We start from the raw sequence: 56,767 nt of genomic DNA, 5'->3' as shown, positions 1-56,767 counted from the left end.
CTAAATAGCGTTTACAGCAGCCTGAACATGCTCAGTGCAATGCCTTGGCTACCAGCGCTGCTAATTTGAGATGGTCGACATGGAACTGGCGTATACCTTCGGCAAGTTTCTCGGTGGCCATGGCGTCTTGATTCAAAGCCCAGCGAAATTGTTCTTCAGTGAGGACGCTTGGACGCGGCAGGCGCGGATGATTATCAGCCAGCACGGCGTTGACCTGAGCATCTTGCTGAGCCAGTTGTTCGAGCAAGGCTGGGCTGATAGTCAGGCGGTCACAACCGCTAAGCGCCAGCACTTCGCCGATGTTGCGAAAACTTGCAGCCATGACCACGGCTGGGTAGTTGTGTTGCTTGAAGTAGCGATAGATATCGCACACCGAAAGTACGCCGGGATCGTTCTCGGCGTTGAAGTTATTGTGCCCTGCGGCCTTAACATGCCAGTCGAGAATTCGCCCCACGAAAGGTGAGATTAAATACACCCCGGCTTCGGCGCAGGCGCGTGCTTGTGCTTGGTTAAACACCAACGTCAAGTTGCAATGAATGCCTTTGGACTCAAGCACCCGCGCAGCTTGAATACCTTCCCATGTGGCTGCAACTTTGATCAGGATACGATCAGCGCTAACCCCTGACTCGCGGTATTGAGCAAATAAATGGCTGCCACGTTCGACCGTCGCGCAAGTATCAAACGACAGCGATGCGGGAACTTCGGTCGAGACTTTGCCCGGTACCTGCTTGAGGATTTCCAGGCCCATAAGTACGGTCAGCCGATCACACGCAGTGTTGACGATTTCTGCGGGCGTGGCATTTTCGCTGGCCCAGCTCAGGGCGGCAGCGAGCTGTTCAGAGTAATGCCCGGACTGCAGTGCCTTGAGAATAATTGACGGATTGGTGGTCGCGTCAGCTGGCTGGAAACGTTTTATTGCTTCAATGTCGCCGGTATCGGCAACTACAGTGCTGTGCCGCTTGAGTTGTTCGAGCATGCTTGGCATAAGGTTGCGCCTCGTCTAGTGAGAGTCCGCAAGCAGTGCTTGCAAAGTGCCGGTTACACCCAGCGTGCGCAGGCGATGTAGGTTGCGTTCAAAGGCCTGAACAAATGCAGGCGAGGCGGCTAGCTTTGGGCCGAAAATGCTTTCAGTGCCTAAAACTCGCTCAGTCAGTTGCGCATCGTCGCTGACTAGCGTGCGGCAATAATCTGCACGAGGGTCAATGATGGTGTAATGCTCCCCTTGCTCATCAACCTCTTTGAGGTATAGCGCCCACGCCGCAACGACCAGCGCGGCAGAGTCCAGCGGCTGGTCTTCGGCGATTAACTGGTTGAGCGTCGGTACGATAAATTTAGCGAATTTTGACGAGCCATCCGAGCACACACGCTCAAGTTGGTCGGCAATTGCCTGATTGGAAAAGCGCTCAATCAAGGTGTCTTTGTAAACACGTAAATCAATCCCCGGCACCGGCGCCAATTGCGGTGTTACATCGACATCCATAAAGCGTCGGATGTAGCTGAGCATCAACTCATCGTTCATGGTTTGGTGAACGAAGCGGTAGCCCTTGAGAAAGCCCAGATAGGTCAGCGCCAGATGGCTGCCGTTAAGCAGCTTGATCTTCATGTCTTCATAAGGCGTGACGTCGTCGGTGAACTGCACGCCGACTTTTTCCCACGCCGGGCGACCGTTGCAGAACTTGTCTTCCAGGACCCACTGCACAAAGGGTTCGCACACCACGGGCCAAGCATCTTCAACGCCGTGCTTTGCGGCAAGTTCCTGGCGATGACTGTTCTTGGTCATCGGCGTGATGCGATCGACCATGGCATTGGGGAAGCTGACGTTAGTTTCAATCCAGTTAGCCAGTTCGTGGTTCAGTAGATGGGCAAAGCTGAGCAATGCCTTGCGCGTAACCGTACCGTTATGTGGCAGGTTATCGCACGACATCAGGGTAAACGCCGGAATGTTCGCGGCGCGGCGTTGGGCCAGTGCCGCGCAGAGAAAACCAAAGACGCTGCGTGGTGACTGCGGGTGCGCGAGATCATGCTGGATTTGCGGCAGGGTGGCCATGAATTCACCCGTGCTGTCGTCCATGCAATAGCCGCCTTCGGTAATGGTCAGCGAGACAATTTTTACCTGCGGGTCACTGAGCTTGTCGATCAACGCTTGCGCTGAGTCTTCAGCCAATAGCATGTTGCGGATCGAGCCTATTACACGGACCTCGGCACCGGGCTCATCTGCCAGTTGAACCAAGGTATATAAATGGTCCTGTTCGGCAAGTGCGTCGCGCATTGCGCGGTCTTCTGCGCGTAAACCCACGCCACAGATTCCCCACTCAGCGGCTTCGCCTTGGTTAATCAATGCGTCGGTATAGACGGCCTGATGCGCCCGATGAAAGCCGCCGACCCCAATATGGACGATGCCTTCAGCGACAACTGATTGGATTTCGCTAGGTTGGCCAATATCAGCTGAAAGCTTGGATAAATTCTGGCGGTTGAGTTTCATCGGAGTCCCTTAGCAAGCCGCTTAAGCTGCTGATTGAATGCGTTTGTCGATAGCCTTGCCGCTGTCGTCAAACAGGTGGCAATGTGTGGGGTCGAAGCTAATACCCAGGGTTTCACCGAATTTAGGTGCGAAGTCGCCGCGTACTCGCACAGTCAGCATTTCACCTGATTGACTGCGTACATGGCAGTAGGTGTCGCTCCCAAGGCGCTCGCTGACATCGGCGGTGACACTGAATATGCCTTCGCCAGTTGGCACGATATTCATATGTTCAGGGCGAACGCCCAGCGTCACTTCACTGCCGGGCGCAAGTGGCGTGACTAACGGCAGGGTTACGCTGGCACCAGCCTCAAGATTGACCTCGCATGCGTTTGCCGTGGTCTGACTCACGCGTGCACGCAGAAAGCCCATGGTCGGTGTGCCCAAGAAACCAGCAACAAACAAATTGGCGGGATGGTGATAAAGCTCAAGCGGTGAGCCGACTTGTTCGACGCGTCCGCTGTTCAGCACCACCACTTTGGTGGCCAGCGTCATGGCTTCGACCTGGTCGTGGGTGACGTAGATCATGGTCGCTTGCAGATCCTGATGCAGGCGCGCCAACTCCAGACGCATCTGCACGCGCAGCGCCGCATCGAGGTTGGACAGCGGCTCATCGAAAAGAAAGATCTTCGGGTTACGCACAATCGCCCGGCCGATCGCTACACGCTGGCGCTGCCCGCCTGAAAGTTGCTTGGGTTTGCGTTCCAGCAAAGGGTCGAGTTCGAGAATACGCGCAGCGCTTTCCACCTTCTCTTTGACTTCTTGCTTGGGCGCCCCTGACAGATCGAGGCCAAACGACAGGTTTTTGCGCACGGTCATATGTGGGTACAAGGCGTATGTCTGAAACACCATGGCCAGATCACGCTTGGCCGGGGCAATCTCGGTAATGTCCTTACCGTCCAGCTCCAGGCTACCGCTGCTGACATCTTCCAGGCCGGCAATCAAGCGCAGCAGGGTCGATTTACCGCAGCCAGAAGGCCCGACAAACACCACGAACTCGCGATCATGGATATCCAGATCGATGCCTTTGATGATCGAAAACCCTTCAAACGCTTTTTTCAGATTGCGTACTTTTAGATCAGCCATTACAGAATCCTTTTGTTATTTGACGGCACCGAAGGACAGACCGCGAACCAGTTGTTTCTGGCTGATCCAGCCAAGAATTAGAATCGGCGCACAGGCCAAGGTCGAAACAGCTGAAAGCTTGGCCCAGAACAGGCCCTCAGGGCTTGAATAGGAGGCGACCAGTGCGGTCAGCGGCGCGGCTGCGGATGAGGTCAGATTGAGTGACCAGAACGCCTCGTTCCAGCACAGAATCAGCGATAGCAACATGGTCGAGGCCAAGCCGCCTCGAGCAATTGGCAGCAACACGCGACTGATTTCCTGCAGGGTGGTTGCGCCATCCAGACGCGCGGCTTCGAGAATGTCGACCGGGATGTCCTTGAAATAGGTGTAAACCATCCAGATCACGATCGGCAGGTTGATCAGGGTATAAATCACGATCAGCGCCAGGCGCGAATCAAGCAAGCCCAAGCTCTTGCAGATCAAATAAATCGGCATCAAGACGCCTACTGGCGGGAGCATCTTGGTCGACAGCATCCACAGCAATGTGCCTTTGGTGCGCTTGGTTTCGAAGAAGGCCATCGAGTACGCCGCAGGCACAGCAATCAGCATGCACAGTGCGGTGGCGATGAATGAGATCAGTACCGAGTTCCAGGCGTAACTGAAATAGTCGCTGCGATCATTGATGTGCAGGTAATTTTCCAGTGTTGGGGTAAAAATGAATTGTGGCGGCGTCGCAAACGCGGCGAGTTCAGTTTTAAAGCTGGTCAGCACCATCCAGAAAATGGGAAAGAAGATCAGCCCGGCAATTACCCAAGCGGCGCAGCCAACTACTAAGCTTTGCAGGCTGCGTTTTTGTTTAAGAGTCAGCATGGTCACGTCCTCACTGTTTGTCTGTGAGGCTTTTGCCGATCAATCTGATCAGCACTAGCGCCGCAATGTTGGCAATCACAACCGCGATCAAACCGCCCGCCGACGCCATGCCGACATCAAATTGCAGTAGCGCTTGGTTGTAGATCAGGTAAGCCAGGTTGGTCGATTCAAAGCCCGGACCACCGCTGGTTGTAGTGAAGATTTCGGCGAAAATCGACAGCAGGAAGATGGTTTCAATCATCACCACCACGGCAATCGGACGCGCCAGATGCGGCAGCGTCAGGTGCCAGAAAATCGCAATTGGGCCGGCGCCTTCGAGGCGTGCGGCTTCCTTCTGCTCCTGGTCCAGCGACTGCATGGCGGTCATCAGCAGCAGGATTGCGAAAGGCAACCATTGCCACGAGACAATCATGATGATCGAGAACAAGGGGTGTTGCGCCAGCCAGTCCACCGGCTGTGCGCCGAAGAACTTCCACACCGCCGCGAGAATCCCCGAGACCGGATGAAAAATCAGGTTCTTCCACAGCAGCGCGCTGACCGTCGGCATGATGAAAAAGGGTGAAATCAGCATCACCCGAACTATGCCGCGCCCCCAGAATTCACACGCCTCAAGCAGTGCTGAAATCAACACGCCGAACACCACGCTAATCAGCAATACGCTGCCGACCAGCGTCAGGGTGTTCAAGGCGCCCGGCATAAAGCCCGGGTCGGTCAGGAAGTATTCGAAATTTTCCAGCCCGACAAAGCTCTCTTCACCCGGGTACAACAGGTTGTAGCGGATGGTCGAGAAGTAGATGGTCATGGCCAGCGGCACGATCATCCAGAGCAGCAGCAACAGCACGGATGGACTGACCAAGAACCAGCCCACTTTGAAGCCGCGTTTCTTAACGTTCGAGTCTGTAGGCTGCTGGGGCATATCGAGAGCCGAAGTAGGCATGGCAACTCCAAAAGTGAGGAGGATGAACAAAACCCTACCCGGCGCTGTTCAAGCGCCGAAGTAGGTACTGCCTATGGGAAGGGTTACTTCAGATAGCCCGAGCGTTTCATTTGTCGTTCAGTCGCGGTTTGCGCGGCTTGAAGTGCCTGCTCGACGCTCATGCCGCCAGTCAGTGCAGCGGCAAACTGTTTGCCGACCTGAGTGCCAATGGCCTGGAATTCAGGAATGGTCACCAACTGCACGCCGACATAAGGCACCGGCTTAAGCGTTGGTTTACTCGGGTCAATCGACTTCAACGACTCAAGCGTGACCTTGGCAAAAGGTGCTGCTGCCATGTACGCATCGGTGTAGGTTGATGCGCGCGTACCTGGTGGCACATTGGCAATGCCATCGGTCTTGGCAACCAACTCGGAGTAGGCTTTTGACGTCGCCCACATGCTGAAGGTCTTGGCGGCGTCTTTTTCTTTGGAACTGGTCGGGATAGCCAGTGCCCACGAGTACAACCAGGACGAACCTTTGCTGGTGGTTTCAATCGGCGCAAACGTAAAGCCGACATGATCAGCCACTTTGCTCTGGCCCTTGTCGGTGACAAACGAGCCCGCGACGCTAGCGTCTACCCACATCGCGCACTTACCGCTGTTGAACAGTGCAAGGTTCTCGTTGAAACCATTGCTTGATGCGCCCGGAGGGCCGTATTTTTGCATGGTGTCGACGTAGAAATTCAGTGCATTTTTCCACTCGCTGCCGGTGAATTCAGGCTTCCAATCTTCATCAAACCAGCGCGCGCCAAAAGAGTTGGCCACAGTGCTGATCAGCGCCATATTCTCACCCCAGCCCGCTTTACCGCGTAGGCAGATGCCGTATTGATCTTTATCCGGGGCATGTAATTTGGCCGCAAAACCTGCCATCTGGCTCCACGTCGGGTGCTCAGGCATTTCCAGGCCAGCGTCTTTGAACAGGTCTGTGCGGTAATAGGTGATTGAGCTTTCCGCGTAAAACGGTAAGGCGTATAGCTGACCTTTGACGGACAGTCCTTCACGGACCGAAGGGAATACATCATCAATATCGTATTCGGCGCTGAGGTTGGTCATGGGTTCAAGCCAACCTTTTGCGCCCCACAATGAGGCTTCATACATGCCGATGGTCAACACATCAAACTGACCGCCCTGAGTGGCGATGTCTGTGGTCAGGCGTTGACGCAAGACGTTCTCTTCCAGCACCACCCACTTCAGCTTGATGTCGGGATGCTCCGCTTCGAAGGTTTTTGCCAGACGCTGCATGCGGATCATGTCGCTGTTGTTGACCGTGGCAATCGTCAGCGTTTCAGCGGCTTGGCTTAAACCAGACAGCGAAAAACAGGCGGTGGCAGCAAATGCCAGAGATAACTTATTCATTTATTGACTCCTCTTCTGCTCCCGTCCTGGCCACAGAAGATCGCTATTATTTTTGTCGTGCTCGCCCCGATTACACCGTTGCGGGGGCGGTATAACAAATCCTTGTCTGCACAGTTACTGATACTTTTTTGCACTTGCTGGGCCATGGCTTAATATGGAAAAGCCCATGAAAGCCAGCAGGTAAAGGGAGTTGTATCGGGTTTACTGTTTTGAGGAGGTATAAATCAGTACAGGTTTTGTTCAGAAAAACGCTGAACAACTAGCTTTCTGTAGTGCGAAGGCGTCATGCCCTTGAGCTGCTGGAAGCGGCGGTTAAAGTTTGAGATGTTGTTAAAGCCAGACTCAAAACACACGTCGGTAATGGGTTTGTCGCTACGCGTCAGCAGTTCGCACGATTTACTGACCCGCAGACGATTAACAAACTCAACAAAGCCGCGTCCGGTTGCCTGCTTAAAAAAGCGCGAGAAGTAAGTCGGTGTCATGCCCAGAACTTCCGCCACGCTGTCTTGGCTCAGCTCCTGTGCGTAATGGCTGAAGATGTAGTCCACCGCCAAGCTAATACGGTCGACATGACTTTCATCGGCCAGTTGCGAAGAAGTGACCCCGGATAACAACTGGTAATCCTCGGTTTCAGCCAACAGTTCAAGCAAGATCAAAAAGTGTCCGAGCCGCTTGATGCCTTGTGATTGGGCAATTGCGGTCATCAGTTGCTTAGCTTGAATAATCACCTGTGGATGATGAAATTCAATACCAAATTGAGCTCGGGCTAATAATGGCGTCAGGGTTTTCAGCTCAGAAAACACATTGGTTCCGCTGCCGAGCACTTCATGGGTGAAGTTCACCAGCATGTCGCGGTCCTGTACCTCTTGTTCGGTTTCGTCGAGCTGGCTGATCCAGTTATGCGGCAGGTTGGGGCCGGTCAGGAATAAACTGTTGGGGGCAAAGTTACCGATATAGTCGCCGATAAACACTTTGCCTGAGCTGGCGGTAATCAGATGCAGCTCGAACTCTTTATGGAAGTGCCAGCGCACCAAGGGGCTCGGAAAACCATGCTGACGGTAAATCAGCGAATGGCCGCCGTGGTCGTCCATTAACTCATATGAGGGGTCTGTTACACGGGCAATTCGAGTCATAGTGGCTTGGCGATTTGCGAGTTATCCAACTGCCCTGAGCAACTTCACGTCGCAATAACTAATGCACTGGCGTTTCAGGGTTCTAGGTTTTTGTAGCACAGTCTGGCGTTACAACCTATGACCGCGTCTATCGCTCGCAGTTTTCTACAACAGCGCCAATTGCCCGCCTGGAGGGCAAAACTGTGAACAGTCCAGCTTAAAATCGTCTCGCTGGTTCAGTCCAAAGCGCTTTATGGCCAGAGCAAAACGCTTGGCGATTAACTCAGCAAAGGCACCTTCGCCACGAAAGCGATGACCAAAGCGACTGTCGTACAGTTGGCCGTCGCGGCTTTGCCGGATCAAGCTCAACACATGCTCAGCGCGTTGCGGGTAATGTGCGTGCAGCCATTCCTCAAACAGCGGCGCGACTTCACGCGGTAAGCGTACAAACATATAGGAAGCGCTTTGCGCGCCCGCCTGCTTGGCTTTATCGAGCAGGCTTTCCAGCTCCATGTCATTAATCATTGGAATCATCGGTGAGCACAACACACCGACGGCAATCCCTTGTTCACGCATGACGCTTATGGCCCGCAAGCGGGCCGTAGGTGAGGCTGCGCGGGGCTCCAGGATGCACTTCAATTGGTTGTCCAGCGTGGTCAAGCTGATCATCACTTTAACCAGGCGTTGTTTGGCCAGTTCCGTGAGGATGTCCAGGTCACGCAGGATCATCGAGCCTTTGGTGATAATGGTGACCGGGTGACGATAGCGCAGCAGCACTTCGAGGATTTTGCGCGTGAGCATATGCTGGCGCTCAATCGGCTGATAAGGGTCGGTATTGGCGCCCAGGTTGATCGGCGCGCAGCTATAACCCGGTTTGCTCAGTTGTTGTTCAAGCAATGCCACGGCATTGGTCTTAGCGATTAATTTGGTTTCAAAATCGATGCCGGGCGACATATCCCAATAGGCGTGGCTGGGTCTGGCGTAGCAATAAATACAGCCGTGCTCACAGCCGCGATAGGGATTGATCGAGCGATCAAAAGGCAAGTCTGGCGACTGGTTGCGGGTAATGATGCTCTTGGCCGTTTCAAGGCGTACTTCGGTCGCAGCGGTTGGCGGCACTTCTTGGAACCAGCCGTCATCAGTGGCAATCACCTGCGTCTGTGCGTAGCGGTTCAACGGATTACTGGCCGTACCACGACCGCGCGGAGGTAGAGAGACTGACATCGCGAAGACCCATACAAAGGAGTGGCTGCACTAATTGCTGTATGTTTATACAGTTAAAAGTGCAATCAAGCCACGCCTCTTTATGCTGCGCTGATCAACGGTGTCATAGCAGTTGGTCGGCCAGGACCTGCGACTAGCGCACCAAAGGTGGTTCCCCTTTCAGGCTTTCGACCTCCTCTGGGCGCTGCGCATAGCGTTGCGCGAGAACGGCGCAAACCATGAGTTGAATCTGGTGAAAAATCATCAGTGGCAGGATCAGCAAGCCAATGGTGCTGCCGGCAAACAACACCTGCGCCATTGGCACGCCGGTGGCTAAACTTTTCTTCGAGCCACAGAACACAATAGTGATGCGGTCTTCCTGGTTGAAACCAAACCATTTGCCCAACAAGTGCGTGCCGAGCAGCGAGAAGGTGAGCAGTACGCAGCAGGCAAATACCAGCCAGGCAAGCTCAACCAGCGGTACCTGGTGCCACAAGCCTTCGATGACCGCCGCGCCGAATGCGGTGTAAACCACCAGCAAAATCGAGCCTTGATCGACAAACTTGAGCCAGTTTTTATTACGCGCCACCCAGTCACCAATCCAGCGTCTGGCAATTTGACCGGCCACGAACGGCACCAACAACTGCAAGGTAATCTTGCCAATCGCATCAACTGTCGAGCCGCCATCACCGTGGACGTTCATCAACAGCGCAACCAGCAACGGAGTAAGGAAAATACCAAATAGGCTCGATGCCGCAGCGCTGCAAATCGCGGCGGGAATGTTGCCGCGTGCCAGCGAAGTGAAGGCAATGGCCGACTGCACCGTAGCCGGTAAAGCACAGAGATAAAGCATGCCCAAATACAGCTCATTACCCACCAAAGGTGAGAGCACAGGTTTGAGCGCCAAGCCCAGCAGCGGGAACATGATAAAGGTGCAAGCGAACACCAGCAGGTGCAGACGCCAGTGACTGGCACCTGCAATGATTGCCTGGCGTGACAACTTGGCGCCATGCAGGAAGAACAGCAGGGCAATGGCCAGATTGGTAATCCAGCCGAAGGCAACCGCCGTCTGCCCGCTAGCGGGTAACAGGCTGGCGATGGCAACCACCGCAATCAGGGCGCAGGTGAAGTTATCGGGCATGAAGCGCTTGAGTGACATGTTCGAATCTCGTACTTGCAGACAGGTTGAGGCAAACACTACCCTGTTCGCAGCTTTCCGACTAACGCCAAAGAGCCAGTGAATGTCGCCAAACAGACAAGGGCAGATTATCCATCGCTCACTGCCCGAGCTTCCGGCCTTGCCGCGTCCGCTCTATGGCCGGGTTGAGTCGCTGCCAAATCGGGCGCTGACGTTTCGCCACAGTCATCCTTGGGTGCAATTGTCCTACGCCATTGCCGGAGTGCTTGAGGTGCAGACGGATAACGCCCGATATGTCGCGCCACCGCAGCGCGCGGTTTGGCTGCCTGCGGGGTTGGAGCATCAGGTTTCCAGTTCGTCGCACACGGAAATGCGCAGCCTGTATATCGAGTGTTCAGCCGTGGCCTGGGCCCCTGAAACCTGTCGCGTGTTAGCGGTTAGCCCATTGCTGCGCGAGTTGATCAATCGCTTCAGTGATGTGCCGGTTGAGTACGACGAGGCGGGTGCTGATGGGCGCTTGGCAAATGTGCTGCTCGATCAATTGCGAGTCGCGGCGGAGGTGGATCTGGTGCTGCCAATGCCACATGATCAGCGCTTGCAGACGTTATGTTTGAGCTTGCAGGAGAACCCCGAACAACATGCGACGCTGGCGCAGTGGAGCGCGGATCTGAACCTTTCAGAGCGCACCTTGAGCCGCTTGTTTTTACAGGACACCGGGCTGACCTTTCGTGCCTGGCGTCAACGTTTACGTCTGCTTGGCGCATTGGCACCGTTGGAGCAGGGTGAGCGGGTGACTGATGTCGCGTTGGGCTGCGGCTATGATTCTATTTCAGCCTTTATTGCCGCCTTCAGGCAGCACTTTGGTGCCACGCCGGGTGAGTTCTTTCGTTAGCTGCGTTTAACAGTTTGTTCGGCATAGGCGGTGTCCAGGGGCGCTGAAAAAACCAGTTCCCCGCTGGCGACCAGTTCACGTGCGCACCACCAGAGAAAGAAGTCAGTGGCGAAAAAACCATTGCACTCAGCCATGACGCTGGCCATGACCCGGCCCAGTGGTAGCCACTGGTCTGTGCAAAAATGCAGCAGGCGCTGGCGAATATGCTTATGGCTTTCACCGTGGAATGCGCCGTCACGCCAGCGGCGAATGTCCGCATTTTCAGCCACAGCTGCGTGCCATTGCGCGGCCAACTGTTGGCGTTGTGCGGTTCTGAGCTGTTTGGGTTGATGTAACGCTGCCAGCGCTTGCGGTGAATGCATTGCCACAGCCTTGCGGGTTTCTACACGACTGTCGCCGCTGCCACAGGCTACGCGCCATAACTCGACATTGGAGCCTTCCAGTGCCGCCGCGACACGAGCAAGCAGCAGTTGCTCCGACGCGCTGTCGCCATCCCATACGGTTACGGCTTGCTGTTGTTGGGCTAAGCCGTTCAGCCATAAAGCATCGGCGCTTAGAGATGGCCCGAAATCAGGTTGCGGCTTCACGGAGGCGGGCCATACCTGTTGCCAGAAGTCGCTGCGTGAGTGGCAAGGCGGTGTGTCGACATCAGCCAGCGGGCCGACGGCCAAGTCATCACGCATCACCCGCAGCGACTGCTTTGCAGTCTCTGCGCCAATGATGTGAGTTACACCCTCCACTGCGTTATCACCGCACACCAAGTGCCACATAAATGACTACTCGGGTTTTTTCAGCTTCGGATTAGGGAAAAACTGCACGGTTTGCACTTTCGTCTCAGCCGGTTTGACTGCTGCTTTGTTCACTCGCGTGCCTAGCTCACGCGGCACAGACTGGCCTTGTGCGTTAAGCAAGTCGGTAAAACCACAGGCCACGCACTCACGGTGCGGCACGCCATCTTCATCCCACATTTTTACCGTGTCTGTGGCGCTACACGCCGGGCATACGGCACCGGCGATAAAGCGTTTTTTCCGGGTGTTGCTGTCAGTCATGCTGCCTCCTGACTCAGGCCAAGATGACGCAGCAACGCGTCAATACGTGGCTCACGGCCACGGAAGTTAACAAACAGAACCATCGGTTCCTGTGAGCCTCCGCGAGCCAGAATTGCCTCGCGGAAGGCACGGCCTGTGTCACTGTTAAACACACCTTCTTCTTCAAATTTGGAGAAGGCATCGGCAGACAATACCTCCGCCCACTTGTAGCTGTAGTAACCGGCGGCATAACCACCAGCGAAGATGTGCGCAAAGCCATTCGGAAAGCGATTGTACTGCGGGGGACGCATTACCGAGACTTCGGCGCGGATGCTTTCAAGCACCTCCAGCACGCTGCGACCGTCGCCGTGGGTGGCGTGCAGCTCGAAGTCGAACAGGGAAAACTCCAATTGGCGAACCATCATCAGGCCTGACTGGAAGTTCTTCGCTGCGAGCATCTTGTTCAGAAGGTCTTGCGGCAGTGCTTCTCCCGTCTGGTAATGACCTGAAATCAGTGACAAGCCTTCCGGCTCCCAGCACCAGTTTTCCATGAATTGGCTCGGCAACTCGACCGCATCCCACGCCACGCCATTGATGCCCGAGGCACCAGCGTGTTCAACCTGGGTGAGCATATGGTGCAAACCGTGGCCAAATTCGTGGAACAGGGTGGTGACTTCATCGTGGGTCAGTAGCGCAGGCTTGTCGCCAACGGCTGGGGTGAAGTTACACACCAGATTGGCCACTGGGCTGATTAGCTCGCCAGCAGCATTGCGGCGTTTATCACGCGCACCATCCATCCATGCGCCGCCACGTTTGTTGGCGCGGGCATACAGATCGAAGAAGAAGCGGCCGACATGCTCGCCGTTCTCGCTAATCTCAAACAGGCGCACATCGGGGTGCCAAGTATCGAAGCCACTGAGCTCTTTGATCTGAATCCCATAAAGTTTTTCGACAATGGCGAACAGGCCGGTCAGTACTTTATTGATCGGGAAGTACGGGCGCAGGATCTCTTGCGAGATGCTGTAGCGCTGCTCGCGCAGTTTTTCGCCGTAGTAACCGGCGTCCCAGCTTTGCAGGTCGGTGCAGCCCTGCTCACTGGCGAAGGCTTGCAGCTCTTTCAGGTCCTGCGCGGCAAAGGGCTTACTGCGCACCGCGAGGTCGCGCAGGAAGCTCAGTACTTGCTCATTGTTCTCGGCCATCTTGCTCGACAGGCTTAGCTCCGAGTAGTTGGCGAAACCGAGCAGCTTGGCCAGCTCTTGGCGCAGGTCGAGAATTTCCTGCATAACCGGGGAGTTGTCATTTTGCCCTGCGTTCGGGCCTTGATCCGAGGCGCGCGTGCAGTAGGCGGCATAGACTTCTTCACGCAGCGCACGGTTGTCGGCATAGGTCATCACTGCGTAGTAGCTTGGGAACTCTAGCGTGATCAACCAGCCTTCAAGGTCTTTGGCTTTGGCTGCTTCAGCCATTTGCTGTTTGGCAGAGTCAGTAATGCCCTGCAGCTGCGCTTCGTCAGTGACGTGCTTGCTCCACGCCTGAGTGGCGTCGAGCAGTTGGTTGGAGAAGTGGCTGGCCAGCTCGGAAAGCCTCATCTGAATTGCACCGTAGCGCTGTTGCTCAGCTTCTGGCAGGTCGATACCGGACAAACGGAAGTCACGCAGGGCGTGCTGCAAAATAGTCTTTTGCGCGACATCATAATCCGCAGACTCAGCGCTGGTGGACAGCGCCTTGTAGGCCTCGAACAGCGTGCGGTTCTGGCCAATTTCGGTGAAATATTCGGACAGTTTTGGCAAACAGGCTTCGTACACCTGACGCAATTCGGCGTTGTTGCGCACGGCGTTGAGGTGGCTCACTGGGCCCCAGGCACGCTCAAGGCGCCCGTTCAGCTCATCAAGCGCCAGCACCAGCCCGGCCCAGCTCGGAGCGTCGGCATGTTGCTCAAGCAACTTGGCGATGGCTGCGCGGTTCTCAGCAAGAATGGTGTCTACCGCGGGCTCAACATGCTCAGGGCGAATGCTGGAGTAAGGCGGCAGATCGAAGTTCTGGAGCAGCGGATTGCTAGCGGTCACGGGCAGGCACCTGTCATGTGAAGGCAAAATTAAAAAAACTATTGGTTCAGTTATTGGGTCGCACAGGCCAATTAACAACCCATAGGCTTGGTATCTTAATTAGAATTGTGCGTATTAGCAGCTAAGAGGAATCTATCGTGTCTATTCGAACTTACCAGCAATTCACTCCGCAACTGGGCGAGCGCGTTTTTGTTGATAGCTCAGCGGTGGTGCTGGGCGACGTTGAGATTGGCGACGACAGTTCGGTCTGGCCGCTGACTGTTATTCGCGCAGACATGCACAGCATTCGCATTGGCCAGCGCAGCAGTATTCAAGATGGCTGTGTGCTGCACATTACTCACGCTGGGCCATTCAATCCTACGGGCTATCCGCTGAATATTGGCGACGATGTAACTGTGGGCCACAAGGTCACGTTACATGGCTGCAGCATTGGCAACCGGATTCTGATTGGCATGGGCAGCATCGTCATGGATGGCGTCGTGATCGAGGATGAAGTAGTGCTTGGCGCGGGCAGTTTGGTGCCACCGGGCAAGCGTTTACAGAGTGGTTTCCTGTATGTCGGCAGCCCCGCTAAACAGGCGCGTGCGCTGAGCGAAGAGGAGCTCAGCTATTTTCGTTATACCGCCGGTAATTATGTGCGCCTGAAGGATCAGCACTTGCTGGAAGGCTACGGGCAGTAAGCAGCCGCTTGCGCCTAGCGCACCCTCAATCGTATAGGTGCGCTTGACGTTGTGTTTGTGATGTTGTGTCTTGCTACTGGGCTCAATCCGCTTTCTGTTGCACAGGTTTGCGCAGCGGGTTATCCGGTAGCTGCTCGGCCAGTAACGCTGGGCGCCTGGTTTCAATTTTTGCGCCGTAGTTGCTGCTCAAGTAGGTGAGGATGGTGTCCTCGGTTTTTGCATCGAACGGCCACAAACCTTGCTTGTCCTGCATCCAGCGGATCAATGAAAGCCAGTGTTCACGGCTGCCGCTGTTTTGCGTGACCAGTTTGGCCGAGTGGCAGGCAATGCAGTTATTGCGCACGGTTTCCCATCCGGGCGCGATAATAAAACCGCTGGCGGGGTCAGTTTGCACAGCGGTTTCAGCGGCTTGGGCCGAGACGGATAATAGTCCGATTAGCAACAGACTCAGGGCAGTTGAATGGGCCATGCGTCCTCCTAGACTATTTGAACAGCGATACGGTGGCAGGCGTTATTCAGGTAGCCTTTGGGGTTCCAGCCCGGCACCAGCATAGGCTGTGATTTGCCTTGACTATCAACTGCACGCGCCCAGACTTCGTAATAGCCCTTCTCGCTAAAGTTCAGCTCCGCACTCCAGTGTTGCCATGCCAGGCGATTAACCGGTGCCTTCAGTTTGGCGGGTTGCCAGGTGACGCCGAAGTCGGTTGAAACATGCACTTCGCTCACTTCAAGGTCGCCGGCCCAAGCGTGGCCGCGCACCTGCAACGTTTGCTTGAGCGGTAGGCTGATGCCGGATTTAGGGAAGGTAATCAGCGATTTGACCGGCATCGAATGAATAATCTGCATGTCTTCGACGGGGACTTCACTGCCCGGAGCCACCGGATACTTGGGCACGCTGTAAGACGGCGCTGCCATCTTGTTGCCGTCATGGACCTTGTTGCGCACAACAATCTTGCTCAGCCATTTGCCCGAGGTCGAGGCGGGCCAACCGCCGCAAACAAGGCGCAGAGGCTGGCCATTGAGGTAAGGGATTGGCTGATCGTTCATGGCCCATGCGATCAGCGTCTGATCTTCCAGCGCCTTGTCCATCGGCACGCCACGTGAGATCGCGTGCTTGCTTGGGTCGCCACTTGGGTGCAAATCGGTGCCGTAATAGCCGATGTACACGGCATCTTTTTTGATTCCACAGGCTTCAAGCACATCGCGTAATCGCACGCCGGTAAACGTTGGGCAGGCCACCGCGCCTACCGTCCATTGGTTACCGCTTGCCGCTGGCACGAATTCACTGCGGCCATTGCCGCCGCATTCAACCACTAGTTGATAGGTGTGGTGCTTGAAGCGTGACTTGAGTTCGGCAACGGAGAACGTCGTGGGCGTGACGCATGACTCGCCCGCGATTTCCAATTTCCAGTTGGCCACATCAAGCGTTTTTACGTCGGGCGGGATGCCGTTGTTGCGCACGAACATATGGCGCGCAGGCGTGACTTCATCGTCCAGTAAGTGAGCGGGTGTTTCAGCGTTCAGCGGCCTATCGTTGAGTACTTTAAGGCCGTCTTTGCCTTCAATGGTGAAGGGTTCGTCGGCATGGGCCAGCCCGGCGGGAATAATGCCCAGCGGCATGAATCTGGCGTATGGAATGCTGGCGCCCAGGGCAGAAGCCATGGCCAGCAAACTGCTGCGCTTGAGAAATCCCCGGCGGCTGGGCTCAGCCTCACGATCCCAAAGCAGTTTTTCCGCCTTGATTGGGTCTTCAGCATACAACTCATGAATGCCACGTTGGTCTTTCGACATACTCGGCTTCTCCTTGCCAACATTTACTGTCAGGGGCGCCGCAAAAGACCTTGGACGCCATAGTTGTCGTTTGACAGTAAGCGCATATAACACTTTGGGCAACGACCAGTTGCAGCTTGTACTTCGGTCCAGATGTCAATTCTGGAGTGATCCGCAGGTATTTAAGCTTTGTTTGGCACCTTGATTTTTGTATGGTGGCGCACTCTTCTCATGGCGCTAGGCGGGCGATTGCAATGCATTATCAAAACATTCTGTTTGATCTGGATGGCACGCTTACCGATCCGCGTGAAGGCATTACCCGCTCGGTGCAATACGCGCTGAGCAAGCTGGGGATAGATGAGCCTGACCTGCAAGCGCTTGAGCATTTTATCGGCCCGCCACTGCTGCAATGCTTTATGAGCACCTATGCGTTGGATCAGACAACAGGTTGGCAGGCTGTGAATTTTTATCGCGAACGCTTTGCTGATGTCGGCTTGTATGAAAACCAGATGTTTGCCGGCATTCCACAGCTGCTCAATTTGCTCAATACCCAGCAACGCACCTTGTATGTGGCCACCAGTAAACCGCAGGTATTTGCCACGAAAATTGCCCAGCACTTTGGCTTTGCCGAGCATTTCAAGATGATATACGGCAGTGAGCTGGACGGCACGCGGACCAACAAGGTCGAGCTGATCGCCCACCTGCTTGAGCAAGAAGGCTTAGCCCCAGACAGCTGCCTGATGATTGGTGATCGCAAACACGACCTGATTGGCGCGCGCGACAATGGTTTGGATGCAGCAGCGGTGGGCTATGGGTTTGGTAGCTTCGCTGAATTGAGTGATGAGCAGCCGCGCTATCACTTCCAAACGCTAGGCGAGCTGCATCAAGCCTTTGCCGGCTAAACCAATGTTTTGGGTTTAGCCGTCGTTGCGCTGGTAGATAATCTTCTTGGTGCCACCATCGCAACTGCCGACCACCATGGTTTCATCTTCAACCTCAGCGTTGGGCACGATTTCCAGAGTGTAGCTCTGTACCCCCGAGGCTTGAATTTTGACTTCGATCTCTTGCTTGAGCTCTTCGCAAGGCTTAACCGCTGCCTGCGCACTTAGGCTACCCAGAGCAGCGCCAAGCGCAACGAGGGCAACAACTGTGTGGGGTTTGATCGTGCTAAACATGACGCACCGCCTTGGGAGCATTCGCTTTGTGTAGGAATAATTTAGACGCAATCAGCTGAAACTAGTTCGCCAGTCATGCTGTTAATTTGCCATTAGTCGTTGTTCAAGTGCGGCCTTGCGTTGATCTGCCGGTAATCCGCCGAGTTGCGCGACCTTTTCATAGAATCTAGGCCAGTCGCCATCGGTTTCGGCAAACAGCTTGGCAAATGCTGGCACCCATTGATCGTAGAGGCCGAAGGGCAGCAGTTTGGCGTTATTGATCGGTGAGTTGATCCAGCCATCATAACGGCCTGTTCCACCCCAACTGCGCTGGCGCAGGTCGTGATACTCGGCGCGCAAGCGATCAAATTCAGCCTGTTTGGCCTGACGCATTTGCTCGGCCGATTTATCACTGGCGTACAGCGTTTCCAGGCGGGCACGAGTCTCTAGCACAAGCTGGGTGAACTGCTCGCGTTGCTGGTCGGCTGCCGGGTCAGCGGCAGGCAGGCCACGTTCGGTTCGCCACTGGCGCAGCCCTTGTTGTTCAACGAAGGTGGCGAAGGACTCATTGAATTCAGTGTCGCCAGCGACATAAAACTGCTGATGGGCCAACTCATGAAAAATCACCGCGACCAAGCGCTCATCACTCCAGCGCAGCATGGTGTTGAGCAGCGGGTCATCAAACCAGCCCAGAGTCGAATACGCCTCAACACCGCCCATATATACATCCAGCCCCTGTTGCTTGAGTAGCGCCACTGCGCCACGCGCCCGTCCTTGCTGGTAATAACCGCGATACGCCACGCAACCGGCGATCGGGAAACAGTGCAATTCGGGTTTTAGCGAGAACTCTGGAGTCGCAAACACATTCCACACCACAAATGGTCGCTGCACATCTGCGTAGACCCGGTAGCTTTGGTTATCTGGTAGGGCTAACTCCTGGCTGGCGAAGTTGCGTGCCTGTTGCGACAGGGCAAGGCGTTTACGCAGTTGTGCATCAGTTTTGGGGTCGCTGAGCATCTGCGAAATAGCTTGCCGACGCTGCAATACATCAACCTGCCCGTCTAGCAGTTGGCTGTAGTAATCAACGCTGGAGCAACCGCTCAGCAGAGCGATGAGCAGCAATGGAACCCAGCTTAGCTGGATGCGGTCGAGTAGAAAGCGATAAGTAGGCGGCATGGCAGGACACTACTGCATCCGTCGTGCTGTCCGCCAGCCCCTTTATTAGTGGGTTTTCGTTCAAACAAAACGGCGCTACCTAGCGTTTGATAATTAAAGTCGGAGCCCTTGCATGCGCGCATTTTTGGCTGTCACCAGTTTGGCACTTATCAGTGGTTGTTCGTTGCTTATGCCGAGCCACGACCCAAGCATGGCCTGGATAGACCTGCGGACTGACGACGAAACCGAGTTGCTGGCCAGCGAGGTTGATAGCAAAGAGTTGCAAGACGACCGTTTCTTTCAAGTCAGCCCTGGCATCCATGAGTTGCATGCGCATGTGCGCTTTCAGGTGGATGCGACAAATATGGGGGGCGATGAAGCGCCTCTGGCGCGCACCTGCGAGATGTTGGTCAAATACAATGATTTCACCGCTGGGCAAACCTATCGCCTTGAGGCTGGTTCTGTAGGATTTCGGCCTTGGGCCAAACTCTTTGATACAAATGACCGACTGTTAGCCACGGCCCGCGAAGGCAGTTGTGGGCAAATATAAGATAAACAGCGCTATGCTGAATCTTCTTACCCACGCATTGACGAGGTTGTCATGCAGCGAATAACACTCACTGCCTGCGCGCTGGTACTCAGCGCCTGCGCGTCCGAATTACCGCAACCATCACCCAATCAGGCATGGGTTGATCTTTACGCCAGCGCTGGCTACTTGCTGATGGCGAATAAACTCGATGGTAAACGTCTCAATGATGGGCGTTACTTCCAAGTGCCTCCCGGCGCGCATGACCTGGAAGCACGTTTCCAATTCGAGGTGCAAGGCGGTGGTAGCCTGGGGGGAATGTCTGAGCCGGTGCAGATGACGTGCGAGTTGCGATACCGCTACGACAACTTCGAAGCGGGAAAGCGCTACCAGATGCAAGCTCGCCCGTTGATGCGTGAAGCGCAAGGCTGGCTCTATGACGAGCAGCGCAATGTCGTTGCCAAAGCAGAAGTCATGCGCTGCGGTACCTTCTAGTCAACAGCCTTGCTGGCAGGCAGATCAAGTTTCGAGCGTGGCTTCAAGGGTGATGGTCGCATTCAACACTTTTGAAACCGGGCAGCCGGTTTTGGCATTCTGTACCGCTTTTTCGAAGGCGGCGCGATCAGCGCCCGGAACTTTTGCGTGCAAGGTCAGGTGTACAGCGGTGATCGAGAAGCCATCGCCGTCTTTATCCAGTGTTACTTCCGCTTTTGTGTCGATGCTCTCGGCGGTCATTCCGGCTTCGCCCAACTGCAGCGACAGCGCCATTGAGAAGCAGCCAGCGTGCGCTGCGCCAATCAATTCTTCAGGGTTGGTTCCCGGTTCGTTTTCAAAGCGAGTATTAAAGCCGTAAGGTGATTTTGACAGTACACCGCTCTCGGTCGAGATGGTGCCTTTGCCCTGTTTGATGCTGCCCTGCCAATGGGCTGATGCGGTCTTCTTCATCAAATATCTCCTGCTTTTAGGGTACTTAGTTGAGAGTCCGGCGCTGCCAACAAGTTCGTTGGCAGCCAGGCAGCCGATAAAGATCGGATCAGAGCAGGCCTGCAAGAATCTCGAAGGAGCGCTTGCGGTCATTGAAGTCATAGAGGTCGCTGGTGAACATCAGCTCATCGGCGCCAGTTTGCTCGAGCAATACTTCAAGCTTGGCGCGGATTTTTTCCGGACCGCCGACCATCGCCAAACCAAAGAACTCGCCTACCGCGTTGCGCTCATGCGGCAGCCACAAGCCATCCATGCTCGCCACTGGCGGACGCTGGACCAGGCTCTGCCCGCGAATCAGCGAGAGAATCCGCTGATAGGCCGAGGTCACCAAGTATTCAGCTTGCTCGTCAGTGTCTGCTGCAACCAGCGGTACGCCGAGCATTACATAAGGTTTGTCGAGTACATCCGAGGGGGTGAAGTGGTCGCGATAGATCCGAATCGCTTCATGCATCATGCGCGGTGCAAAGTGCGAGGCGAATGCATACGGCAGCCCTTTTTGGCCTGCTAGTTGCGCGCTGAACAGGCTGGAGCCGAGCAGCCAGATTGGCACATTGGTATCGCTGCCGGGCATGGCAACGACCCGCTGATTGGGGGTGCGCGGGCCGAGATAGTGTTGTAATTCCTCTACATCTTGCGGGAAGTCATCAGCACTACCGCTGCGGTCGCGACGCAGTGCGCGTGCGGTGTATTGATCAGCGCCCGGCGCGCGACCCAAACCCAGGTCAATGCGCTCAGGATAGAGCGTTGCCAATGTCCCGAATTGTTCTGCAATGACCAGCGGTGCGTGGTTGGGCAGCATTACGCCGCCAGAACCGAGGCGTATGCTTTGGGTGTTGGCCGCTAGATAACCAATCAAGACCGAGGTCGCTGAACTGGCGATGCCGTCCATGTTGTGGTGTTCAGCCACCCAGAAACGGTTAAACCCCAGTTGCTCGGCATGTTTTGCCAAGTCCAACGAGTTGCTTAAAGCCTGTTTGGCGTCGCCGTCATCGCGGATTGGGGCTAGATCGAGGATAGAAATTTTAGTGTTTGCTAAAGCGCTCATCTGCTTGGCCTTTTAAATACTCAAATGTGCGACGCAGCCTAATTGCGTCAATACTTGAGTTAAATAGTGGGGATTAATTTGTCGATTCCAAGCCCTGTAATCGATTTGTCTCGCAATCCCGGCGTGAATACAGACTAAAAACTAACCGCCAGACCTAGTGACAAGCCCGATACGTTGTCTCCGACCATTTGTCGTAGCACCAGGCGGGTGCGGGTGATAAACACGTCATATGCGCTGGAGTCGAATTCGACGCCGAGACCAAATGTCGATAATCGGTCAAAGCCCAAGGCGCCGCGTTGCTCGCCCAAGTATTCAGAGTGGGAGAACTCCAGCACATAGCGCAGTGGTCGCTGCATCACCACCCAGCCGGTCGGCGCTCGCCAGCGCGACCATAAGTTAGCCGTTTCGGCGGTAACTTCGCCGTTAATGGCTTCATCGCCGCCGATCTGCTGCAAGTTCATATAGCTGTAGCGCAGTTCGATATCGGCTTCGTAATCGGGACGTACACGTTCCCAGTCGAGCATCATGGCGCCGCCGAGGCCCAGCGCGCTCATGTGCCCGTCGTCGAGGAATTCGATTTGTTTATTGGTCCTGCGGTTGATAAATATCCGCGCCGCGTTGATGTCGCTGGTCATGTAGCCCAGACCCACGCTGGCGATCGGGCGCACCACCACTTCGTCACTGATGGGGAAGTCCCAGCCGACGCCGCCGGTTGCAGAGACAGAATTCCATTTGACCGGAATGGAGCGACGCTCGGCGCCATCAGTTGCAACAAAGCGTGGGTCGTAACGGCTGTAGGCCGCGGCGCCTTCAAGATACAACGGGAATGACTTGCTCATGGTCGCGCCACCGCCGAGTTGCGTCATCTTGATGCTTGGATTGCCCGTGGAGTTGTCTTGTATCTGCAGAGAGCTTGATGCCAAGTCGAGCGTCATTGAGTAAGACATCAATGACAGCACACCATTAACCCGATCTTCGACATCGCTGGCGTCGAGCATCAGTTCGGCATGAGCAGTGGGTGCAGCAATAAGCGCGAAGAGCGTGTAGCGGGTCGCAAGTTTGGCCATGATCAAGGTGTCTGTAATCCGTTCGCCTGAATTCTAGACGCTAAACCAAACAGTCATTGACTAATTAACTGTCGGCTAAATGCCCTGCCAGAGGGATGCATCTACAAACCTGCACATACTTTGAACTGCGCAGGCGAGGTCATGTTTTCATTTATGCCCGCCTGCCCGGTTCAGGCGATTTAGCTACTGCTCAAGCGGAACCCGACCTTGACGGTTACTTGATAGTGACAAACCTTGCCGTCTTTGATGTGTCCGCGGGTTTCGACCACCTCAAACCAATCGAGGTTACGGATCGATTTGGCGCATTCGGCAATGGCATTGTTGATGGCGTCGTCGATGCTGGTTTTAGATGAGCCAACGACTTCGACTTTTTTGTAGATATGGTCTGACATGCTGCGCTCCTTAGTGAAATCACTTTTGGATAGGGGCTTGTAGCGCCGACTTAATCAGGCACTTACCAATACTGATGCCCGCATCCGTGCAACGTTCACTCTAAGCCTAGGCAAGAACTGCGTTGTCAGCGCGATAATTCGCGCTCCAGCCATCGCGCCAAGCGCTCTGCGCGCTTATCTAACTGGCGCTTTGGCACCCATAATGCCAGCCGTGCCGAGGTTTCAACAAAACCCCAAGGGGCCACTAAGCGCCCGCCCGTCAAGTCATCGGCAACCAGTTGTTGCGGGGCGATGGCGACACCAAGCCCGGCGGCAGCGGCTTCCAGCAAGTAATACAAATGCTCGAAGCCCTGGCCCAGACGCAGCTTTTCCGGGGCGATGGCGTTGCTCTGCGCCCAGCTTGGCCAGGCTTGTGGCCGTGATGTGGTATGCAGTAATGGCTCGTTGAGCAAGCCTTCGGCAGAACCCTGTGCCAGCGCATTGAAGTGGCTATAGCGCGGGCTGACCACGGGGCCGATACGCTCTGCTGCCAGCTCGAATACGCGCATGTCCGCAGGCCAAGGCGGCTCGGCAAACCATAGCGTGGCATCAACACCCGCGCCGCGTGGGTCCAGCTCCCCTTCGCTGGCAGACAGCTGCAAGCGCAGGTCGGGCAGCTCGCGGTTGAGCCGGTCGAGCCGGGGAATAAACCAGCGGGCGAGCAAGCTGCCGGGGCAGGCCAGAACAAAGGGGGATTCAGCTTGCCCTTGCTTGAGCTCCGCGCAGGTTTGCCGTAGCCGCTCGAATACCTCTGAACTACTATCGCGCAAACGCAGGCCTGAATCTGTGAGTTTAAGGCCGCGCCCGTCTTTGCTGAACAACGTCAGGCCAAGGTGCGTTTCGAGCACTTTGATCTGTCGGCTCACTGCGCCGTGAGTTACGTTTAGCTCGTCTGCTGCAGCGCTAACGCTGTTGAGACGGGCTGCAGCTTCGAATGCACGTAATGCATTTAAAGGCGGAAGCTCTTGGTTCATATGTGAGTTTTCCTGACAGATTGCCGCAATCTTATCGCTTTTTTCCTGGGGCACACAGCCTTATCCTGTGTCCATTGTCCGAGTGGATGAGCATTTGCCCGTTCAAACTCGTGACCCAGCCGTTCAGATTAGATTGAGGAGCAAATCATGACTTCATTTCGCAATGGTCCTGACACCAACGGCCTGTTTGGCGCGTTTGGCGGTCAGTACGTCGCCGAAACCCTGATGCCGTTGATTCACGATTTGGCCGACGAATACGAAAAAGCCAAACAAGATCCCGAGTTTGCCAAGGAACTGGCTTACTTTCAGCGCGATTATGTTGGCCGTCCAAGCCCGCTGTATTTCGCTGAGCGCCTGACCGAGCATTGCGGCGGGGCGAAGATCTACTTCAAGCGCGAAGAGCTCAACCACACTGGCGCGCACAAAATTAACAACTGCATCGGCCAGATATTGCTGGCGCGGCGCATGGGCAAAAAACGCATCATTGCTGAGACTGGCGCGGGCATGCACGGCGTTGCCACTGCAACTGTTGCGGCACGCTTTGGCCTTGAATGCGTGATCTACATGGGCACCACTGACATTGATCGTCAGCAGGCCAACGTTTTCCGCATGAAGTTGCTGGGCGCCACGGTGATTCCGGTGGTTGCTGGCACTGGCACCCTGAAAGATGCGATGAACGAAGCGCTGCGCGACTGGGTGACTAACGTCGACAGCACCTTCTACCTGATCGGTACTGTTGCCGGGCCGCATCCGTATCCAGCGATGGTGCGTGACTTCCAGGCAGTGATCGGCAAAGAAACCCGCGAGCAAATGCAAGCGCAAGAAGGCCGTTTGCCAGACAGTCTGGTGGCTTGCATCGGCGGTGGCTCAAACGCCATGGGCCTGTTTCACCCGTTTCTTGATGACCAGTCTGTTGAGATCATCGGTGTTGAAGCGGCTGGTCACGGCATCGAGACCGGCAAGCACGCAGCCAGCCTGAACGGCGGCGTTCCCGGTGTTTTGCACGGCAATCGCACCTTTTTGCTGCAAGATGACGACGGCCAGATCATTGATGCGCATTCCATCTCAGCCGGTCTTGATTATCCGGGCATCGGCCCCGAGCACGCCTGGTTGCACGAGATTGGCCGCGTGCAATACACCTCGATCACCGACAACGAAGCGCTCGATGCCTTCCATAAATGCTGCCGCCTTGAAGGCATCATTCCCGCACTGGAAAGCGCCCACGCATTGGCTGAAGTATTCAAGCGTGCGCCGAGCCTGCCAAGCGATCACTTGATGGTTATCAACTTGTCAGGTCGCGGTGATAAAGACATGCAAACCGTTATGCATCACATGGCTGATGCCGTAAATCAGCAGGAGAACAACTGATGAGCCGCCTGCACGCTCGCTTTGTCGAACTCAAGCAACAAAATCGCGCCGCGCTGGTGACCTTCGTCACCGCAGGCGACCCCGGCTATGACGCCTCATTGGCAATCCTCAAGGGCTTGCCGAAGGCGGGTGCTGATGTGATCGAACTGGGCATGCCGTTCACTGATCCGATGGCCGATGGTCCGGCGATCCAACTGGCCAATATTCGCGCCTTGGCCGCCAAGCAAGACCTGGCCAAGACCCTGAAGATGGTGCGTGAGTTTCGCCAGGATGACCAAAGCACGCCGCTGGTGTTGATGGGTTACTTCAACCCGATCCACAAATACGGGGTTGAGCGCTTTATCGCCGAGGCCAAGGAGTCTGGTGTTGATGGCTTGATCGTGGTCGATCTGCCGCCAGAACATAACGTTGACCTGTGTGATCCGGCGCAAGTGGCGGGGCTCGACTTCATCCGCCTGACAACACCGACCACGGACGACAAGCGTTTGCCGAAAGTGCTCAACGGCAGCTCGGGTTTTGTTTACTACGTTTCGGTGGCGGGCGTGACCGGTGCGGGTTCCGCTACGCTTGAGCATGTCGAGCAAGCGGTTGCACGTCTGCGTCGTCACACCGACCTGCCAATCAGCATCGGTTTTGGTATTCGCACTCCGGAACACGCTGCAACCATCGCCCGTTTGGCCGATGGTGTGGTGGTGGGCTCGGCGTTGATCGATCAGATCGAAAAAGCCGACAGCAGCGATGCGGCCGTCAAAGGCGTGCTCGACCTGTGCAGCCAACTGGCTGAAGGTGTGCGCGGCGCCCGCAAGTAACGCTGTTGCAGTTGGGGCAGACGATTGGCTCAAGCCCGGGGGTTTTAGGGTTTGAGTCATGGTGGACAAGCTTCGCGTTGTCGCACCCTACGCGGGTGAACGTTCTTCTGTAGGGAGGACAGCGCTTTTCTGTCCGCCATATGCGGCACCGGGTTTGGCGATTTATGGTGGACAAGCTTCGCGTTGTCACACCCTACGCGGGTGAACGTTCTTTTGTAGGGAGGACAGCGCTTTTCTGTCCGCCATATACGGCGCCGGGTTTGGCGATTTATGGTGGACAAGCTTCGCGTTGTCGCACCCTACGCGGGTGAACGTTCTTCTGTAGGGAGGACAGCGCTTTTCTGTCCGCCATATGCGGCACCGGGTTTGGCGATTTATGGTGGACAAGCTTCGCGTTGTCACACCCTACGCTCGATGGCGCTTTTCATCCGCTTCGCGGGTCTTGTATCCCGTGAAAGATTGCGGCTATAGGCCTGTTGTCACCTTACTGAACTGTTAATCTAACCAGATTGCCCGGATGTGATGTGACCCATGCTGACTCTGTATCACGCGCCAGACCTGGAAACCCTTGGTGAGCTTGCGACCACGCTGCTCGCCCAACCGCTGCGTGACCCGTTCGCAGCGGTCAAAGTGGTGGTTCCCAGCCAAGGCATGGGGCGCTGGTTGACGCTTGAGCTGGCGCGTAAGCAAGGCATCGCAATGCAGTTGGATGTGCAACTGCCTGCAAAATTTGTCTGGGATTTATCACGTTTGACGCTCGGCCAATTGCCTGAGCAATCGGCGTTCTCACCGACCACGCTGAGCTGGCGTCTGTATGACTGGCTTTGCGAAGCCGAAAATCTCGCGCAAACCCCACGTCTGGCGCACTACCTTGAAGGCGGAGATGAACGCCGCCGGTTGTCGCTGGCGGCGAAGATCGCTGACGTCTTTGACCAATATTTGCTCTACCGCGATGACTGGCTGGCGGCCTGGGAGCGCAATGAGTTGCTGGACCTTGGCCCCGACGAGGCCTGGCAAGCCTTGCTCTGGCGCGAGCTGACCAAAGACGGCCACCCGCATCGCGCGCGCCTGCTCGATGACTTACTCAAGCGTTTGTACAGCGAAGAGGCTATTGCCGATATGCCGGAGCGGCTGCTGGTATTTGGCATCAGCAGCTTGCCGCCGCACCACATGCGCGTGCTCGATGGTTTGGCCAAGCACACTGAAGTGATCATCTTCGCCCTTAACCCGTGCCGCGAGGCGTGGGGTGAAATTCGTGATATCCGCGAGCTGGCGAGTCAGCCAGAACTGAGCCCGGATGACTGGTATCTGGATGTCGGTCACCCATTATTGGCAAGTTTGGGCAAACAGGGGCGCGACTTCTTCGACAGCTTGTTCTCTCTGGCCAGCAGTGAAGGCAGTCAGGAAATTGGCTTGTATTCAGAAGACGATGCGCTGCACGACGACAGCCTGCTGCAAGCCCTGCAGAACGATATCTTGCGCCTGCAAACCCGCACGCCCGAGCAACGCTTGGTGTTGCGTGAAGATGATCGTTCGCTGGAAGTCCATGTCGCCCACTCGCCGCTGCGCGAAGTCGAAATCCTTCACGACCAGTTGCTTGCCCGCTTTGCCGCCGACCCGGAACTGACGCCTGATCAGGTCGTGGTGCTGACGCCCGACATCGAGCGCTATGCGCCGTACATCGAGGCAGTGTTTGCGCCCCGAGAAGGCGTGCCGCGTATTCCGTTCAGCCTTGCCGACCGCAGCCTGCGCGCTGAAATACCGCTAATTGAGGCGTTCATCAGCCTGCTCGGTCTGCCCGACAGCCGCTTTGCTGCAGAGGAAGTACTGAGCTGGCTTGAGCAGCCCGCCATAGCCCGCAAGGCCGGAATCGAAGCGGAAGATTTACCGCTGATTCGCGACTGGCTGCACGAGGCTGGTGTGCGCTGGGGACGCGACAGCAGTCATCGTCAGCAATTGGGTTTACCGGCCGATGCCGCATTCACCTGGCGTCAGGGCTTGGATCGCCTGTTGCTGGGCTTTGCCGCGCCACCGCAACTGGCCGGTCTAGCTGCGCCGCTGCTGGGTGAAAGCTGGCCATTGGATGCACTGGAAGGTGCGCGCGGCCAATTGCTCGGACGCCTGGCCGGGTTTGTCGAACGGCTCGCCGGATTAGCGCAAAACATGCAGCGTCCGCGTTCATTGAGTGAGTGGGCGCAGACCTTGCTGGAGCTGGTCGATAACCTGTTTGATGAGCGCGAGGCGGGCGACACCCTGTTACTGCTGTCCAAGGCGTGCGCGGCATTGCAGGAACAGGCGCTGGCCTCCGGCATCGAGCGGCCCCTTGAGCTGGCGCTGATTCGTCAGCAACTCAGCGCCGCACTTGAACAGGGCAGCGGCGCCTCTGGTTTTTTAACCGGTGCTGTGACCTTCTGCACCATGGTGCCGATGCGCAGTTTGCCTTTCAAACAGGTGTGCCTGCTCGGGCTGGATGACGGCGCACTGCCGCGCAGAACGCCAGCGGCAGGCTTCGATTTGATTGGCCAGAAACCGCGCCGGGGTGACCGGGCGCGGCGTCTGGATGACCGCTATTTGCTGCTCGAAACCCTGCTTAGCGCGCGCGGTGGCCTGTACCTCAGCTATGTCGGCCGCGACCCGCGCAGTAATGCCGAGTTGCCGCCTTCGGTGTTGATCAGTGAATTGCTCGAAGTGGTCGACCTGACTGCCGTGTGCGCCGGTGCGGAACATGCCTACGCGCAAACCGCGAGCAAGCACATCGTCCTCCAGCATCCGTTGCAGCCGTTTGCCCCGGCCAACTTTCAACAGGATCGCCATGCCGGTTTTGCTGCGCCATGGTTCCGCGCCGCGCAGCGTCTGGCCCAGCCGGTGAATATGCTCGCCCAGCCTTTTGTTGAGCGCTTACCCGAGCCGGATGAAGAATGGCTGACGCTGGAGCCGAGCCAGTTGATTCATTGTTTCAAGCACCCGGCGCGCTATCTGCTGGAGCAACGTTTGGGCTTGCGCCTGGCGCAAACCGAGGACGCGTTGGCGGGCGATGAACCCTTTAGCGTTGAATGGACATCGACACACGGCTTGCGCCAGTTGGCCTTGCAGGCGATTGAGCGCAACTGGAGCGAAACCGAAGAACGTGCAGTCGCGGCGGCATCGGGTTGGCTGCCGGTCGGCGAATTGGGGCAGGCGTATTGGGGGCAAATCCGCGGGCCGATACGGGCCTTCGCCCCGACGCTGTTTGCCGAGCGCCCGGACGATGCGCCGCAGCCGGTGTTGGTTGATATCAAACTGGCCGGTGTGCGCATTTATGGTTGGCTCGAAGGTGTCTGCGAGAGCGGCCTGTTCGATTACCGCTTGCGCGACCTGGGTGCGTGGGAGCTGGCGCCATTCTGGTTGCGTCATTTGCTGCTCAATTGCAGCGATAACCCGGCGGTTTGTCGCGAAAGCCGATTGCTGTCACCGAAAAGCGAGTGGCGTCTCGGTGCCTTGAGCAATGCCCGGGAATTGCTTGAGCCTTGGCTGCTGGCTTACCGCTCGGCGCTGTGCGAGCCGTTACCGGTATTGGCCAAGTGCAGTTATGGCTTTGCTAAAAAATGGCGCAAACCGGGGCGCAAGGAACCGATTGATGCCGCGCGCAGTGAAGCGCGCATTCTGTGGTTGGGAAATGACTTCATGACCGGCGAAAGTCAGGACCCTTGGAACGCGCTGGCGTTTCGTGACCGTGAACCGCTGGATGAACGCTTTGAGACACTGGCTGAGCAGTTGTATGGCCCTGCGCTGGATGCCCTGCAAGGCGATGAGGAAGAGCAATGAGTGGCGCCAAGTTAGACCTGCTGCACGACAGCTTCAGGGGTCGCTCGCTGATCGAGGCCAGTGCCGGCACCGGTAAGACCTTCACCCTGACCTTGCTCTATGCGCGCTTGCTGCTGGAAAAGCAGCTGTCCGTTTCCCAGATTCTGGTGGTGACTTACACCACCGCGGCCACTGCCGAGCTGCGCGAACGTGTGCGCAAGCGCCTGGCCGAGTTGCTGGTGGTTTACGAGCAAGGTCACGGCGAAGATGCTTTGCTCAATGCCTTGCATGACCAGTTTCCTGACCCGGCCAGCCATCGGCGTTTGTTGCTCGCGGTGCATGGTTTTGATCAGGCGGCGATCTTTACCATTCACGGTTTCTGTCAGCGCGCGTTGCAAGATGCGGCGTTTGAAGCCGGTGGCGATTTTGACAACGAACTGACTCAGGATGACCGCGAGCTGCTGGATGCGCTGATCGCCGATCTCTGGCGTATTGAGCTGGCCAGCGCAGAGCCTGAGTGGGCAGCGTTTCTGGTGCAGCAAAAAATAACCCCGCAGGTGTTGCGTCAGCGCTTGCGCAGCCACTTGGGCAAACCCTATTTGCGCATTGAGCCCCAGCCGAGCGCCCCGGCCGAGCTGGCTGAACTGCGTAAGGCCTGGCAGCACGCCAAAGACTTCTGGTTGCGTCAGGGCGCGAGCTGGATCGAGCAGCTCAAAGCCTTTGATGGCTTCAATAAGCGCAGCTTCAACGCCGAGAAATTCGGTTTATGGCAGCTTGAGCTGGACGGCTATTTCAGCGATGCAGCCGGGTTGTTTGGCAAGGTCGACGGCCTGCGCAAACTGGCCCGCGAAACCTTGATCAAAGGCACCAACAAAGGGTTTGATGCACCACTGGAAGCGGTCGCCGATGCCTTGCAGGGCTTGTGTGACGCACTGGATGCGGCGCAGCCTGAGGCCGAGCAACGCCTGATCGACCTGCAAGTGCGGATGATCGGCCAGCTCAATCAACAACTGCCAGCGCGCAAGGCGGCGCAACGCATGCTTGCGTTTGACGACCTGCTCAACCAGCTGCAACAAGCCCTGTACAGTGAAGGCGGCGAGCATCTGGCCCAGACCTTGCGCGAGCAGTATCCACTGGCGTTGATCGATGAGTTTCAGGACACCGATCCGATTCAATACCAGATATTCCGGCGTATCTACGCAGACAGCGGGCTGGAGTCATCGCAGATCATCGATGAGCCAGCTAATAGTGCGGATCTGTGTTTTGTCGGCGATCCCAAGCAGGCGATCTACGCATTTCGCGGGGCTGATCTGGCGACCTATTTTACTGCGCGCCGTGAAGCCGCCCGGCAATACAGCCTGGCCACCAACCACCGTTCCACACCGCAACTGATCAGCGCCCTTAACCAGGTATTTGACCGGCCCATGCCATTTGCCGTCGATGGGTTGGATTATCCAAGCGTCGGCGCCAGCGACAAGGCGCGGGCCAAGCTGGTGCTGCCAGAGTTTGAGGGGCAAAGCGATGCCTCGCTGGCGTTGGTCTGGCTGGCAGATGATTACCTGAGCAAAGGCGAGGCGGGCAGTTTGGTCGCCATCGACACCGCTCGGCGTATCGCCAGTTTGCTGGCGGCAAGCGCTAAAGGCGAAGCCTATTTCGACGATGATGGCGTGCACGAACCGCTCAAGGGTGGTGATATTGCCGTGTTGGTCGCCAGTCATCGCCAAGCCGCTGAGGTTGCCGCGCAGCTTGCGGCACGGGGCGTGCCCAGCGTGCGCCGCGGTAAGGAAAGTGTCTGGCACAGCGAAGAGGCCGAGGCCTTGGCCGCAGTGCTGGCGGCCTACGCAGAGCCGGGCCGTGAAGGCGCGTTGCGCTATGCGCTGGCTACGCGCTTGCTCGGCCGCAGTGCGGCGGATCTGGCGGCCTGTCAGGATGATGCGCGGGCTTGGGATCAGGAACGTGAAGCGGCAGAGCGTTATCACCAATTGTGGCAACAGCAAGGCTTTATGCGCGCCTTCCGCGCCTGGCTGGACGAGCAAGGCGTTGCCGAGCGCTTGTTGGAAGTTGTCGATGGCGAACGGCGCTTGACCAACTTGCTGCATCTGGCCGAATTGCTGCAAAGCGAAAGCCTGCAGCGCCCGGGCATGGAGCAGTTGCTGGCCTGGTTCAACGCCCAGCGCAGTGTGGATAATCATGGCGAAGAGGCGCTGCTGCGTCTGGAAAGCGATGCCGAACGGGTGCAGATCGTCACCATCCACACCTCAAAAGGCCTGGAATATCCCTTGGTGTTTTGCCCCTACCTCTGGGATGGCGCGTTGCTGCGCAAGACGGAAGACATCACCTGTCATGCCGAAGACGGCACGCCATTGCTCGACCTTGGCGGCGAGCAGTTTGATCAGCATCGCCAGCTGGCGCGACAAGAGCGTTTTGCCGAGCGCGTGCGCCTGACCTATGTCGCCATGACCCGCGCTGCCGTGCGCCTCTGGCTGCATTGGGGGGCTATCGACTGCAAACCGAAAAAAGACGGCACCTTAAGCGATGAAGGCCTGCACAGCAGCGCCTTGGCCTGGCTGCTACAAGGTCGTGATCTGCCGGGCAATGACCCGCTGACCGAGATGGCTGCGCACCTGCAAAACCTGACGCCACAGGGCATACGTGCAGAGCTTGAAGCCCTGGCCAATAACAGCCAGCAGCATATTGACCTGACGCCGCTGCTTGAAGCCGAAGCCAGTGCCGCCGGTGAGCATCGTGCTCCCGCTCCAGAACAATTGACGCAGTTGCACCGCAGCCTGCACAGCAGTTGGCGTATTGGCAGCTTCTCTGGCTTGTCAGCCGGTATGCACATGGAGGCGCCAGACCGCGATGGCTTGGTGATTCCAGACGCCAGCGAGCCGGGCATGGGTTTTTATGGCTTCCCCCGTGGCGCACGCGCCGGTACTTGCTTGCACGCGATCCTTGAAGACTGGGCCTGCAACAAAGCGCCGCTGGCAGAGCTGGTCGAGCCGGCCTTGAGCGGCCACGGCATTTCCAGCGACTGGACTGAAATTGCCCGCAACCAACTGCAACAAGTGCTTGATACTGACTTGGACGGCGCGGGTCTGACGTTGACCACCCTTGCTGGCGCGCGTCGCTTGCCTGAACTGGGTTTCACCTTCCCGGTGGCGCGTCTGGATGTGCAGCGCTTACGCGCCATTCTGACTGATCCGGCCTATGGTCTGGCCGAGCCCATGCGTGAAGCGGCAGCGCGGCTTGAGTTCGACAGCTTGCAGGGCTTTCTGAAAGGGTTTATCGACCTGACATTTGAGTATCAAGGGCGTTGGTATATCGCTGACTACAAATCCAACTGGCTGGGCCCGGACGCCAGTTTCTACGGCGGCGAACGGCTGGTGCAGGCGTTGGCACGCGAGCATTACTATTTGCAGTACCTGATTTATCTGGTCGCCCTGCGGCGCTTTCTGCGCCAGCGCCTGAGCGACTTCAGCAATGAGCAAATCGGCGGCGCCTATTACTTGTTCCTGCGCGGCATGCCAAGCGCTGGCGTGTATTTCTCGCGGCCCAGTGATGAATTGCTGGATGCCCTTGATCTGTTATTCAGCGCCGAGGTGCCCGCATGATTGATCTTGCCCAGTTGTCATTCGGCGCGCTGGAGCGTGCCTTGGTGCAGAGCCTGCAACGGTTGCAGCCGGACGCAGATGCATGGGTACTGGCCTCGGCTGCGTTGACCTGCGCCGCGCTGGAGAAAGGCGATGTGTGCCTGGATTTAGCGCGTCTTGCTGGCCAGCGCCCATGGCCGGAAAACACAACGCAACTGCCGGTGTTGGCTGACTGGCTAAACCTCCTGCACGCCTCGCCGTTGGTCGGTGAGGCCGGTGATTTTACGCCGCTGGTATTGGATGGCCAGCGCTTGTATCTGGCCCGTTATCAGGCCTACGAACAACAGCTCGCCGAACAATTGCTGGCCCGTTCAGCCGCTCTGCCAGCGGTTGATGAAGCCGTGCTTGGGCAAACCCTTGAGCGTTTGTTTGCCTTCAATACCCAGCAGCCCGACTGGCAACGTCTTGCCGCAGCGCAAGCGGTACGGCGCAATCTGGCGGTGATTTCCGGCGGGCCCGGCACCGGTAAAACCACTACGGTTGTACGCTTGCTCGCGGCCTTGCTTGAGCAACCGGGTGGCGAGCAGTTGGCGATTGGCCTTGGTGCACCGACGGGCAAGGCTGCGGCGCGCATGGCCGAGGCAATCCGCAACGCCAAGGCTGCATTGCCGGTGAGCGATGCAGTCAAGCAGATGCTCCCGGAAGAGGCGCGCACCTTGCATCGCCTGCTCGGTAGCCGAGGCGACAGCCCGCAGGTACGCCATACGGCGGCCAATCCTCTGCCGCTTGATGTGCTGGTGGTCGATGAAGCCTCCATGGTCGATCTGGCGCTGATGGCCAAGTTGGTCGATGCCTTGCCGCCCAAGGCGCGACTGATTTTGCTCGGTGATAAAGATCAGCTGGCGGCGGTTGAAGCAGGCGCCGTCTTTGCCGAGTTATGTGAGGGGCGCGGCTTTGATGCCCAGGCAGCGGCTGATCTACAACGTATTACCGGGCAAAAAGTAGAGGTGCAGCCGCCCGCGTCAAAACTCGGTGATGCCGTGGTGTTGCTGACCCACAGCCATCGTTTTGCCGGCGACAGTGGGATTGGCGAACTAGCCCGGCGAATAAACGCCGGTGACGTGCCGGGCACCTTGAGTTTGCTCAGGGAGTCGCGGGCAGACCTTGCCTGGCAGGCCGAACCGAACGCGACCGATCTGCTGGAGCGTTTGACCCAGGGCTACGCCGGTTACTTCCAGGCGGTTAAAAGCGCCGACCCAGAAGCTGCATTCAGCGCCTTCAATGATTTTCGGGTGCTCACCGCCCAGCGTGAAGGGCCTTGGGGCGTGGCGGGTATCAATGAAGCCCTGGAAGCGCGTATCAGGCGGCGCCAGCAAGTGGCCAGCCGTGAGCGCTGGTATGCCGGACGAGCAGTAATGGTTCGGCAGAACGACTATGCGCTGGGCTTGTTCAACGGTGATATTGGTATCTGCTTGCCGACCGAACATGGCTTGCGCGTGTTCTTCGAGGGCGAGCAGGGTTTCAGGCCCTTCGCCCCGGCGCGGCTGCCGAGTCACGACAGCGCCTTCGCCATGACCGTGCATAAGAGCCAGGGCTCGGAGTTCAGCGAAGTCTTGCTGGCGCTGCCCGAACAGCCAAGCCCGTTGCTGACTCGCAGCCTGTTCTACACCGGTATTACCCGGGCCAAGCACAAGGTCGAGATCTGGGGCTTACCCCAGCGCCTGGCTGAAGCCGTAGCGACCCGCGCCGAGCGCGCGGCGGGCTTGGCTGAGCGCTTGGCCAGGGTGTCGACTGCGCAAGCGCCGCAGCCGCCCCGTGATGAACCCGTCAATACAGGGCATCAGGGGCAGCTGGATCTATTTTGAGCCTAACCCAGTAAAGTCAAAATAATCGGCAAGCTGGCGGCGGCGAGCAGTGTTTGCAGGGTGATGGCGCCTGCCATTAGCTGGCTGTCGCCGCCCAGATGGCGCGTCAGCACATAGGCGGTGGGCGCTGTTGGCAGGGCAAAGAACAGCACCAGCACCGTGGTTTCCATCGCAGGCAAGCCGAGAATCTGCGCAATCACCCAGGCAAGCAGCGGCATGCCGATCAAGCGTGCTAGGCTGCTCCAGGCCAAGGCCGGAACTTCCCCGCCCAACTCTTCAGGTTTCAACGCCGCGCCAACGCAAAGCAGGCCCAGCGGCAGGCTGGCGGCGGCGAGCAGACTGAGCAATCGATCGGTGCCGCCGGGCAGGCCAATACCGCTGAGATTGATTAGCGTGCCACCGAGGCAGGCAAGAATCAGTGGGTTCTTGGCAATGGGCAATAGCAGGCTGCGCAGGCTTATCCCGCGTTCGGCGGTTAACGACCACACAGACAATACGTTCACCGTCGGCACCATCAGCGCCAGCATCAGCGCGGCCAGTGTCAGGCCCGGTTGACCAAAAAGGCTGCCAACGGCGGCAAGGCCGAGGTAGGTGTTGAAGCGCAGAGTGCCTTGGGTGAACACCCCAAAACGTGCGGCGGGCCAGCCACGCAAGCGGCGCATCAGCAGCAATGCCAGCCAGCCGATGCCAAGCCCCAGCATGACCGCGAGCGCCAGTTGTTTGAGCGCAGGATTATCCAGTGGCGCGCGGGCCAGGCTGCTGAATAGCAGCGCCGGGAACAGCACAAAGTAGTTGAGGCGTTCGGCGCCGGGCCAAAAGGCCTCATTGGGGAAGTTCCAGCGTCGCAGATAGAAACCGGCCACAATCAAGGCAAATAACGGCCACAAGGCTAGTAGCAGCTCAAGCACGGAAACCTCCTGCAATAGATAGGCAGCTATCTTGCTCAGTGGCGTGCTGGAGCGCAACACTAAGGTTGTCAATTCGATGGGCGTGTTGATAACGGGAGGACGTGATCATGACGCAGCTTCATCGCGGCGGGTGCCAGTGCGGTGCCATGCGTTACCAGTTTTATGCGCCGCTGCAGGACATCGCGCATTGCCATTGCTCGGTTTGCAGGCGCAGCAGCGGAGGGATTGTCACCACCTGGATTACCGTGCCGCTGGCCAGTTTTACCTGGCTCAAAGGCCAGGCCAGGCAATATGCGTCCTCACCCAGTTGCACGCGGTATTTCTGTGCCGATTGTGGCGCGCAGCTGGCGCTGTTTACCTCGCTGAGCTCCGATACGCTGGACGTCACCATCGCAACCCTTGATCACCCTGAACGGGCACCTGCCGACCGGCATATCTGGGTGCAAAGCCGCTTGCCCTGGCTGCAGCTTGACCCAGAATTGCCTGATGAGCAGCAAGAGATAATCGCTTAAGGCAGCATCAATCCGCCGCTGGCCTTGTGCATTTTGCGCAGGTGTTTGCCGAGTAATTTGAGGTTGTCTTCAATAGTCTCCAGCTCAGCCAGCCGCTCGGGTTCAAGCAGGCTGCGGACTTCGCTGTCAAGCGAGTCGCGCAGTTTCAGCAGGTACTTTTGCCGGCTGCTGCTCTCGGTTTCGAGACGTTGCCATTCAGCCTCTTGCGGTAAACCGTAACCGCCTTCGAGCAGTTCGGCTGGCCTGCTCAGGAAGCCGCTGTTAGCGAGGATTTGTTCGAGCGCATTACCCGCTTTATCGAGGCCCTTGTCAGGCACTTCTCGACCGCTGAGGTAGCGCTCCTTGAGTTCCTGTTGGGCGACCAATATCTGCTTACGCTGTGCGGCTTTTTCCAGGAGCATCATTGCCGCTGTGGTGCGAATGTCGGCTTGGGCGAACCATTGGCTGCGTTCTTTGGCTGGCAGCTCCAGCCAGTCTTCCACGGATTCTTGTTTGATCGGCAAGTGAGTGCGCAATACATCAAACATGGCTTGATAGCGATCGCGGTACGAATCAAACAAATAACCTAGGCGCATGGCTTCTTTGCGGTCTTTGAGCATGCTTGAGTCGGCCAGACCGCGTGCTTCAAGGACTTCCAGCAAACCATTGGGCATGATGCTGTCGAGTGTTTGCAGCTTGGGGTTGTTGGTTCCGGTGCGCAGCAGTTTCAGGTTTTCCACTGCGCAGTTGTTCGACAGGAAGTAGTAGTTACCGTCGTAACTCCAGTGCTGTTCAACCGAGCGGATGACAAAGTCATTGATCTGTTGACGATTAAGGTTCATCGGCACCGAAATCAGGCTGCGCAGCTCGGTCTTGGTGTATTCGTCGACCACTTGGGCCAATGGCAAGACGAACAATCTGGATGGATAGGCGCCGATCATCGCGCCCCAGCTAGATAGCTGCACATCGCCGATAAACGCGCGGTAGGACAGCACCAGGCTTTGATCCAGGTCGAGCCGGCACGCCGGGCCGAGTGGTCGCCCCGGCGCACAGATAATCAGCCGGATCATGCTGTGGCCCCAGCGGCTGGCAAGCTGATCATTGGCTTCTGCGAGCAGGTAATCAACCGCGTAGACGCGCTCAGGGTCGATCTTGCCCAGCGGTTCCTTGGCAAAGTCGTTGCCCGCATTGAGATAGGCCAGGCTGGAGTCGCAGTTGACTTGGTTGGGCGGCGTCCAGGCGAATTGCTCGCGGTAGTAAGCGGCTAATGTTGGACGGCGGCAGGCGAAGCTTGGGTCGAGCAGGAAGTACTCCATGTTGACCGCAACAAATTCGCGGGCGTTTTCAAGTTCGTATAAGTCCGGGCTGCGGGCGACCTGATGATTCTCTTGTTCACGCTCGCCGCGACGGCCGACGTATTGCGGCCAGCCTGCAATATCCAGCAGGCGCGGGTCGTCGCTGAGGGTGAAGCGCCGTGCGGTTTCGCCCCGACAGTTATCCGGCAGGCCAACCAGACCGCTGCTGCTGGCGCGGTTCTGGCAGCGATGCAGGCGTATTTTCTTAGCGGCGGGCCAAAGCTGGGCGCGGTCGTAGAGATGAGTCAGTTCGTGAACTACCGTGGCCAGTAATTCTTTGCGCACCGTGCCGTGGGGGCGATTGGTCTGTTTGCTTTGCGCACTGCCATCAACCAACGCCGGTAACAGTCGCTGGTTGAGCCAGATCTGATCGACCTTTACCGTGCGCCCGTAAACCCGCTCCGGCAGTTTCTGCCAGCTGAAATTGACCTCGCGATCAAGCCGCTGACGAAAACTGGGTGGCAGCGCCTGCAGCGCATCATTGAGCAACGCTTGGCTGGCGGCCTGTTCAGGCGCGCTTAAGTCATCGCCAACAACTTCCAGGTTGAGCTGCGCGTAACTACCAGTGGAAACCAGCAGCAGGCAAAGAACCAGGCAGGTACGCGCCAAGCTCACAGAGCGAGAATGGCTTGCGCTAGAGTCAGGTCGGAGGCGTTTTCGGCTTCGGGTACGCGGCTACGAATTGTAGTGATTGCCGCTTCAAGATTGGCACCACGGATTTCGCCCTGGCTGGCGACAAAGCTGGCCGCGTCATCATGGGCTTCACGCACGACTTTAGAGTCGCGGATTGATGTGGTGGTGTCCGAGGTGAAGTCCAGCGTGCGGTCGAGAGCACGCACAATGATATTACTGGTCGCAACCAGTGTCTGGGCCTGGACGGAGCCAGCCAGAAGTGCGGCACTGGCGACAGTGGTGAGCAAAATGCGACGCATAAAAAATCTCCGTAAAACAATTCGATAGCGATTGGACGGGCAATATTCAGCCCAGTTCCGCTACAGGTAGCAGCGTGGTATGCGGATTTTGACTCACACAGCAGGCGGATAGCCAGAGGTGCAGGGGAAATGCATAGCGCCACGAACAAGTCGTGGCGCTATTTGGCAGTTACAGGCTGATGATTGCCTGGGCCAGTTGCATGTCATTGGCTTGCAGGCTAGGAACCGTGGTGCGGATGTGCTCCAGAGCGGCTTCCAGGTGCACGCCACGGATATCGCCCTGGCTGGCGACAAAGCTGGCGGCATCATCACGGGCAGCCAAGACAACTTTGTCGTCTTTAAATGACGAGCTGACATCAGAGGTTGCATCGGTTGTCGCTGCAACAGCGCCAACAATGGCATCGGTCGTTACCACAAAACTGGTGGCCGAGGCATTGGCTGCTAAGGCCATAAGCGCTGCGAAGCTAAGTGTGCGTAATGGGTTCATCCTGAAAACTCCAAGCTGTGGGTAGAGGTACGGCGTAGTGCGCGTAGGGTGAGTATAAGCCTAGCCCGCTGATTGTGCCGTGTCGGGCAATAGCTGCTAATAGATTTTTAATCTGCAAGCTGGAGATACAACCAGCAGATTGTGCCTAGCGCCAGGCTATGAGTTTGTGCTGCATCGAAAGTTGCATGCACGTCGATACTCAGCGTCAGCTTTTTATCAATTTCGCACCGGTTTTTGCGCGGGCCTGCAAATACTGGGCCGACGCAATGCGTCTAGCGTGCGCCTTCCGCAGGTTACAAAAAATTTCACATATCACAGGTTTGCCTATTGCAAGCCAAACTAAATGCTGGTGGTATTGAGGGGTAATCAAAAAATAGCTGCTTGGCTGATATTGCCGCCATATTTCATGAAAACCCGCTAAAAATAGCGAATCTATTGCTTTTTAACGGTTTGATCTCTCGGCGTCAGGTCAAGCAAGACTTAAAAATAATAACAATCAAACTTGGTTGCTCGCAGCCAAGTATCTGACGCTAAAGGCTTGCAAGCCGTACATGATTATTCTCATCAGCTCAAAAATTACTCAGTCAAATATTCAGGCATCGCTAGGCAAGGCCGAGTACAGCTATTTCTTTTTGCTGAAAGAATTTATGCCTGCTTTGCAGCAGGTAGCCGAGGTCATTAGCGTTGAGTCGACCGATCAGGTCGATAGCCTGTATCAGCAGTATCGCGAAGCTGGCGAGCAGGTCGTCTTTATTAGCGTGAGCCCTCCGCAACAGACCCCCATCGATCTTGCCTGTCCTACGATTTGCCTGTTTGCCTGGGAGTTCGACAATGTGCCGGATGAGCCTTGGGAGGGCGAACCACGCAATGACTGGCGGTATGTCCTGCAGCGTATCGCAGGGGCAATAGCCTGTTGTCGTGAGTCGGCAGATGCAGTACGTAAAGCCATGGGTAACGACTATCCGGTTACCGCTATACCAGCACCTGTATGGCCGCGGTTTCAGGCCATGATGCCTGAGGGCGGTTGGACGCCGTGCCAGCCGGAGCGTTCGTTCGAATTTACGGGCCATGTCATCGATAGCCCTTTACTGGGGCTTTCAGCAGACGGTTTGGTTCAGCATATGCCCCGGCCTCAGCCGCCTGTATTGATTGCTGCGTCGAAAACAGACATCAGTCGGGTTGGGCGTACCCGAGTGCTTTATCAAGCGTGGCGCGAGGCCTTGAGCAACAGACCCAGCGCAGTAGCCAGGCGCGAAAAGCCTGCGGCGCCTGCGCACAGTGAACTCGGCACGCAAGCGTTGCAGGCATGTCGCATTGAGTTATCAGGTGTGGTGTTTACCTCTGTACTTAATCCGCGCGATGGCCGCAAAAACTGGATTGATATCGTGACTGCGTTCTGTTGGGCATTTTCAGAAACTTGCGATGCGACCCTGATTCTGAAGATGACTCACCATGATCTGGAGCACTACCGAATCCGTTTATTGACCCTCTTGTCACGCTTGGCGCCTTTCAAATGCAGAGTGTTGGTGTTGCATGGGTTTCTTGATGATCAGCAGTATCGTCAACTGATTGAAATCAGTGACTTTTATGTCAATGCATCGACTTGCGAAGGCTTATGCCTGCCGTTGATGGAATTTCTTGCCAGCGGCAAACCTGCTCTGGCCCCCAGGCACACGGCGATGCTCGACTATGTGGATGAGCAGATGGCCTATGTGGTGAAAACCAGCGTCGAGCCATCCTGCTGGGCTCACGACCCTTGTGGAATCTTTCGTACACGTAAATACCGGTTGAACTGGCAATCGCTGATGGAGGGCTATCGCCACTGTCACCGGATTGCCAGCGAAGACGTTGCCAGTTACCAGCAAATGTCCCAGCACGCTTGGCGACAATTGCGTGAGTTCTCTGACACCCCGGTCGTTGCACACCAGGTGCAGGATTTTCTGCAAGGTCTGGCCGCAGGCAGTGAACAACGTCTGGCTGGAGCGCAAGCATGAAGTTTTTGCTCTACAGCGCCATGAATGCAGAAACCGTAGTGCAGAACCTAGGGGAGCCCGAGTACAGCTACTTTTTTGTGCTACGCGAGTTCTTGCCGCTGCTCAAGACGCTCGGTGAAGTGGTTCTGATTGCCGATCCGACTGTTGAGGTTGATGCGCATTATGCAGCGGCCCAAGCCAGGGGCGAGCGTTGTGTGTTTCTCAGCTTCACACCGCCACATCTCACATGTCGTGATTTGGCCTGCCCGACAATTCCTGTTTTCGCCTGGGAATTCAGCGGCATGCCGGATGAAACCTGGTGGGCGGACCGGCCTGAAAATGATTGGCGGAAGTGTCTCGCCCAGTGCGGAGCAGCCATTGTTCACTCGGAGCAAAGCGTAAAGGCGGTTCGCCAGATCATGGGCGAGACGTTTGCTGTCGTGTCGATTCCTGCTCCAGTTTGGGATCGTCTGGAGACCGTGCGCGAATTTCTGCAAACGACCGCTGTCGCCAAGACACAGTTGTTGGCGATAGAGCGCGGCGTGGTCTTTGATAGCCATGCGCCTGATTTCGCGCGCTTGCTGCCGACGGCAGAGGAGATTGCGCGCGAGGTCGCGGAGTCCCGTGGGTTGATTCCGATAGAGAGTCATTTGGGTTATCGACGCAAATCCGGGACCATCGTCGGTATAACCCAGCACTATCTTTTGCGCTGGTATCAACAGGTGATGGCCCCGGCTCTGCCAGCACAATTGCGCAGGATGCTTGGTCACTTCGTTGAGAGCAGTGATCCGTGGCAGGCGGGTGCTCGTCAGCTGGAGTTGAGCGGAGTGGTGTTTACCAGTTTGTTTAATCCTCAAGATGGGCGCAAGAACTGGGTCGATATGCTGACCGCGTTTTGCGCTGCATTCAAAGATGAGCCTAATGCCACCCTAGTTTTCAAGCTGGGGCATCATCGCTACGAGGATGCGATTAGAGGCATCTTGATGGCAATGTCGCGCCTTGATCCATTTCAGTGTCGGGTAGTGCTGCTGCATGGCTATCTGAGTGGCGATGCCTATACCCAGTTGATTCAGGCAACGCATTACATCGTGAATGCGTCTTATGGCGAAGGTCAGTGTTTGCCGCTGATGGAGTATCTGTCTTGTGGTAAACCGGCCATTGCGCCACGGCACTCGGCAATGACGGATTACATCGATGAGAGCGTAGGCTTTGTCGTTGATAGCTGGGCGGACGCAACTGCATGGCCACATGACCCCAGAATTGCCTACCGCACACTGCGTCAGCAAATAGATTGGCAGTCGTTAAAAGAAGCTTATAGCGCTGCTTACGTCTGTGCTCAGGAGCAGCCGGAGCGTTATCAGCAACTGGCGCAAAATGCGATCAAGCGCATGCAGCATCATTGTTCCCACTCGGTTGCCGGCGAGCGGATGCTGGAATTTCTTCAGGTTGAAGAGCAGGTGTCAGCATGAAAATCCTGCAAAAGCTTTTCCAGCACTTAACCCCGCCTGTTGCATCTGCTGCGCCTGATCATGAAGTCCGCGCAGCCGACTATGTCGACGCCCGCGATTGCGGCCTGGTCGATGCTGTGCAAAGTGGCTGGTTCCAGAATGCCACTGATGAACTGTTCAGCGGTTTTGCTATCTCCGCTGAGGATGTGGTGCTTGATATCGGCTGCGGCGCTGGCGGCGCCACATTGTTCTGCGCCAATCGTGGTGCGCATGTGGTGTTCACTGATGTTGTCGCCGACAAGATTGACGCGCTGAAACAAAAGCTTGAAGAGACTCCGGCGCGTGGGATTGAAGGCATTGTTTCTGACAGCGTGCCGCTGCCCTTGGTCGAAGATTACGCCACCCGGGTCATTGCCCTAGAGGTGCTTGAACATGTCGCAGACCCTGCCCAGGTCTTGCGTGAGCTGGTACGTGTGGCGCGTCCTGGAGCGCTGTTTCTCCTGGCTGTACCCGATCCGGTAGGTGAGCACATCCAAAAGGATTGCGCCGCGCCGCACTATTTCAGCCACCCCAACCATATCCATATTTTCGAGCGTGAGCAGTTTGCTGCCTTGGTTGAGGAGGCCGGGCTGGTCATTGAGCGCCGTGCCTCGTATGGCTTCTTTTGGACCATGTGGATGCTGATGTACTGGACCCAGCAAAAGCACAGCGGCGAGCCCAGCTCAGGCGAAACCCATGATGTCGTGCATCCGCCGTACAGCGCGCTAGTGGAGGACTGGTCGAGTCTTTGGAAGCGTTTGATTGATATGCCGGAGTTCTCTCCGGTGAAGCAGAACCTGGACAACTTGATGCCCAAAAGCCAGGTCATCGTTGCCAGGAAACCAAGCCACTAAGCCAGCCACGAGCCAATAATAGGAATAAAAATGCTCAGCAAAATTAAACGCTTTTTTAACGCGGCGCCTGCGGTCAATGACCTGCCAGCGGCCAATAGCCCAACCCTTGCGGACGTAACGGAACCGGTTGAGGTCGCGGCCCCCGTTTCTGAGCCAGTACCGGAGATAGACGTTGGTCTGGTCGATAGCTATATGAGCGGGTGGTTGCGCAACGATACAGGCGAGCTGATAGAAGGTTTTGCCATTACAGAAGCCGACACACTTCTGGATATTGGCTGTGGTGATGGCGGCTATGCAGGCTTTAGTGCTCGGCAAGGGGCGGCCATTATTCTTGCCGATGTCGATGCCGAAAAAATCGAACTCGCGCGACAACATGTTGAAGCCTCTGGGGCAAAGAGTGTGCAAGCGCTGGTCACCGATGCCAACCCGTTGCCCTTGCCTGACGCACATGTGACGCGGGTTGTGGCCATGGAAGTGCTTGAGCACGTCGATGATCCTGCCCAGTTTATGGCGGAATTGGTTCGGGTTGCTGCGCCTGGTGCATTGTTCTTGCTGACGGTGCCAGACGAGTTAATTGAAACCATACAAACCCATATCGCGCCTCCGGTTTATTTTGAAAAACCCAACCATATCCGCATTTTCAAGCGCGGCGAACTGGCCCAGCTTGCTCTAGACGCAGGCCTGACGATCGAGCGCACCACTCAATATGGCTTTTACAATTCGGTTTGGTGGTCGCTGTATTGGGCTTGTGAAAACCAGACTCTATCGCCGCCGTGGCATCCGCTAATCGAAAACTGGAGGCAGACCTGGTCAACACTTCTGTCGCTGCCGCAAGGCAAGCAAATCAAGCAGGCGTTGGATGCCGCAATGCCTAAAAGCCAAGTCCTTATTGCGCGCAAGCCGCTTTAGGTGGAGGGCAGGGTGAAAGCAGCTACGCCAAAAATTGCTGAGATCGAAGTTCTACGCGGGCTGGCAGTCCTTGGCGTGCTGTTTCATCACGTCTCTGGAAATTTGGTCAGCAGCAATCTTGAGTGGCTTGAGACCTTGATGTCGCAGTTACATTTTTGGTGGGGCGTTGATCTGTTCTTCGTGATTTCAGGCTTCGTCATCGCCCGCCAGCTATTACCTGCTTTGCAGCAATCTCTGGTGAGTCAAAATGCTAAAGCAGTAATAGCAGGCTTCTGGATTCGCAGAGCGTTTCGATTACTACCGTCCGCTTGGTTGTGGCTGCTTTTACCCTTGCCACTGGTTCTGGTCTTCAATCAAACAGGCGTGTTTGGCTCACTGTCGACAAATATCGAGGCCACAGTTGCGGGCTTGTTTAATTTCGCCAATTTTCGTTTTGCAGACAGCTTCTTTAAGTATGACTACGGTTTTAGCTTTGTTTACTGGAGCCTTTCCCTAGAGGAACAGTTTTACTTGCTGCTGCCACTTTTGGCGCTGTGCTTCAGACAGAAGTTGATGTGGCTGATGTTAATCGTCGTGCTTGTGCAGTTTTTTCAAGTGCGCAGCGTATTGATGATGTCTTTGCGCACTGATGCGTTAGCACTTGGCGTACTGCTCGCTATTTGGTCGGCAAAGCCCAGCTATCAACGGTTTGAACCCCGCTTTTTAAAGGCATCGCCTCTATCAGGTTATTTGATTCTGGTTTCGTTTCTACTGGCCATGTCGTTTTTAGCGGCGCACAACGATTTTCTACCCACGGTACGAATTGGTTTGATAGCTGTCTTGGCGACAGTCTTGGTTTGGCTCGCTTCCTATGGACGAGGCTATTTATGGCCTACAGGCATGGTTCAGCGCCTGATGATGTGGCTGGGGGCTCGTTCGTATGCCATTTACCTCATCCATATCCCTGTCTATTTCTTTACCCGCGAGCTGCTCTACCGCGCTCTGGCAATTAAAGAGATATCTGCAAGTGAACACGTGCTTCTGGGTGTTGCGATTGCTGGGGGGCTGACTTTAGTGCTCAGTCAACTCAATTACCGCTGGGTAGAAATGCCGATGCGTCAACTAGGTAGCCGGGTCGCACAGCGTATTGAACCCAAGTTGCAAGCTAGCACGGGTTATCAGCAACCAATGCTTGCGTTACTCAATAATCCTATTAGTCCAAGGGAGCAGGCATGAGCCGTCTTTTTGTCACGGGTCGCAGTGGCTTTGTTGGTCAGCATCTGGAGGCGGCGCTATTGGTGTTGCCAACTGCTGACTGGCAGTTGATTGAATCGGCCCGGTTCGACTTGCTTGATCCCGCATCGCTTGACGCTGCGCTCGCTGAAACCTGCCCTGATGCGGTTATCCACCTTGCCGGTCAGACCTTTGTGCCGGAGGCTTTTCGCGATCCGCAGCGCACCTTTGAAGTGAATTTGTTGGGCACTTTGAATCTGCTGCAGGCACTCAAGCGACGTGGGTTTAGTGGAACTTTTTTGTATGTCAGCTCGGGTGATGTTTATGGCCGTGTCGATGAGTCGGACATGCCAATTGCCGAGCACTTGATGGTTAAACCGCGAAACCCTTATGCCGTGAGCAAGGTTTCAGCAGAGCTGTTGTGCCAGCAGTGGGCTTATACCGAGTCTTGGCGAGTCATGATTGCCCGCCCGTTTAACCACATTGGCAGTGGCCAGAACGAGAGCTTTCTGGTGGCCGATATGGCGCGCCAATTGGTCCGTATTAAACGCGGCCTGCAAGCGCCGGTTTTGCATGTGGGCGATGTGGATGTAACCCGTGACTTTCTTGATGTTCGCGATGTGGTTGCGGCGTATTTGCTACTGCTTGAAAAGGGCCAGCGCGGAGAAGTTTACAACCTGTGTTCAGGAGTGGAACGCAGAGTCAGTGAACTGATCATGGACATGGCGCATTTGGCTGGCGTTACGGTGACGTTCAAGCAGAACCCAGGGAAGTTCCGTCGAGCTGAACAACGCAGAGTTGTCGGTTGTTCGGAAAAAATACAAAAGCAGACGGGATGGAAACCACATGCTGAATTTTCCGAGACGCTGCTTAGCGTCCTGAGTGATTGGGAGGTGCGAGAAGCACACTAAATACAACGCTCGATAAGGTTTGATTGGCGAGTCAAATCAAGGGCTGCAGAAGCTCTGCTGAACCATACGAAGAGATCGGGTGTAAGCCCGGCGAAACTTTCCAGAGACGCTGCTCAAAGTCATCTTTGCGAGAAGTAAGAGAATAATAATGTATAAAAAAGCGCTTATTACAGGTTTAACCGGTCAAGACGGTGCGTACTTGGCCAAACTGCTTCTGGATAAAGGCTATGAGGTCCATGGCCTTGTTGCCCGGCGTAGTACCGATACCCGCTGGCGCCTGCGCGAGCTTGGTGTCGAGTCGCGTATTGTCTACCACGACGGCGACTTGGCGGATGCCTCTTCAGTGCAACGTGCAGTGCTCAAAGCACGTCCTGATGAGGTGTATAACCTCGGCGCGCAAAGTTTTGTGGGCAGCTCATGGGACCAGCCGATAACCACAGGCATAGTGGATGGTTTGGGCGTTACTCACATACTTGAAGCCATTCGCCAGTTCAGCCCGGAGACGCGCTTCTATCAGGCATCGACCAGCGAAATGTTCGGTTTGATCCAGGCCGAGCGTCAAGATGAGAGCACGCCATTTTATCCGCGTAGTCCATACGGTGTCGCCAAGCTGTATGGCCACTGGATTACCGTGAACTACCGCGAAAGTTTTGCGCTGCACGCTTCGAGCGGGATCTTGTTCAACCACGAATCGCCACTGCGCGGTATTGAGTTTGTCACGCGCAAAGTGACGGATGCTGTTGCGCGCATCAAACAGGGCAAGCAACGCGAGTTGCGTCTGGGCAATATCGACGCTCAGCGCGACTGGGGGTTTGCCGGTGACTACGTTGAAGCCATGTGGCTGATGCTCCAGCAGGACAAACCTGATGACTATGTCATCGCAACCGGCATTACCACGACGGTGCGCGAGATGTGCCGCATCGCGTTTTCCTATGTGGAGCTGAATTATCAGGATCACGTTGTGATTGCTCCTGAGTTTTTCCGTCCGGCAGAAGTCGAAGTGTTGTTGGGTAACCCTGCCAAAGCTGAGCGCGTGCTCGGCTGGACGCCCAAGACCAATTTGGAAACCCTGATTCAATCGATGGTGGATGCTGATCTTAAGCGCGTAGCCAAGGAGTGATCTGATGATAGTTCCTGTAATTTTATCCGGCGGTGCCGGAACACGCTTATGGCCAGTGTCGCGTGAGGGGCAGCCTAAACCCTTTATGCTTATGCCAGACGGTGAGTCGTTGTTGGCCAAGACCTATCGCCGCGCTGCTGAATTGACCGCTGATGGTGGAGAAGTGGTTACGGTGACCAATCGGGATTACTACTTTCAAAGTAAGGATCACTTTTTAGCTGCCAACATCCGGCCGCGTCGCCCGCACTTTATTCTTGAGCCGGTTGGGCGCAATACCGCGCCTGCGATCGCCATAGCTGCGCTGACCTTGGCGCAAACCCATGGTGAAGATGTGGTGATGGTCGTGATGCCTGCCGACCACCTGATTTGTGACGGCGCAGGCTTTGCTGCATCGGTGAAGCATGCAGAGTCGCTTGCGTTAGAGGGCCATTTGGTGACGTTCGGGATTCCCCCAACTGCGCCTGAAACGGGTTTTGGCTATATCGAAACGGGCAGCGCACTGAACACCGATGGCGCCACAAAAGTGGCTCGATTCGTCGAGAAACCAGATGCGAGCACTGCGCAAAGTTATCTGGACAGTGGCAAGTTTCTCTGGAATTCCGGCATGTTCTGCTTCACTGCCGGCACTTTTATTGAGGAGCTAGAGCGTTACGCGCCGCAATTGCTTGAGCAAGTGCGCCAATGCGTGGAGCAAAGTCCTGCTCAGGATGTTCCGACCCTGGTTCAGCGTGAGCTGGACACCAAGACTTTTGCTGAGATGCCGGACATTTCCATCGATTACGCATTGATGGAAGTCTCGGAGCGAGTAGCTGTGATACCGGCGACATTCGACTGGAGCGATATTGGCTCGTGGAATGCCATGAGCCAATTGGTCGAGCCAGATGCACATAATAACCGGGCAACCAGCAATGCCTTGTTTATTGATAGCCACAACAACTATGTGCAGAGCGACGGCCGTCTGGTGGCCACAGTTGGCCTTGATAACCTGATAGTGATTGATACTGATGATGCATTGTTGGTTGCCCATGCTGACCGCGCGCAAGACGTCCGGCTGGTGGTCAAGCAACTCAAGGATAACAACCACGATGCCTATCGTTTACACCGCACAGTAAGCCGGCCGTGGGGCACCTTTACTGTTCTTGAGGAAGGCCCGCGTTTCAAGATCAAGCGCATCGTGGTCAAGCCGGGTGCTTCCCTGTCGTTGCAAATGCATCACCATCGCAGCGAACACTGGATTGTGGTTAAGGGTATGGCCAAGGTCACTAACGGTGAAGGCGCGCGTTTGGTCAACAGCGACCAGTCAACTTATATTGCTGCGGGCCACAAGCATCGCCTGGAAAATCCAGGGGTAATTGAGCTGGTGATGATCGAGGTGCAGAGTGGTGAGTACCTTGGCGAAGACGACATCGTGCGCTTTGAAGACCAGTACGGCAGGGTGGTCTGATGGCTTTGGCTATGGCTCGCGCTGTCTGGAGTTATCGCGGCTTTGTGTTTGGCAGTGTTAAGCGGGAGTTTCAAACGCGTTATCAGAATTCACTGTTAGGCGCTGCCTGGTCGGTACTTAATCCGCTGTCGATGATCATCGTCTATACGGTAATTTTCTCGCAGTTGATGAAAGCCCGGCTGCCAGGTGTTGAAAACGGCCTGGCGTATGGGATCTATCTGTGCGCGGGGATTCTCACCTGGGGCTTCTTTGCCGAGGTGATCGGTCGCAGCCAGTCGGTGTTTCTTGAACACGCCAACCTGATCAAGAAACTCAGCTTTCCACGGATCTGTTTGCCGTTGATTGTGGTGCTTAATGCTGGGGTCAACTTTGCGATTATCTTTGCCTTGTTTCTTGGCTTTTTGCTCGCTACCCAGAATTTCCCAGGCTGGGCTGTGCTGGCGGTCATTCCGGTATTAATGATCCAGATCGCCTTCTCTGTCGGTCTTGGCATCATGCTTGGTGTGCTCAATGTGTTCTTTCGCGATGTGGGTCAATTTGTCGGTATTTTTCTGCAGTTTTGGTTCTGGTTCACGCCCATTGTGTACCCGGCATCAATCCTTCCTGATTGGGTCAAACCCTTGTTGAGTGTAAATCCGATGGCGCCATTGATCAGCGCTTACCAAGGCATCTTTGTGTATGGACGGTGGCCTGATTGGTCGTCGTTACTGCCAACATTTATCGTTGCCGTGGCTTTGTGTGTGTTGGCGATGCGCTTGTTTCGCAAGCGTTCGGGCGAAATGGTGGATGAACTCTAATGGGTAGCATTCAGGTCAGCCAACTGGGCAAAGCATACAAACAGTATCCATCACGCTGGGCACGTCTTGCCGAATGGTTTATCCCGTTTTCGGCGCCTAGACATCAACTTAAGTGGGTGCTTCAAGATCTATCCTTCACGGTTAATCCAGGTGAGGCGCTGGGGATTATTGGTGTTAACGGTGCAGGTAAAAGCACCTTGTTGAAAATGATTACCGGCACCACGCAACCCAACGCCGGGCATATTGATCTGCAAGGACGAGTCGCCGCCTTGTTGGAACTCGGCATGGGGTTTCACCCGGATTTCAGTGGTCGGCAAAATGTATTTATGGCTGGGCAGCTATTGGGCCTGGGAATGGATGAGCTGCATGAGCTGATGCCTGAGATTGAAGCATTCGCGGAAATTGGTGAGTACATTGATCACCCGGTGCGCACCTATTCCAGCGGTATGCAAATGCGCTTGGCATTCAGCGTGGCAACCGCCCGGCGCCCGGATGTATTGATTGTCGATGAAGCATTATCGGTGGGGGATGCATATTTCCAGCATAAGAGCTTTGCGCGAATTCGTGAGTTTCGTAAGGCCGGCACCACATTGCTGATCGTGTCGCACGACCGTCAGGCGATACAGAACCTGTGTGACCGGGCTATCTTGCTGGCAAACGGCAAGCTGGCGCTTGAAGGTTCACCGGAAGAGGTAATGGATTTCTACAGTGCCATGCTTGCTGAGAAAGAGCAGCAAACCGTGCGCCAGGAACGGCTTCACAGCGGACAAGTCAGGACTATCTCTGGTACCGGCGAAGCAGGTTTCGCCGATATCGCCTTGATCAATGATCAGGGCCAGCGGGTTGAGGTTGTTTCTGTCGGCGCCATGGTCACCCTTGAAGTCACCGTGGATGTGCGGGCAGATGTGCCGCGTCTGATTCTGGGCTTCATGATCAAAGACCGTATGGGTCAGGCCATGTATGGCATCAACACCCACCGTCTTAATCAGCCTGTAGAAAACCTGAAAGCCGGTGAGCAAGTGGTATATCGCTTCAAGTTTCCTGCGCGTCTGGGCAAGGGCAATTATTCAATCGCCCTGTCATTGTCGCGCTTTGATTCGCACCTCGACACTAATTATGAATGGCGTGACTTTGCGCTGGTGTTTCACGTGATCAACATCAAACAGGCGGACTTTGTTGGCTGCGCCTGGCTGGATTCTGATGTGTCTATTGAGCGCAGCACAGCTGTGGTTGCGACGACTGTTGAGGGTTAAGGATGACGATGAGACTTTTAGTTGAATGCACTTATGTGTTTGAACACCCGAATGACAACTCGGGCATTCAGCGTGTTGTGCGCAACGTGATCAAACAGTTGCCTAATATCAATACCTCTGTTGAGTGCATTCCGGTGATGATGCAGGCCGGTGAAGTGCATCAGGTGCTGAGTCTGGCGCCATTACCAACAAAACAACTGTCATGGATGCATAAGCTCAGGGTCAAGCTAGAGCATTGGCGCAATCGCTTCTGGTATTTGCATGCACGGGTCGAGCGACATGCTCCTCTGCGTTATTCACATGCATTGCGTCGAGTGTTCTATGTGCTCTGCCGGTTGGCCGGGCTGGGCTTCAGTATTCCTATCCGCCTGCTTGATCGCTTCACTGATGACAGCCCTGCGCCTGAGCGTGCGGTGGTTATGCAGTGTCGAAAGGGCGATCAGTTATTGCTGCTCGACTCATCCTGGCATGCCGATTTCTTCCCGCTGGCTGAGCGCTTGAAGCGTGAAGGTGTAGGTATCATTTCGGTAGTCTATGACCTGATCCCGCTCACGCATCCACAGTTTTGTGATGCCGGCTTGGTCAAGGTTTTTGATCGCTGGTTTGACTGGATTGCGCAAACGGCTGACGGCTTTATCGCAATATCCTCGACCATTAGTGAGCAGGTTCAGGCTGAGGTCAGCCGCAGGATTGGTGACGCCCGCGCTGCCAGCCGTTGGTTTGACCATTTTCATCTGGGCTCTGAACTTGACCTGGTTGTCGCTAATAAAAAGCTTGAGAGCAAACTGCTCAAGCTATTCGACGGCGATGCCCCTGTTTACTTAATGGTCAGCACGATCGAGCCGCGTAAGAATCACGCCTACCTGCTTGATGCATTTGAGCTGCTTTGGCAAAAGGGCTCTCCTGCCTGCTTGTGCATCATCGGTAAGGTTGGCTGGAAGTGCGATGCGCTAATCGAGCGCATTGAGTCGCACCCTGAGTTAAACCAGCGTTTATTCATGTTTAACGAACTTGACGATGCTGGGCTCGAATACGCCTATAACCATTCGCGGGCGCTGGTGTTCCCTTCATACGTTGAGGGCTTTGGTTTGCCGTTGGTTGAAGCAATGCAGCGAGGCTTGCCTGCAATGGCCAGCGCTATTCCAGTGTTTGAGGAAATTGGCGGTGGTTACATGGCTTACTTCGAACTTGATCGACCCGCTTCCCTTGCTGAATTAGTCGAAACCTTTGAACAAACGGGCCGTTTCCCAGCTGCTCAGGATTTGCAGCAATGGTCTTGGTTGCGTTGGAATGATTCAACTCGCCAGCTTATTGAACGCACCGCGGCCCATGTTATGCGGGCGAATTCGAGCGACACTTTACTGGATGAGTTTGATGCGAAAACGCATAGCGCTTAACGCTAGCATTTTGCGCGCGCCACGTACCGGTATAGGTCAGTATTTGGCCGAGCTTGCCAATGCGTTAGCCAAGCAAGATGACCTGCAGCTGCAGTTCTTTAATGGTTTGAATTGGCGCCAGCAATTACCCGATACGGCTATGCCCGGGTATTCACGTTTGAGCACGTTGATCAAGCGCTGGGTCCCGGCTGCCTATCCGTTGCGCAGAGCATTGGAGCAACAGCGTTTTACCCAAGGTTTGCGTCAGCACCCTGCTGGTTTGTATCACGACCCCAGTCTCTGCCCGTTCGAGTTTGATGGGCCGATGGTGATGACCTTGCATGATCTCGCGCACGTACATCATCCGGAAACACAACCGGCAGATCGAATTGCTGAGATAGACCGCCATGCAGCAAAAGCAGTGCAGCGAGCTACACGGATTATGGTCGACTCCGACTACATCGCGGGTGAAGCCGCACGCTATTACGGCTTTGCTAAGGACAAGTTCGTGGTCGCCCCGTTGGGCTGTGCTGAGCGCTTCCAGCCTAGGAAGGCTGAGGACTTACGTGAACCTTTGCAGCAGTTTGGGTTGATACCGGGGCACTACCTGTTGTGTGTCGGCACGCTGGAGCCACGTAAAAATTTACAACTGGCACTCAATGCTCATCAACGCTTATCTGAGTCGCTACGCAGACAATATCCGCTGGTGATCGTCGGCATGGCCGGTTGGCTGCCTGAAAGCTACTCGCAACAATTGCAGCAGGCACTCGCCGCTGGCTTTGCGCAGGTGCTGGGTTATCAGCCGGACGCCCTGCTTGCGCAAATTGTCTCGGGGGCGCGGTTGTTGATATTCCCTTCGCTATACGAAGGCTTTGGTCTGCCTGTGCTTGAGGCAATGAGCAGTGGTGTGCCTGTTGTGCTCAGCCGCCGAGCGTCACTGCCAGAGGTTGCTGGCGGTGCCGGAAGCTACATTGATGTGGACGATGATATGGGGTGTGCGCAAGTGATTACTCAACTGCTTGAGGATCAGCAGCTTTGGCAGGCCAAGCGTGCGGCAGGCCTAACCCGCGCCCAACAGTTTTCTTGGCAGCGCTGTGCAGCAGTGACTTCTGATGTATATCGACAGGTAATGGTGAGCTAATGCGTGTTTTACACTTTTATAAGGCCTACCTGCCAGAGTCTATGGGTGGTATCGAACAGGTTATCTATCAACTTTGCCAAGGCAGTGCTGCGCAAGGCATTGATAGTCATGTACTCACGCTCAGTGCCGAAGACGGAGCCAAGGATTTTGCATTAGGTTCGCATCAGGTTCACCACGCTAACCTAGATTTCTATCTGGCTTCCACGGGCTTTTCGTACAGCGCGTTCAAGCGCTTTCGTGAGTTGGCTGCCGAAGCGGACATTATCAATTATCACTTTCCATGGCCCTTTATGGATGTGGTGCACTTTGCTTCTTCGGTGCGTAAGCCAACGGTGGTGACTTACCACTCCGATATTGTTCGTCAACGCAGATTGTTGCAGCTGTATAAGCCGGTCATGAACCGCTTTCTTAGCAGTGTCGACAGGATAATTGCGGCGTCGCCCAATTACATGCACACCAGTGAAGTGCTGACGCGCTTCGCAAGCAAGACGCGGGTGATTCCCTACGGGCTTGATAAAACAACCTATCCAGTTCCGGACGCTGAACGTTTAAACCGTTGGCAGCAGCAATTTGGTTCGCGATTTTTCCTGTTTGTTGGGGTTATGCGTTACTACAAAGGGCTGCATATTCTGCTCGATGCCTTGCAGGGTACGAATTATCCGGTGGTTATTCTCGGCGCTGGCCCGTTGGAACTTGAGCTTCGTGCACAGGCTCAGCGGCTTGGTTTGAGCCATGTGCACTTTGTTGGCCGTTTGGGCGATGAGGATAAGGTCGCCTTGCTGCAGCTGTGTAGTGCGATCGTATTTCCATCGCACTTGCGATCTGAGGCTTTTGGTATTTCTTTGCTCGAGGGTGCCATGTACGGCAAGCCGATGATCTCCAGTGAAATCGGCACGGGTACCAGTTATATCAATATTCATGGCGAGACAGGCTTGGTGGTTCCACCCAGTAATCCTCAGGCCTTCCGTGAAGCAATGCGTGTGCTTTGGGATGACCCTGAGCTTGCTGCGCAAATGGGTGTTCGCGCACTGGAGCGGTATAAGCGAGTGTTTTCTGCTCAGCGCATGTGCGAGCAAACTGCTGCGCTTTATCAAGAGTTGCTGGATGCTCCCCACCAGCGAGCCGAGCCCTGTGCTTGAGTGGTGATTTAAGTCGCGCTGAGGCTTCAACAAATTTTCCCAGCCACAAAAAAACCGCCAAGCTTACGCGTTGGCGGTTTTTTATTAAGCTGAAATTAGCGCCAGAAAGGCTTCTTCAGCTCTGAGTAACGCTGGCTTTCGGTGATGCCTGCATCAGCCAGAAGGCGCGAATCAAGTCGGGCCAGTTGACGGCGGCTGACGATGCGGCGTTGCCACAGCATTAGGGTGGCAAATAAATTCAGCGCAAGATTGCTGGAAACAGGTGTCGATTTGGTTTCAAACGACAAGTCGGAACTGAGGGTACGTTCCATGATGGCATCCTTCCGCTTGTGGCGGTGTGAGAGAGTGTTTTGCTTGGTACTAATGATCAGTGTTTTGCAAATAATGCAGTAGTCACAGCTGAGATAAATTCTTGCGTTAATAGATAGGATGCTTTGTAACTGTTTCTATGGTTTTTGATAAAACTGTACTGTACGTAAGTTATTTTGCCGAATTAAGTGAGATTTAGCAGTTGATTTTACCGTGGTTGTACAACTTTGCAGGGTAAGCATAGCGATACAGTTGCAGATTGATTTGATTTTATAACTGACCTGTTATTCAGGTTACAAGGATATTCAGGGCTGTTTGAGTTTATCTGTACTGCTGGCTAGCTTTGTCTAAGGCGTACAGTTGTAAGCCCTGCCTTGATCACTCAGTGCTGCTGGTCCTGGTGGTTGTGAGGGGGCAAGTCTTTGTTTTGTAGGCAATTACTCATGGAAAGCTAAAAGTTTGCTAGTGCCTGTAATGGCTTGGTTACGTCAGAGTCTCTATTTGTAGATGCCCGATCTGTTCTTGGCTCGATGGATTTCCAAGGGCGTTCAGGCGTGGTTAAAAAGCAAATAAGGAAACAGCCGTGAACACAATTGCTAGATTTACTGGCGCCGCTTTAATCGCATCCTGCGCAGCGCTATCGGTGCAGGCGGATGACAAATTTTCAACGCAGGTTGATGCCACAGGCACAATTAGCCTGCCCAAGGATTTCCGGGCAACGATGTCGCATCTGGGGTCTTGGTTTGTGCCTGCTGGCGGGGTCAGCGGCTTCCATGATGTCTACCTCGATTCCGATGCCGTCACGGCTTTTCGTAAGACCGGTAAATTTCCGGATGGCGCGGTAATGGTTAAAGAGTTGCGTCACGCCAAAGTGGGCAATTACACCACCGGTGCAGGGGTCAACTACGCGGGTGATATCAAGCAGACATTTGTCATGGTCAAAGACAGCACTAACCGTTTTGCCGGAAAGAATCCTGCGTGGGGCGATGGTTGGGGCTGGGCACTGTTTACACCGGCCAGCGCGGGTAAGAGTGTCGTCACTGATTACAAGGTAGATTGCTTGGGCTGTCACTCACCGGCAAAAGCCAAGGACTGGATCTATACAGAAGCCTATCCAACGCTGGGTGCTAAATAAGCCTTTGCCCTGCTGCAGCTAACGGCTGAAGACATGTCTAGTCCTGAAATAGGTTTACACCTGTTTCACCCTAACGCCCGATGCACCGCATCGGGCGTTTTGTATTTCAG

General features: G+C 55.7%; 51 protein-coding genes. 25 read left to right on the top strand and 26 right to left on the bottom strand.

Annotated features, from left to right (window positions below; translation table 11 throughout):
* Positions 1–31: 31 nt before the first annotated feature.
* The 9 genes from tal to ACN0UH_RS17575 form a co-directional block, all read right to left on the bottom strand.
* Entirely contained in the window at positions 32–985 is a 954-nt protein-coding gene (tal, locus tag ACN0UH_RS17615; protein WP_417663276.1) for a transaldolase, read from the bottom strand.
* 15 nt (positions 986–1,000) lie between these two features.
* Entirely contained in the window at positions 1,001–2,482 is a 1,482-nt protein-coding gene (locus ACN0UH_RS17610) for a mannitol dehydrogenase family protein (RefSeq protein ID WP_417663275.1), read from the bottom strand.
* A 21-nt stretch (positions 2,483–2,503) separates the two neighbouring features.
* Entirely contained in the window at positions 2,504–3,604 is a 1,101-nt protein-coding gene (locus tag ACN0UH_RS17605; protein ID WP_417663274.1) for an ABC transporter ATP-binding protein, read from the bottom strand.
* A gap of 15 nt (positions 3,605–3,619) precedes the next feature.
* Positions 3,620–4,453: a carbohydrate ABC transporter permease gene (locus ACN0UH_RS17600; RefSeq protein ID WP_417663273.1), complete on the bottom strand. Its 834-nt coding sequence runs from the start codon at positions 4,451–4,453 to the stop codon at positions 3,620–3,622.
* 10 nt (positions 4,454–4,463) lie between these two features.
* A complete protein-coding gene (locus tag ACN0UH_RS17595; RefSeq protein WP_417663272.1) occupies positions 4,464–5,390 on the bottom strand; it encodes a carbohydrate ABC transporter permease in 927 nt (308 codons plus the stop codon).
* An 83-nt stretch (positions 5,391–5,473) separates the two neighbouring features.
* On the bottom strand, positions 5,474–6,784 hold the full coding sequence (locus tag ACN0UH_RS17590) for an ABC transporter substrate-binding protein (protein WP_417663271.1): 1,311 nt from the start codon (positions 6,782–6,784) through the stop codon (positions 5,474–5,476).
* Positions 6,785–7,008: 224 nt separating this feature from the next.
* Positions 7,009–7,917 (bottom strand): AraC family transcriptional regulator, encoded by a 909-nt coding sequence (locus ACN0UH_RS17585; protein ID WP_417663270.1) that lies wholly within the window; start codon positions 7,915–7,917, stop codon positions 7,009–7,011.
* 144 nt (positions 7,918–8,061) lie between these two features.
* A complete protein-coding gene (locus ACN0UH_RS17580) occupies positions 8,062–9,120 on the bottom strand; it encodes a PA0069 family radical SAM protein (protein ID WP_417663269.1) in 1,059 nt (352 codons plus the stop codon).
* 133 nt (positions 9,121–9,253) lie between these two features.
* Complete coding sequence (locus tag ACN0UH_RS17575) at positions 9,254–10,258, bottom strand: bile acid:sodium symporter family protein (RefSeq protein ID WP_417663268.1); 1,005 nt, start codon at positions 10,256–10,258, stop codon at positions 9,254–9,256.
* An 82-nt stretch (positions 10,259–10,340) separates the two neighbouring features.
* Here ACN0UH_RS17575 and ACN0UH_RS17570 point away from each other — a divergent pair, with 82 nt between their 5' ends.
* Complete coding sequence (locus ACN0UH_RS17570; protein WP_417663267.1) at positions 10,341–11,129, top strand: AraC family transcriptional regulator; 789 nt, start codon at positions 10,341–10,343, stop codon at positions 11,127–11,129.
* Here ACN0UH_RS17570 and ACN0UH_RS17565 read toward each other — a convergent pair.
* The 3 genes from ACN0UH_RS17565 to prlC are packed head-to-tail and all read right to left on the bottom strand — an operon-like array spanning position 11,126 to position 14,223.
* Positions 11,126–11,899 (bottom strand): DUF3658 domain-containing protein, encoded by a 774-nt coding sequence (locus ACN0UH_RS17565; RefSeq protein ID WP_417663266.1) that lies wholly within the window; start codon positions 11,897–11,899, stop codon positions 11,126–11,128. The genes ACN0UH_RS17570 and ACN0UH_RS17565 overlap by 4 nt on opposite strands.
* A gap of 6 nt (positions 11,900–11,905) precedes the next feature.
* Positions 11,906–12,178 (bottom strand): YheV family putative zinc ribbon protein, encoded by a 273-nt coding sequence (locus tag ACN0UH_RS17560; RefSeq protein ID WP_417663265.1) that lies wholly within the window; start codon positions 12,176–12,178, stop codon positions 11,906–11,908.
* Positions 12,175–14,223 carry an oligopeptidase A gene (gene prlC, locus ACN0UH_RS17555; protein WP_417663264.1) on the bottom strand — a complete coding sequence of 683 codons (2,049 nt, stop codon included), beginning with the start codon at positions 14,221–14,223 and terminating at the stop codon, positions 12,175–12,177. The genes ACN0UH_RS17560 and prlC overlap by 4 nt, the downstream gene beginning before the upstream one ends.
* Before the next feature lie 137 nt (positions 14,224–14,360).
* Here prlC and ACN0UH_RS17550 point away from each other — a divergent pair, with 137 nt between their 5' ends.
* Entirely contained in the window at positions 14,361–14,903 is a 543-nt protein-coding gene (locus ACN0UH_RS17550; protein ID WP_417663263.1) for a gamma carbonic anhydrase family protein, read from the top strand.
* Positions 14,904–14,985: 82 nt separating this feature from the next.
* On the opposite strand, the gene ACN0UH_RS17545 is transcribed toward ACN0UH_RS17550, so the two are convergent.
* Both ACN0UH_RS17545 and ACN0UH_RS17540 read right to left on the bottom strand, forming a co-directional pair.
* Positions 14,986–15,372: a hypothetical protein gene (locus tag ACN0UH_RS17545; RefSeq protein WP_417663262.1), complete on the bottom strand. Its 387-nt coding sequence runs from the start codon at positions 15,370–15,372 to the stop codon at positions 14,986–14,988.
* Positions 15,373–15,380: 8 nt separating this feature from the next.
* Complete coding sequence (locus tag ACN0UH_RS17540) at positions 15,381–16,694, bottom strand: sulfite oxidase (RefSeq protein WP_417663261.1); 1,314 nt, start codon at positions 16,692–16,694, stop codon at positions 15,381–15,383.
* A gap of 233 nt (positions 16,695–16,927) precedes the next feature.
* Here ACN0UH_RS17540 and ACN0UH_RS17535 point away from each other — a divergent pair, with 233 nt between their 5' ends.
* Positions 16,928–17,575, top strand: coding sequence for an HAD family hydrolase (locus ACN0UH_RS17535; protein ID WP_417663260.1), 648 nt, complete (start codon positions 16,928–16,930; stop codon positions 17,573–17,575).
* Positions 17,576–17,590: 15 nt separating this feature from the next.
* Here the strand turns inward: ACN0UH_RS17535 and ACN0UH_RS17530 are convergent, their stop codons facing one another.
* Together ACN0UH_RS17530 and ACN0UH_RS17525 are read right to left on the bottom strand one after the other, a co-directional pair.
* Positions 17,591–17,848, bottom strand: coding sequence for a DUF1161 domain-containing protein (locus ACN0UH_RS17530; RefSeq protein WP_417663259.1), 258 nt, complete (start codon positions 17,846–17,848; stop codon positions 17,591–17,593).
* 81 nt (positions 17,849–17,929) lie between these two features.
* Positions 17,930–19,003, bottom strand: a complete 1,074-nt coding sequence (locus ACN0UH_RS17525; RefSeq protein WP_417663258.1) for an aminopeptidase — start codon at positions 19,001–19,003, stop codon at positions 17,930–17,932.
* A gap of 112 nt (positions 19,004–19,115) precedes the next feature.
* Here ACN0UH_RS17525 and ACN0UH_RS17520 point away from each other — a divergent pair, with 112 nt between their 5' ends.
* Both ACN0UH_RS17520 and ACN0UH_RS17515 read left to right on the top strand, forming a co-directional pair.
* A complete protein-coding gene (locus ACN0UH_RS17520) occupies positions 19,116–19,532 on the top strand; it encodes a hypothetical protein (protein ID WP_417663257.1) in 417 nt (138 codons plus the stop codon).
* A 51-nt stretch (positions 19,533–19,583) separates the two neighbouring features.
* A complete protein-coding gene (locus ACN0UH_RS17515) occupies positions 19,584–20,003 on the top strand; it encodes a hypothetical protein (protein ID WP_417663256.1) in 420 nt (139 codons plus the stop codon).
* Positions 20,004–20,027: 24 nt separating this feature from the next.
* On the opposite strand, the gene ACN0UH_RS17510 is transcribed toward ACN0UH_RS17515, so the two are convergent.
* The 5 genes from ACN0UH_RS17510 to ACN0UH_RS17490 all read right to left on the bottom strand — a co-directional run bounded on the left by ACN0UH_RS17510 (position 20,028) and on the right by ACN0UH_RS17490 (position 24,009).
* Entirely contained in the window at positions 20,028–20,453 is a 426-nt protein-coding gene (locus ACN0UH_RS17510; protein WP_089360017.1) for an OsmC family protein, read from the bottom strand.
* An 88-nt stretch (positions 20,454–20,541) separates the two neighbouring features.
* Complete coding sequence (locus ACN0UH_RS17505; RefSeq protein WP_417663255.1) at positions 20,542–21,537, bottom strand: LLM class flavin-dependent oxidoreductase; 996 nt, start codon at positions 21,535–21,537, stop codon at positions 20,542–20,544.
* A gap of 134 nt (positions 21,538–21,671) precedes the next feature.
* A complete protein-coding gene (locus ACN0UH_RS17500) occupies positions 21,672–22,604 on the bottom strand; it encodes an autotransporter domain-containing protein (protein ID WP_417663254.1) in 933 nt (310 codons plus the stop codon).
* 179 nt (positions 22,605–22,783) lie between these two features.
* Entirely contained in the window at positions 22,784–22,996 is a 213-nt protein-coding gene (locus ACN0UH_RS17495) for a dodecin (RefSeq protein ID WP_417663253.1), read from the bottom strand.
* Between the two features lie 125 nt (positions 22,997–23,121).
* Positions 23,122–24,009 (bottom strand): LysR family transcriptional regulator, encoded by an 888-nt coding sequence (locus tag ACN0UH_RS17490; protein ID WP_417663252.1) that lies wholly within the window; start codon positions 24,007–24,009, stop codon positions 23,122–23,124.
* Between the two features lie 147 nt (positions 24,010–24,156).
* On the opposite strand from ACN0UH_RS17490, the gene trpB reads away from it, so the two are divergent.
* The 5 genes from trpB (at position 24,157) to recD (ending at position 35,424) form a co-directional block, all read left to right on the top strand.
* Positions 24,157–25,377 (top strand): tryptophan synthase subunit beta, encoded by a 1,221-nt coding sequence (gene trpB / locus ACN0UH_RS17485; protein ID WP_417663251.1) that lies wholly within the window; start codon positions 24,157–24,159, stop codon positions 25,375–25,377.
* The gene (gene trpA / locus ACN0UH_RS17480; protein WP_417663250.1) at positions 25,377–26,186 is read left to right on the top strand and encodes a tryptophan synthase subunit alpha; all 810 of its coding nucleotides are present in this window, start codon (positions 25,377–25,379) and stop codon (positions 26,184–26,186) included. Before trpB ends, trpA begins: the two co-directional genes overlap by 1 nt.
* Positions 26,187–26,717: 531 nt before the next feature.
* Positions 26,718–29,990 carry an exodeoxyribonuclease V subunit gamma gene (gene recC, locus ACN0UH_RS17475; RefSeq protein ID WP_417663249.1) on the top strand — a complete coding sequence of 1,091 codons (3,273 nt, stop codon included), beginning with the start codon at positions 26,718–26,720 and terminating at the stop codon, positions 29,988–29,990.
* A complete protein-coding gene (gene recB / locus ACN0UH_RS17470) occupies positions 29,987–33,580 on the top strand; it encodes an exodeoxyribonuclease V subunit beta (RefSeq protein WP_417663248.1) in 3,594 nt (1,197 codons plus the stop codon). The genes recC and recB overlap by 4 nt, the downstream gene beginning before the upstream one ends.
* On the top strand, positions 33,580–35,424 hold the full coding sequence (recD, locus tag ACN0UH_RS17465; RefSeq protein ID WP_417663293.1) for an exodeoxyribonuclease V subunit alpha: 1,845 nt from the start codon (positions 33,580–33,582) through the stop codon (positions 35,422–35,424). Before recB ends, recD begins: the two co-directional genes overlap by 1 nt.
* 2 nt (positions 35,425–35,426) lie before the next feature.
* Here recD and ACN0UH_RS17460 read toward each other — a convergent pair whose 3' ends face one another.
* Entirely contained in the window at positions 35,427–36,362 is a 936-nt protein-coding gene (locus tag ACN0UH_RS17460) for an AEC family transporter (RefSeq protein ID WP_417663292.1), read from the bottom strand.
* Between the two features lie 77 nt (positions 36,363–36,439).
* On the opposite strand from ACN0UH_RS17460, the gene ACN0UH_RS17455 reads away from it, so the two are divergent.
* On the top strand, positions 36,440–36,844 hold the full coding sequence (locus ACN0UH_RS17455; RefSeq protein WP_417663247.1) for a GFA family protein: 405 nt from the start codon (positions 36,440–36,442) through the stop codon (positions 36,842–36,844).
* On the opposite strand, the gene ACN0UH_RS17450 is transcribed toward ACN0UH_RS17455, so the two are convergent.
* The 3 genes from ACN0UH_RS17450 to ACN0UH_RS17440 form a co-directional block, all read right to left on the bottom strand.
* Positions 36,841–38,793: a DUF4105 domain-containing protein gene (locus tag ACN0UH_RS17450; RefSeq protein WP_417663246.1), complete on the bottom strand. Its 1,953-nt coding sequence runs from the start codon at positions 38,791–38,793 to the stop codon at positions 36,841–36,843. The two genes, ACN0UH_RS17455 and ACN0UH_RS17450, sit on opposite strands and share 4 nt — an antisense overlap.
* On the bottom strand, positions 38,790–39,110 hold the full coding sequence (locus ACN0UH_RS17445) for a DUF2388 domain-containing protein (RefSeq protein WP_417663245.1): 321 nt from the start codon (positions 39,108–39,110) through the stop codon (positions 38,790–38,792). The genes ACN0UH_RS17450 and ACN0UH_RS17445 overlap by 4 nt, the downstream gene beginning before the upstream one ends.
* 169 nt (positions 39,111–39,279) lie before the next feature.
* Complete coding sequence (locus ACN0UH_RS17440; RefSeq protein WP_417663244.1) at positions 39,280–39,597, bottom strand: DUF2388 domain-containing protein; 318 nt, start codon at positions 39,595–39,597, stop codon at positions 39,280–39,282.
* A gap of 551 nt (positions 39,598–40,148) precedes the next feature.
* On the opposite strand from ACN0UH_RS17440, the gene ACN0UH_RS17435 reads away from it, so the two are divergent.
* From ACN0UH_RS17435 to ACN0UH_RS17375, 13 genes are all read left to right on the top strand, one after another.
* Positions 40,149–41,591 (top strand): glycosyltransferase, encoded by a 1,443-nt coding sequence (locus tag ACN0UH_RS17435; RefSeq protein WP_417663243.1) that lies wholly within the window; start codon positions 40,149–40,151, stop codon positions 41,589–41,591.
* On the top strand, positions 41,588–43,039 hold the full coding sequence (locus tag ACN0UH_RS17430) for a glycosyltransferase (RefSeq protein ID WP_417663242.1): 1,452 nt from the start codon (positions 41,588–41,590) through the stop codon (positions 43,037–43,039). Before ACN0UH_RS17435 ends, ACN0UH_RS17430 begins: the two co-directional genes overlap by 4 nt.
* A gap of 2 nt (positions 43,040–43,041) precedes the next feature.
* Positions 43,042–43,911 (top strand): class I SAM-dependent methyltransferase, encoded by an 870-nt coding sequence (locus tag ACN0UH_RS17425; protein WP_417663291.1) that lies wholly within the window; start codon positions 43,042–43,044, stop codon positions 43,909–43,911.
* Between the two features lie 30 nt (positions 43,912–43,941).
* A complete protein-coding gene (locus tag ACN0UH_RS17420) occupies positions 43,942–44,820 on the top strand; it encodes a class I SAM-dependent methyltransferase (protein WP_417663241.1) in 879 nt (292 codons plus the stop codon).
* Positions 44,821–44,832: 12 nt separating this feature from the next.
* Positions 44,833–46,035 carry an acyltransferase family protein gene (locus ACN0UH_RS17415; RefSeq protein ID WP_417663240.1) on the top strand — a complete coding sequence of 401 codons (1,203 nt, stop codon included), beginning with the start codon at positions 44,833–44,835 and terminating at the stop codon, positions 46,033–46,035.
* On the top strand, positions 46,032–46,943 hold the full coding sequence (locus ACN0UH_RS17410; protein ID WP_417663239.1) for a GDP-mannose 4,6-dehydratase: 912 nt from the start codon (positions 46,032–46,034) through the stop codon (positions 46,941–46,943). Before ACN0UH_RS17415 ends, ACN0UH_RS17410 begins: the two co-directional genes overlap by 4 nt.
* A gap of 148 nt (positions 46,944–47,091) precedes the next feature.
* A complete protein-coding gene (gene gmd, locus ACN0UH_RS17405; protein ID WP_417663238.1) occupies positions 47,092–48,063 on the top strand; it encodes a GDP-mannose 4,6-dehydratase in 972 nt (323 codons plus the stop codon).
* A gap of 4 nt (positions 48,064–48,067) precedes the next feature.
* Positions 48,068–49,507, top strand: coding sequence for a mannose-1-phosphate guanylyltransferase/mannose-6-phosphate isomerase (locus ACN0UH_RS17400; RefSeq protein WP_417663237.1), 1,440 nt, complete (start codon positions 48,068–48,070; stop codon positions 49,505–49,507).
* Positions 49,507–50,304 carry an ABC transporter permease gene (locus tag ACN0UH_RS17395; protein WP_417663236.1) on the top strand — a complete coding sequence of 266 codons (798 nt, stop codon included), beginning with the start codon at positions 49,507–49,509 and terminating at the stop codon, positions 50,302–50,304. The genes ACN0UH_RS17400 and ACN0UH_RS17395 overlap by 1 nt, the downstream gene beginning before the upstream one ends.
* Complete coding sequence (locus tag ACN0UH_RS17390; RefSeq protein ID WP_417663235.1) at positions 50,304–51,557, top strand: ABC transporter ATP-binding protein; 1,254 nt, start codon at positions 50,304–50,306, stop codon at positions 51,555–51,557. Before ACN0UH_RS17395 ends, ACN0UH_RS17390 begins: the two co-directional genes overlap by 1 nt.
* 8 nt (positions 51,558–51,565) lie before the next feature.
* Positions 51,566–52,954: a glycosyltransferase family 4 protein gene (locus ACN0UH_RS17385; protein ID WP_417663234.1), complete on the top strand. Its 1,389-nt coding sequence runs from the start codon at positions 51,566–51,568 to the stop codon at positions 52,952–52,954.
* A complete protein-coding gene (locus ACN0UH_RS17380) occupies positions 52,932–54,074 on the top strand; it encodes a glycosyltransferase family 4 protein (protein ID WP_417663233.1) in 1,143 nt (380 codons plus the stop codon). Before ACN0UH_RS17385 ends, ACN0UH_RS17380 begins: the two co-directional genes overlap by 23 nt.
* The gene (locus ACN0UH_RS17375) at positions 54,074–55,213 is read left to right on the top strand and encodes a glycosyltransferase family 4 protein (protein ID WP_417663232.1); all 1,140 of its coding nucleotides are present in this window, start codon (positions 54,074–54,076) and stop codon (positions 55,211–55,213) included. Before ACN0UH_RS17380 ends, ACN0UH_RS17375 begins: the two co-directional genes overlap by 1 nt.
* Before the next feature lie 95 nt (positions 55,214–55,308).
* Here ACN0UH_RS17375 and ACN0UH_RS17370 read toward each other — a convergent pair whose 3' ends face one another.
* On the bottom strand, positions 55,309–55,524 hold the full coding sequence (locus ACN0UH_RS17370; RefSeq protein ID WP_417663231.1) for a DUF1127 domain-containing protein: 216 nt from the start codon (positions 55,522–55,524) through the stop codon (positions 55,309–55,311).
* Positions 55,525–56,105: 581 nt separating this feature from the next.
* Between ACN0UH_RS17370 and ACN0UH_RS17365 the strand changes: the two genes are divergently transcribed.
* The gene (locus ACN0UH_RS17365; RefSeq protein ID WP_417663230.1) at positions 56,106–56,657 is read left to right on the top strand and encodes a cytochrome P460 family protein; all 552 of its coding nucleotides are present in this window, start codon (positions 56,106–56,108) and stop codon (positions 56,655–56,657) included.
* Positions 56,658–56,767: the final 110 nt, after the last annotated feature.

Source organism: Pseudomonas sp. (assembly GCF_048265905.1).
In the GTDB taxonomy this organism is placed as follows: Bacteria; Pseudomonadota; Gammaproteobacteria; order Pseudomonadales; family Pseudomonadaceae; genus Aquipseudomonas.
This window is presented reverse-complemented; position numbering and strand designations above follow the sequence as displayed.

What these genes read in the sequence shown, in the direction of transcription:
- tal (WP_417663276.1), bottom strand. Translation starts at nt 985, where the DNA reads ATGCCAAGCATGCTCGAACAACTCAAGCGGCACAGCACTGTAGTTGCC.
- ACN0UH_RS17610 (WP_417663275.1), bottom strand. Translation starts at nt 2,482, where the DNA reads ATGAAACTCAACCGCCAGAATTTATCCAAGCTTTCAGCTGATATTGGC.
- ACN0UH_RS17605 (WP_417663274.1), bottom strand. Translation starts at nt 3,604, where the DNA reads ATGGCTGATCTAAAAGTACGCAATCTGAAAAAAGCGTTTGAAGGGTTT.
- ACN0UH_RS17600 (WP_417663273.1), bottom strand. Translation starts at nt 4,453, where the DNA reads ATGCTGACTCTTAAACAAAAACGCAGCCTGCAAAGCTTAGTAGTTGGC.
- ACN0UH_RS17595 (WP_417663272.1), bottom strand. Translation starts at nt 5,390, where the DNA reads ATGCCTACTTCGGCTCTCGATATGCCCCAGCAGCCTACAGACTCGAAC.
- ACN0UH_RS17590 (WP_417663271.1), bottom strand. Translation starts at nt 6,784, where the DNA reads ATGAATAAGTTATCTCTGGCATTTGCTGCCACCGCCTGTTTTTCGCTG.
- ACN0UH_RS17585 (WP_417663270.1), bottom strand. Translation starts at nt 7,917, where the DNA reads ATGACTCGAATTGCCCGTGTAACAGACCCCTCATATGAGTTAATGGAC.
- ACN0UH_RS17580 (WP_417663269.1), bottom strand. Translation starts at nt 9,120, where the DNA reads ATGTCAGTCTCTCTACCTCCGCGCGGTCGTGGTACGGCCAGTAATCCG.
- ACN0UH_RS17575 (WP_417663268.1), bottom strand. Translation starts at nt 10,258, where the DNA reads ATGTCACTCAAGCGCTTCATGCCCGATAACTTCACCTGCGCCCTGATT.
- ACN0UH_RS17570 (WP_417663267.1), top strand. Translation starts at nt 10,341, where the DNA reads ATGTCGCCAAACAGACAAGGGCAGATTATCCATCGCTCACTGCCCGAG.
- ACN0UH_RS17565 (WP_417663266.1), bottom strand. Translation starts at nt 11,899, where the DNA reads ATGTGGCACTTGGTGTGCGGTGATAACGCAGTGGAGGGTGTAACTCAC.
- ACN0UH_RS17560 (WP_417663265.1), bottom strand. Translation starts at nt 12,178, where the DNA reads ATGACTGACAGCAACACCCGGAAAAAACGCTTTATCGCCGGTGCCGTA.
- ACN0UH_RS17545 (WP_417663262.1), bottom strand. Translation starts at nt 15,372, where the DNA reads ATGGCCCATTCAACTGCCCTGAGTCTGTTGCTAATCGGACTATTATCC.
- ACN0UH_RS17540 (WP_417663261.1), bottom strand. Translation starts at nt 16,694, where the DNA reads ATGTCGAAAGACCAACGTGGCATTCATGAGTTGTATGCTGAAGACCCA.
- ACN0UH_RS17535 (WP_417663260.1), top strand. Translation starts at nt 16,928, where the DNA reads ATGCATTATCAAAACATTCTGTTTGATCTGGATGGCACGCTTACCGAT.
- ACN0UH_RS17530 (WP_417663259.1), bottom strand. Translation starts at nt 17,848, where the DNA reads ATGTTTAGCACGATCAAACCCCACACAGTTGTTGCCCTCGTTGCGCTT.
- ACN0UH_RS17525 (WP_417663258.1), bottom strand. Translation starts at nt 19,003, where the DNA reads ATGCCGCCTACTTATCGCTTTCTACTCGACCGCATCCAGCTAAGCTGG.
- ACN0UH_RS17520 (WP_417663257.1), top strand. Translation starts at nt 19,116, where the DNA reads ATGCGCGCATTTTTGGCTGTCACCAGTTTGGCACTTATCAGTGGTTGT.
- ACN0UH_RS17515 (WP_417663256.1), top strand. Translation starts at nt 19,584, where the DNA reads ATGCAGCGAATAACACTCACTGCCTGCGCGCTGGTACTCAGCGCCTGC.
- ACN0UH_RS17510 (WP_089360017.1), bottom strand. Translation starts at nt 20,453, where the DNA reads ATGAAGAAGACCGCATCAGCCCATTGGCAGGGCAGCATCAAACAGGGC.
- ACN0UH_RS17505 (WP_417663255.1), bottom strand. Translation starts at nt 21,537, where the DNA reads ATGAGCGCTTTAGCAAACACTAAAATTTCTATCCTCGATCTAGCCCCA.
- ACN0UH_RS17500 (WP_417663254.1), bottom strand. Translation starts at nt 22,604, where the DNA reads ATGGCCAAACTTGCGACCCGCTACACGCTCTTCGCGCTTATTGCTGCA.
- ACN0UH_RS17495 (WP_417663253.1), bottom strand. Translation starts at nt 22,996, where the DNA reads ATGTCAGACCATATCTACAAAAAAGTCGAAGTCGTTGGCTCATCTAAA.
- ACN0UH_RS17490 (WP_417663252.1), bottom strand. Translation starts at nt 24,009, where the DNA reads ATGAACCAAGAGCTTCCGCCTTTAAATGCATTACGTGCATTCGAAGCT.
- trpB (WP_417663251.1), top strand. Translation starts at nt 24,157, where the DNA reads ATGACTTCATTTCGCAATGGTCCTGACACCAACGGCCTGTTTGGCGCG.
- trpA (WP_417663250.1), top strand. Translation starts at nt 25,377, where the DNA reads ATGAGCCGCCTGCACGCTCGCTTTGTCGAACTCAAGCAACAAAATCGC.
- recC (WP_417663249.1), top strand. Translation starts at nt 26,718, where the DNA reads ATGCTGACTCTGTATCACGCGCCAGACCTGGAAACCCTTGGTGAGCTT.
- recB (WP_417663248.1), top strand. Translation starts at nt 29,987, where the DNA reads ATGAGTGGCGCCAAGTTAGACCTGCTGCACGACAGCTTCAGGGGTCGC.
- ACN0UH_RS17455 (WP_417663247.1), top strand. Translation starts at nt 36,440, where the DNA reads ATGACGCAGCTTCATCGCGGCGGGTGCCAGTGCGGTGCCATGCGTTAC.
- ACN0UH_RS17445 (WP_417663245.1), bottom strand. Translation starts at nt 39,110, where the DNA reads ATGCGTCGCATTTTGCTCACCACTGTCGCCAGTGCCGCACTTCTGGCT.
- ACN0UH_RS17440 (WP_417663244.1), bottom strand. Translation starts at nt 39,597, where the DNA reads ATGAACCCATTACGCACACTTAGCTTCGCAGCGCTTATGGCCTTAGCA.
- ACN0UH_RS17435 (WP_417663243.1), top strand. Translation starts at nt 40,149, where the DNA reads ATGATTATTCTCATCAGCTCAAAAATTACTCAGTCAAATATTCAGGCA.
- ACN0UH_RS17430 (WP_417663242.1), top strand. Translation starts at nt 41,588, where the DNA reads ATGAAGTTTTTGCTCTACAGCGCCATGAATGCAGAAACCGTAGTGCAG.
- ACN0UH_RS17420 (WP_417663241.1), top strand. Translation starts at nt 43,942, where the DNA reads ATGCTCAGCAAAATTAAACGCTTTTTTAACGCGGCGCCTGCGGTCAAT.
- ACN0UH_RS17410 (WP_417663239.1), top strand. Translation starts at nt 46,032, where the DNA reads ATGAGCCGTCTTTTTGTCACGGGTCGCAGTGGCTTTGTTGGTCAGCAT.
- gmd (WP_417663238.1), top strand. Translation starts at nt 47,092, where the DNA reads ATGTATAAAAAAGCGCTTATTACAGGTTTAACCGGTCAAGACGGTGCG.
- ACN0UH_RS17400 (WP_417663237.1), top strand. Translation starts at nt 48,068, where the DNA reads ATGATAGTTCCTGTAATTTTATCCGGCGGTGCCGGAACACGCTTATGG.
- ACN0UH_RS17395 (WP_417663236.1), top strand. Translation starts at nt 49,507, where the DNA reads ATGGCTTTGGCTATGGCTCGCGCTGTCTGGAGTTATCGCGGCTTTGTG.
- ACN0UH_RS17390 (WP_417663235.1), top strand. Translation starts at nt 50,304, where the DNA reads ATGGGTAGCATTCAGGTCAGCCAACTGGGCAAAGCATACAAACAGTAT.
- ACN0UH_RS17385 (WP_417663234.1), top strand. Translation starts at nt 51,566, where the DNA reads ATGAGACTTTTAGTTGAATGCACTTATGTGTTTGAACACCCGAATGAC.
- ACN0UH_RS17380 (WP_417663233.1), top strand. Translation starts at nt 52,932, where the DNA reads ATGCGAAAACGCATAGCGCTTAACGCTAGCATTTTGCGCGCGCCACGT.
- ACN0UH_RS17375 (WP_417663232.1), top strand. Translation starts at nt 54,074, where the DNA reads ATGCGTGTTTTACACTTTTATAAGGCCTACCTGCCAGAGTCTATGGGT.
- ACN0UH_RS17370 (WP_417663231.1), bottom strand. Translation starts at nt 55,524, where the DNA reads ATGGAACGTACCCTCAGTTCCGACTTGTCGTTTGAAACCAAATCGACA.